This window comes from Dendronalium phyllosphericum CENA369, assembly GCF_016056275.1.
Lineage (GTDB): Bacteria > Cyanobacteriota > Cyanobacteriia > Cyanobacteriales > Nostocaceae > Dendronalium > Dendronalium phyllosphericum.
In genome coordinates, this window is record NZ_JAECZA010000080.1 from 115,344 (window position 1) to 173,014 (window position 57,671).

Consider the following 57,671-nt stretch of genomic DNA (forward strand, 5'->3'; position numbering starts at 1 on the left):
TGATAATGAAAAAACTACATTACTAATAAACATTAATAATGTTAATGTTGATGATGTTAAACTATTTTTATCGGCTGTGACTATGAATTTATTGATGCAAGAGAATTTAGATGTGACCGAAAAATTAGAAATTTCTCTCCTAGAAAATATGACTGATATTCAGTGGAAGGCTTTACTTCCTCATATTTATGCCAGAATTATTTTGGAACATGAAGCTAAAGAAGCTTCAATACAAATACTAGTAAATAAGTTACTATCTTACCAAATTGATAGCTTAAATAAGCAACTACATATTATATCAACACAAGAAAAATACATTAACGAGGAATTATTTAGAAATCTTGTTACATATAATATTAAACAAATACCAATAAGTCTTCCTTGCGATCATGCTTTGCCACAGTATCAAAATAGGTTTAGACTTTATGATAAGTTCATTGGTGTTGTAGCTAAATATTTACCAAATAGTCAAGATTTTATAATTGATATTGGAGCAAATGTTGGCGATACAACTGCTCTGCTACTACAATATTGCTTAAATCCTATTCTATGTATAGAAGCAGATAAAGAATTTTTTGATATTATGGAGTATAATCTTTCAAAATATAAGCAGAGAACTATTTTGTTAAATTCTTTTATATCAGGAAATGATTATGAAAATATAGAATTAGTAAAGAGTAAAGGCACAGTGAGAGCAGTAGTAAATGAGAATAAAGTTGTAAAATCAGATTCTTTAAAAATTATTATTAATAATATTAATTTAGGCAAATGTATTCTTTTTAAAACTGACACTGATGGGTTTGATTATGAGATTTTATTATCTTCTATAGATATTATAGAAGAACATCGCCCTATATTATATTGGGAAAATGAAATTTCATCTCTAAAAGATATAGAAAGTGCAAAAAAATTGCTTAATAAATTATCAAAAATAAATTATGAAAAATATATTATTATGGATAATTTTGGAAACCCTTTATTTTATGGATGTTCATCATTATTTGTAGAACAGATTAATGAGTATTTATTAAATAATGTACATACAGAAAATAATACTTTTTACTATACGGATATAATTGCTTTTCCTGATAAATATAGTTATCTTATTTCACCAATTATATCTGAGTATAACCATTTCATTAAAAGTTCAGAGGTATATCCGTAATTGCTGTTTTTCGTTTTTAAGTATAATTCTCATACACTAAGCACTAGCTAATTGCTATAAAATAATCCAAGCTAAAAACTGATTTCGGTAGGTTGCTTTGAGTAACGAAACACAACATTATGTGACTTTATTAGGTTTCGATATCACTCTACCCAATCTACAATTATCCTTAATTGAACCGTCTTGGAATATTGAAGACGATGTTACTAAACGAAAAATTTGGTATTCTTGAAACGATTAAGCTATTCATTATGAATAATATTACCTGGATTTCTCATTGCAATTCTCGTAGAGATTGAGATGACTTATAGTGTTTGTAATAAGCACTTCAGTACCTAATAGAAAATTATTTTGATGGCTTCAGCCCTCACTACTAACCTGTAGCTTCGTCGAACTGAGATTACCCGAATTTTTAAGCAGGGGAGTGTTAAACTCATAGGTTATGTTGCCATGACCGCGATTACCATTAACTTTAACAATATCGTCAGACTTAGCAACGACCAATTTTATCAGCTATGTAGGGATAATCCTGATATCAAATTTGGGCGCAACGCCAACGGAGAGTTGATAGTAATGCCACCTACAGGGGGAGAAACTGGAAAACGTAACGCTAAAATCACAGCAAAATTTGTTAAAATTTGTTGTGTGGAACGAACAAACACAACTTGGTGAAGTCTTCGATTCCTCCACTTGTTTTAAACTTTCCAATGGTTCAAATCGCTCTCCAGATGTATCTTGGATAGAAGATAGTAGATGGAACGCTCTTTCAGTATAACAAAGGGAAAAATTTCCTCCCATCGCTCCCGATTTTGTTTTAGAGCTAATGTCTTCATCTGATAGCTTGAGTGAAACACAAGCCAAAATGCAAGAATATATGAACGCGAGAGTAAAGCTAGGTTGGCTTATTGACAGAAAAGCACGTCGAGTTGAAATTTATCGCTTAGGACAACCAAAAGACGTATTGGAGTCTCCTATATGTCTATCTGGAGAGGATATATTAGTTGGTTTTAGTTTAAACTTACAAAGTGTCTGGAATTAACTCATTACATGCTCTATCAATTTATTCATAGAAAGAGACTGGAAATCTAGCACAACATCTTTTTTTGAAATTTGTAGTAAGGACTTTAGCCCTCAGCAATGGCTGATTTTGAGGGCTAAAGTCCTCACTACGAACTATCCTTCAATATACCTTTGCCACATTTGCTCGTAGGCTGTCTCCATTTCACGGGTAAATTGCTTACCATTCCATAGAGGTGATGTTTTTCTTGATTGTTTCAATTTCCAAGCAATTTGCTGTCTTAAAGCTTCATCCTTACCTAAGCGAATACCCCATTCTACATATTCTTCATCAGTCCAAGCAATGCCTTCTGTGATACCTGCATTCATCATCATGGTATAGCTATTACGTGCAGCAAATTGATCCCCTACTCGTGTCACCATAGGAATGCACATCCATAGGGTTTCTAGGGTTGTTGTAGCTCCATTGTAGGGATAAGTATCTAACACTACATCGGCAATGCCTAAATTAGCTCGGTGAACTGATTCAGAATACACAATTGGGAGAAATCGCAGTTTTGAAGAATCTATGCCTTCTTTTTCTGCTAATTCTTCAAAAAAGTTTTTAATAGATTCTTCGTCAGATATTCCTTTAATCAAGAAATAACTATTAGGAACTTCTTTAAGAATCTTTAATTGGAGTCTTGTGATATCTGGGTGGCGCTTAAAGCCTCTTTGTCCACAGAGATAGATTACTGCATCGTCAGGAATTTCTAATTGATCGCGACGGACTGTAGGTACACTCACCTCAAAACCATCTACCGCAACATAGGTTTGAGGCAAACGCCAAATTCTTTCACTATAGTGTTCTTGGGCTGATTCTGGTAAAACGTAGGGGTCGGCAATAAAATAATCTACTGCTGGAATTCCTGAAGCATCCCAACCTAACCAAGTAACTTGAACAGGTGCAGGTTTAAGGGATATAACGTCACAAGTAGTATCTAAGGTAATACTATCTAAGTCAATTAAAATATCTATCTCATCCTGATAAATTTGTTCTGCAAGTTGCAAAGACTTATTTGATTTATAACTTTTATCAACTTTTGTGAGATACCATTCATGTAATGGATCGTATAGGGGATTAGTATTAATAAAATAACCATTGACTTGAAACTTATCTCGGTCATGATGCTGAAATAACCATCGTGCTAACCAACCCACAGAATGACTTCTTAGGCAATGTGATAGATATCCTATATTTATTTTCTTGATAGGTTTATTTTGCTTTTTTCTTTCTAAATTGCCCTGAAAATATTGATTTACTTGTTCTCTAGCATAGTTGACTATGTTTGCTTGACAAATCTGCATTAACTGGTTTTGAATGCTGCGATTCTTTATGGGATTATCTTCAATATATGGAGTAGAAAAATTAGCATTATATAATCTAGCTACTCTAGCAGAATCAAGTTGCGTAGGGTTTTCTTCTATGAGCATTTTAACTAATAATTCTTGCCTATTATGCATAAGACAAGATTCTTCCCAATACCCACCTGCTGTCATTAATCCCCGTAGTATCTGACGATTTGCAAAAACTTTATCGGCTAATTCTTCCACTAAGAAAAAAAATAACTTAGCAGTTTCTATGCCCTTTTCATATTGAGCCGCATTTTGATAAAGGCTAGCTAAATGACCTATAACTTCTGCATTATTAGGGCTGATCTGTAAATAAAGTTCACATAACTGCACTGCTATTTCATATTGTTTTTGAGAATAACCAATGTCTAAGGCGGCTGGGAGCAAAGTAATTAGTAAAGTTTGGGTGTTGTCTTTGCAATATGGTAAACAAGCTTCGACAAACTCTAGGGTTGAAGGATGAGCAGGTGCATGATCTAAAACGCTTTCTAGGGCTTCCATCAAAAGTTCTAAGTTGACTTCCACCCTTGGCTCAGATTGGAGAATTTTAATTATCCCCAGTTCATGTAAATCTTGATCTGTATAATTTTCTAGCTTGATAAATAACTGTAGTAAATTTAATAAATTGTGAATGTCTTGAGGATAAATTTCTTTAATAGTTTGGCGAATTTTCTCAGCAATTGCATATTCTTCCAGAATTTCTCGCCTTTGAACTTCTGTTTGCAAGATTTTGACTAATTCACTATTCCAAGCTTCAACTTGTTCTGGCTCTCCTTCCATTAGCGCCATTAACCAAGTTGTTTGTGCTTCTACATCTTGCCCCTGCAACAATAAGATTAATCCCAGATACCAATAGTAGGATTTAAAATCAGGTTCTATAGTAATGGCTTCTTCATATATACTAGCAGCCTGGTTATAATTTCCTGCTAGGAAATATTTCTCCGCACGCTGATGCCACTGAGTTGGGGAAGTTAAAGAGAGCATAGTTAAATTTCAAATATTAGAGGTATAGAAAAATTCATGAGAAAAGCAATTTCAGAATGAACAAATTGCAAAAATTGGGTAGTGTTTTACACATTACCCAATTAAACAAAACTTTGGTATTAAACTGCTCATATTTCTGAGCAGTAAAACCCTTGTATTTCTTTTATCTAGACAAAGAGACGTAATTTGTCGAGTCGCATAATGTAGAAAATGTAGTGATGGCAGTTACTGACTGAGAAGGAGCTTTGGATTCACATGCTATTGCTACTGTTAGAGCCTCAGAGGTAGCACTACTTCCCAAAATCGTACCTACTAAACCGTAGTAAGATTTAAGTGCAGATTTATTAGCTACTCCTCTAAATTGGGCAACACTAGCAACAGTACCACCACCACCAGTTTGGATATCATAGCTGTAATTATCAGATGGTGTTCTAATACCTACTTGCAATTCAGATAGGTCAGTGGCAAACCTTTGATATTCCAAGAAGAAGGCTTGTTGAGAACGGTTAGCTGTACCTGTGTAGTTTCTAGCTTCTGATTGCTTGGCTTTGTTAACTTGACCTAGTAGCGAAGGCAACGCGATCGCAGCTAATACACCGATAATAATTACTACTACTAGCAATTCAATTAAGGTAAAACCTTCTTCTTCTTTATTCTTGCGGTTGTTGAGGTGTTGGATAAATTTTGCTTGTAATTCTGGCTTGAGCATGGGGTTTCTCCTGAAGTTTGGGGGTAGAAGGCGATCGCTGTTCTCTACAAAGAACTTACCCACTGACTATTGCCGATCTATCACCTCTGGTAAAAAACTTTTCCCCTAAAATTCAATCTCCGTAATTTCCACAACAAAAAAAGATTGCACAATCCAGAGTGCAAATATAACTAAGCCCTCGATATTAACCAAGGGCTAAATTCTTAATTTCATTGTCGAGTAACTTATTCAAATTCAGGTGGCCACAGTTCTGATACTGTTAATTCCCAACCTGGAAGCAAGTCGGGTAGTGTCAGGTTGTCCCCATTCTCCAACACTACTGGAATTTGGTTAAGTCGGTAAACTGTTACTGTTAATTTGTCAGGGTCAATCAAAATACCAACTGTAGATCCAAACTGCAAAAATGACTGAATTTTCTCTTCAAGTGGCTTAATTCTGTCTGTTTTTGACTTCACCTCAACCATCAAGTCTGGAACCAACTCCACAAAGTCACGCTTGGTCTTTTTCAATCGGTCAGCCCGAACAAAAGAAACATCTGGCGCACGTAGGTTTCTTTTTTCAGAATCGTCTCCTTCTAAGGTAGGTATGATAAAGCCTGCACTAGAACCGGTTACTCTCCCCAACTTTCGCGACATTACCCAATTGTTTAAAAACGTAATTAAACGACCGCCAATTTCCTCTGACTCATAATCTGATGGCCCCATAACTATAATTTTTCCATCTACTAACTCCATCTGCCATTCAGGATGCTCGGTTTGTAATTGCTCTAAGTCTGTAATGGTGAAGGACATAACACTGCTAATTTGTAATGACGCTCGAAGACTTGCGATGCGCTAATGTAATTCGTAATTAAGACACAGTTGAAAACGCCTGATATTGCCAGTTTAAAGCATTTGACTTTAGTTGTTTGTTTTGTATTCCCGATTTTGCCAATTGGCGATCGCACTTCCATTATGTTATATTAAGCGTAGTCGTTATGAGTTCATTTATAGCTGTTATGACTAACCCGACTGTAGAAAACTTAGCGATCATTGGTTCTGGGCCAGCAGGATATACAGCCGCTATTTATGCAGGACGAGCGAACCTGAAACCCGTTGTCTTTGAAGGTTTCCAAGCTGGGGGGTTGCCTGGTGGACAATTAATGACAACGACGGAAGTAGAAAACTTTCCTGGGTTTCCCCAAGGCATAACTGGCCCCGAACTGATGGATCGAATGAAAGCACAAGCAGAGCGCTGGGGGGCGGAATTATATACTGAGGATGTCATTTCAGTTGATTTGAGTCAACGTCCTTTTACTGTGCGATCGCAAGAAAGGGAAGTTAAAGCCAACAGCATTATTATTGCCACTGGTGCAACGGCAAAGCGTCTGGGTTTGCCTAACGAACATGAGTTTTGGAGTCGAGGTATCTCGGCTTGTGCGATTTGCGATGGTGCAACACCAATTTTCCACGGTGCAGAACTGGCTGTGATTGGCGCTGGCGACTCAGCGGCGGAAGAGTCAATTTACCTTACCAAGTATGGTTCTAAGGTAAATATGTTAGTACGCTCTGATAAGATGCGGGCTTCTAAAGCTATGCAAGACCGAGTTTTGAATAACCCGAAAATCCAAGTGCATTGGAACACAGAAGCCGTGGATATTTTCGGTGACGGTCATATGCAAGGGGTGAAAGTCCGCAATACCAAAACTGGTGAAGAAAGCCAACTAGACGCTAAAGGATTATTCTACGCTGTTGGTCACACTCCTAACACCTCTTTATTTAAGGGGCAACTAGAATTGGATGAAGTGGGTTACGTTGTCACTAAGCCCGGTTCTGTGGAAACGAGTGTTGAAGGCGTTTATGCTGCTGGCGACGTGCAAGACCATGAATTTCGTCAAGCAATTACGGCTGCGGGTACTGGCTGTATGGCGGCGATGTTGGCAGAACGCTGGTTGTCTTCCACTGGTTTGATTCAAGAATTCCATCAAAAACCAGAAACAGCAGATAATGAATTAGAGCATCAGCCAGCTGCAAGGAAAACTGAAGCTGAGGAAGAAGCCGGATTTAATTTGCAGGCGACACGCCATGAAGGGGGTTATGCTTTACGGAAATTATTCCACGAAAGCGATCGCCCACTTCTTGTTAAGTATGTATCTCCTGGTTGCGGCCCTTGCCATACCTTAAAGCCAATCTTAAATAAAGTAGTCGATGAATTTGACGGCAAAATTCACTTTGTAGAAATTGACATCGACAGAGACCGCGATATTGCCGAAAATGCTAATGTGACAGGAACGCCAACAGTTCAATTGTTTAAAAATAAGGAACTGTTGAAGGAAGTCAAAGGCGTTAAGCAAAAGAGCGAGTACCGCCAGTTAATTGAAAGCAATCTTTAGGGATTGGGAAGAAATTTGCACCTACCCTGAGAACTTAATACCAATTCTCCAAAAGAAGGCAACAGATAATGACGCGGGGACACGGAGACGGAGAGACGCGGAGATTTATGTGTAGCCAGATTTTAGAGAAAGGGTATAACCCCTTTACCCCCATTCTCTCATAGGGAATGGGGGTTTCCAAGCATCTAATATAGCTGTAGTCACACCCTTTAGGACTGTGTTGATAACTCAAAGCCTTGAAGTAACCGGTTTTCTACTCAGCACTTAGCACTTTGCTATACCACTTGCACTCAACGCCGCGGCACTTCCTACCCTACCCTGCGGAAACCCTCTTCTCCTACGGAGACGTTAACGCGAACGAGGGAACGAGAACGCTAAGAACAAGTCGGCCGCCCAAGGAGTGCCTTGGAAACCCACACAACGCAATTGAAGTAATATCGAAATCTCTATTTAAATCTGCGGCAGTAGTTTGAAATTAAATTCTTTCTCAAGCTGATTATCATCTCATACACGGTCATTCTTGAGAAGAACAGTAATGATATACATTGATAATTTCTATGGTAAATCGAGTGTAATCAAGCATAAAACTTACTGATGATTAGCTTTAGAAATTGGCATTTTACCAAATCAGAATTTTAAGTAAATATAAAGAGAAGAACATTCACTCCAGACAATAAATTTTGGAGAAGACCAATGGTTGCACTCATAGAAAATAATCAAAGTATTTCTAATTCTGGACTGTTAACAATTCAAACAGTTGAAATTGCCGACAAAACAACTGCTATTCGATGTCTCGATTGGGATAGAGACCGCTTTGATATAGAGTTTGGTTTACGCAATGGGACAACCTATAATTCTTTCTTGATTCAAGCAGAAAAAATAGCCTTAGTTGACACTTCTCATCGGAAGTTTGAGCAGTTATATCTAGAAATACTTTTAGGATTAATCGATCCAGCTAAAATAGACTATTTAATTATTAGTCATACAGAGCCAGATCACAGTGGTTTGGTCAAGGATATCTTACAATTAGCTCCTGCTATTACCGTTGTTGGCGCAAAAATAGCTATTCAATTTTTAGAAAATATGGTTCACCAGCCATTTAAAACATTGGTGGTAAAAAGTGGAGAGCGCTTAGATTTGGGCGACGGACACGAATTAGAATTTATCTCTGCACCAAACTTACACTGGCCTGACACAATATTGACTTACGACCATAAAACTGGCATTCTTTACACCTGTGATGTGTTTGGAATGCATTACTGTGATGACCACACTTTTGATGAAAATTTATCTTCAATAGAAGAAGATTTTAAATATTACTATGATTGTCTGATGTCTCCCAATGCGCGTTCTGTATTGGCAGCTTTAAAGCGAATCGAAAAATTAAATATAAGAACAGTTGCCACAGGACACGGGCCTTTACTACAGCACTATATTTCCGAATGGCTTGGACTGTATCAAAATTGGAGTTTGGAACAAGCTAAAACAGAGACATTAGTAGCACTATTTTACCATGAAGATTATGGTTACAGCGAGCAATTAGTACGTGCTGTGGCACATGGATGTGCGAAAACAGATGTGGGGGTAGAATTAGTACTACTCAATAGTGCCGAACCTCAAGAAATTAGCGAATTAGTCGCGCAAGCTTCTGGTTTAGTTATTGGAATGCCACCTCAATCTTCGGTAAATGCTCATGCTGCTTTGAGTACTATTTTAGCAGCGGCTCATAATAAGCAAACCATTGGTTTATTAGAATCGGGAGGGGGAGAAGATGAACCTGTTTACCCCTTACGCAATAAATTTCAAGAACTAGGGTTAACTGAAGCGTTTCCTCCAATTTTAGTTAAGGAAATTCCGACTCAAGCAACAGAACAACTTTGTGATGAAGCCGGAACAGATATAGGGCAATTGTTAACCCGCGATCGCACAATTAAACAAATCAAATCTATCAATACCGAGCTAGAAAAAGCTTTAGGGCGGATTAGCACAGGGCTATATATTATTACTGCCAAAAAAGGAGAGATTCAAAGTGCAATGTTCGCTTCTTGGGTTCTCCAAGCAAGTTTAAATCCTCTAGGAGTAGCGATCGCTGTATCTAAAGAACGAGCAATTGAATCTTTTATGCAAGTAGGCGATCGCTTTGTTTTAAATGTTTTAGAAGAAGGAAAATATCAAGGATTAATGAAACATTTTCTCAAGCGCTTTGCTCCTGGTGCAGATCGCTTTGTGGGAGTGAAGACATATCCTGCTACTAATGGATCTCCCATTCTTGCAGAAGCCTTAGCTTACATGGAATGTGAAATTACTAGCCGCATGGACTGTGGAGATCATTGGGTTATATATAGCACCGTTCAAACTGGACGAGTTGCTAACGTCCACGCGCTTACTGCGGCCCATCACCGCAAAATTGGCAATCATTACTAAGACGCGATTAATCCAAGTCTTTCCAAGAGTCAGTAGGTAGTAGGTAGGAGTAGCTATTATTTCTTCCTTGTCCCCCTGCTCCCCATGCTCCCCTTGCTTCCCCTGCTCCCTCATCCCCCTTATCTCCCTATGTTAAAGCCTGCTGAAAATACCGCTAATTCCCTGTATGAAATCAATAGAGGACGCATTGTGCGAACCTTGGAATTGATTCAAGATGTGATTGTAATTTCCCTGTGCATGGGTTTATTTAGCTTCATGGTGCTGCAAGTGAGAGATATGTTTCTCTCTCTATTACCTCCATTAGATTTTCATGCTGTTACCGCAGATATTCTCTTTTTACTCATCTTAGTTGAGTTGTTTCGACTACTGATTATTTATCTCCAAGAACAACGAATATCTATTGGAGTAGCTGTTGAAGTTGCCATTGTTTCTGTTTTGCGAGAAGTCATCGTTAAAGGTGTTCTTGAAACTAATTGGAGTCAAGTTTTAGCAACTTGTGCCTTCTTATTAGTTTTGGGAGTACTACTAGTTGTCCGAGTTTGGTTACCCCCTACCTTTGATGGCATCGACCCGGAACAAGAAATCTCTAAACGCTACAAAAATCGCACCAAACCAGAATTAACACAAACTAACGGTCATTATTAAGCAAAAGACGCGATTAATCGCGTCTGTACAAGAGTCAGGGGTCAGTTGTTATTCTTTTTGCCTCCCCAGTTCTCTTATCCCCAATCCCAAGAGTGAGGTTACTATGTCTGCTGCTACTTTAACGCCCAGTCGCAAGAAAGATGTGCAGGTTGCTGAAATTGGTAAGAATACCCTGATATTGCGATCGCGGACTTGGGAAAGACTCAAATTTGAGGTTGAGTATTCCCGTCAACAGGGAACTACAGCAAATTCTTATTTAATCCAAGCCGATAAAAAGGTCTTAATTGACCCTCCTGGTGAATCTTTTACCGAAATTTACCTTCAGCAACTAACACAACATCTAGACATAAATACTTTAGATTACATCGTTCTCGGTCATGTTAATCCCAACCGCACAGCAACGTTAAAAGTATTACTGGCTCAAGCCCCTCAAGTGAAGTTGGTATGTTCTCGTCCTGCTGCTAATGCTCTCAAAACTGTTTTTCCAGAATGGGAATCGCGCATTCAATCTGTACGTTCAGAAAATACTCTGGACTTAGGACAAGGACATTATCTTTCTTTTATTACCGTACCGACTCCTCGCTGGGCAGATGGACTTTGTACTTACGACCCTGCTACCAAAATTCTCTACACAGACAAATTTTTTGGCGCTCATATTTGCGAAGATACTTTATTTGATGAAGACTGGAAGCGATTAGGCGTAGAACGTCGCTACTATTTTGATTGTCTCCACGCACCCCAAGCCAAACAAGTTGAAGTTGCTTTAGATAAATTGACAGTTTTAGGAGCAAAATCTTATGCTCCGGCTCACGGCCCGGTTGTTCGTTACAGCCTGAGTCGTTTTACTTATGATTACCGTCAATGGTGTCAAGCACAAAAATCTCAAGAGTTAAGCGTGGCTTTACTCTATGCCTCAGCTTATGGAAACACGGCAATTTTAGCAAATGCGATCGCCCAAGGCTTGATTCAAAATGCAGTCAACGTAGAGTTAATTAACTGCGAACTAGTAGACCCCGCAGAAATTACTCGCATTATAGAAGCTTGTGATGGCTTTATTATTGGCTCACCAACTTTAGGCGGTCACGCACCAACTCAAATTCAAACTGCTTTAGGTATAGTCCTCTCAACAGCAGCTAAAACCAAGTTAGCAGGGGTATTTGGTTCTTACGGTTGGAGTGGAGAGGCAATTGATTTACTAGAAAGCAAACTTCGAGATGCTAATTATCGTTTAGGGTTTGAAACAATTCGGGTGCGCTTTAGTCCTACTCCTGAGACTATAAAGCAGTGCGAACTCTCAGGTACTGCCTTTGCCCAAACTCTAAAGAAAAGCAAGAAATTGCGGACTCCCCGTCAAGCTGTGACAGAAACTCACGTAGACCGTACCGAACAAGCAGTAGGGCGCATTATTGGTTCTTTGTGTGTTGTCACAACTCGCGATCGAGAAACTCACAAAGGGATTTTAACTTCTTGGGTGTCTCAAGCAACTTTTAACCCACCAGGAATTGTAATTGCTATTACTAAAGAGCAAAATGCTGATTTAATGCGTCATCCCGGCGATAAATTTGTGTTGAATATCCTCAAAGAAGGCAGAAATGTACGACGATATTTCTCTCGTCAGAGCGTTTTAGACGATAATCCTTTTGCTAATCTTTCCACACAAACTGCTAGCAATGGTTGTTTAATTGTGAATGAGGCATTAGCTTATTTGGAATGTACGGTACAAAACCAGCTCGAATGTGGTGACGGATATTTGCTTTATGCCGTAGTAGATACAGGAGAAGTATTGGAAAATCATGGTGTGACTGCTCTGGAACATCGAAAATCGGGCAGCCATTATTAAAGTTATTAATTCAACAACCTGCAAAACCCATTCGCCAATCCCCAATCCCGTATGTACAATGGTCAGCGTATCTTGCTTGATGCAGGCGATCGCTCATGACCATTACCAAACGTCAGCTGCCGACATTTTTACAACTTCCCAAAAATTCCAACCTTTCTCAGAAATTAATGCTGGTTGGGTTGGCAATTACTCTGTTTTTCATCTTCCTAGTTTTCTTTGCTCCTGTATTTCAGGCTTGGGGATGGCTGCAAAACCCAAAAGAATTTCTCTCTAACCCAATTCAAAACCCGCCATCTGCCCAACACTGGTTCGGTACAAGTCGTTTGGGACATGATGTTTTTTCCCGCACGATATTCGGCGCTCAAGCTGCGCTGCAAGTGGTAATCTTAGCCACAGCGCTGAGTATGATTATCGGTGTGCCCTTGGGTATGGTAAGTGGCTATCTCGGCGGGAGATTAGATAAGGTGTTGCTATTTTTGATGGATAGCATTTACACCCTACCGGGATTACTGCTATCGGTGACACTAGCATTTGTAGTGGGGCGGGGAATCTTGAATGCTGCGATCGCCATTAGCATTGCTTACATTCCCCAATATTATCGCGTTGTCCGCAACCACACCGTCAGCGTGAAAACAGAAGTTTTCATCGAAGCAGCTCAAGCAATGGGCGCTTCCACTTGGATTGTGCTTTCTCGGTATTTATTTTTCAACGTCATTCAAAGCGTACCAGTACTATTCACCCTTAACGCCGCCGATGCGATTTTAGTATTGGGCGGCTTGGGTTTTTTGGGGCTAGGGCTTCCCGAAGAAGTGCCAGAATGGGGACACGACCTCAAACAAGCTCTAGAAGCACTACCCACAGGCATTTGGTGGACTACACTTTTCCCTGGTTTAGCAATGACATGCATGGTGGTAGGGTTATCACTACTTGGTGAGGGGCTAAATGAGTTTGTCAATCCCCGATTACGGCGAGAAAATGGAATCCGGAAATAGTCAGTTGTCAGTGGTCAGTTGTCAGTTGTCAGTGGTTAGTTGTTTCTTTTCTACCGACAACTCACAATTAACAACTGACAAGGGACACTAAAAAACTGTTTCATCGTCTAAATATTTTTTGTATTTGTTACTGAGAGATTTGTGTGAAAGATAACCTTTCTTTAATTGCTGCTGCTGCTGGCGGTTTCATGCTTTCGGTTGCCCTTTCTGGTATCTTACGAGGTACGCCGGTGACAATTTGGCCGGGTCAGGTGGATGTCACTTCCTACCGAGTAACTAATTCGCTACTGGCATCCGTGCGTTCGGATGAATCAGAAAGTTATTTTGAGGAAAAACAGAAGTAAATAGGGCTGATTATCCATAAATAGCACTTTTGCAACTTTAGCGATCGCCCTCAACAGCACCAAGGTGGTCGCCTAACTCAAGTAGCTAAAGAGCTACAAATTCTGGTAACTTGTACTAATTCGCAATTGAAGATGAGTCTGTAGTCAGTAGTAAAGAGTGCTGAGGAGCCACTGCGTTGGGCGGCTTTGCTGACTTGTAGACGCTTCTGCGGTGAGGGGGTCGCAGTCTTGGCGGTTCCCGTCGATTGCGAACCCCCGAACCCGAAGGGCTTCCCGCAGGGTAGCAAGTGGCGTTGCTGAGTGCTGAGTTAGGAATTAGGAAGTTAGTTGTCAGTAGTAATTGGGGATTGGTCAGTGGTTAGTGTTATTCTCCCCTGCCCCCCTGCTGCCCTGCCTCCCCTCTCAGCCATAGTCTAAATACTTGAAGATTTCGGATGTGCAATTGTGGTTCAAGCTGAAGTAATTGGCATTGATTTGGGAGGAACAGCGATTAAGCTGGGGCGATTCAACCAAAATGGCACTTGCCTGCAATGTCTGACTGTCGCAACTCCCCAACCTGCAACACCAGAAGCAGTTTTAGCTGTCATGGTAGATGCGATCGCTCAAGTTGACCCAGATAATCGAGCTATTGCTATTGCTGTTGGGACTCCTGGCCCTGCGGATGCCACAGGACGCATCGCTAAAATTGCGATTAACTTGCCTGGATGGCATGATGTCCCTTTAGCAGACTGGTTAGAAGCCAAAACTGACAAACCTACTGTTCTTGCTAACGACGCTAACTGTGCGGGTCTGGGAGAAGCTTGGTTGGGAGCGGGTCGCCGCTTTCAAAATTTTATTTTGCTGACTTTGGGCACTGGGGTTGGTGGTGCGATTATTTTGAATGGCAAACTATTTACAGGATGTCAAGGAGCTGCTGGAGAATTAGGTTTAATTTCTTTCAACCCTCACGGGCCAATATGTAATAGCGGCAATCAAGGCTCTTTGGAACAGTATGCCTCGGTTATTGCAATTCGTCGCCGCACGGGGAAGGAACCAGCCCAATTAGGCGCTCTTGCTCAAGCCGGAGATATTAATGCTTTGACTTTTTGGCAAGAATATGGTAAAGATTTAGGTATTGGTTTGACTAGTTTGATTTACGTCCTGACACCAGAAGCGATCGTGCTTGGTGGCGGTGTCAGTGCTAGTTTTGAATTTTTCTTCCCAGCGGTGAAGGCAGAAATTGAGAAGCGAGTTATGCCTACATCTCGTCTGGGTTTACAAATTTTACCAGCTGAATTGGGCAACTCGGCGGGAATCGTGGGTGCAGCGAAATTGGCATGGCAACAGCATTTAGGATTCTAAATTATGGTTCAAATAATTCCAGCCAGAGACATCAGTCTTTATGAATTAGAAGAAAAATTTGGTTTGCAACTAGCTACAGATACCAACTTCTTCACAGAATGGACAGAGAATTTACCAATTTTGACTGACATTGAAAAGCAAGCTGTTGAGCGAGTCAAAAGCAACTATTTAAACTTGAATAAGCGCCGTCTGATGTCAGAAGAAGCGGTAAAGATGGTGGTGCTGTCTCCTCTACTCGATTTAGCTGGTTTTTATCAAGCTCCTTGGGAAATTGAAACTGAGGCTTCCGTCGAAATTTTTGCTGAAGACGAGGGCTTTATTGTTAAAGGAAATATTGATGTCTTAGTTATCCAAAAACGCTTTTGGGTGCTAGTTATCGAATCTAAAAGCAGTAAATTTGATGTAATGTCAGCTTTACCCCAAGCACTTGCTTATATGCTTAATAATCCAAATCCTGCAAAACCTATGTTTGGTTTACTCATCAATGGTAGGGAGTTTGTATTTATCAAATTAATTCAACAAGAACAACCGAGCTATAATCAATCTTATGCACTCTCAATCGAACGCGATCCAGAATTACAACAAGTTCTTAGTATATTGAAGCGGTTGAAAAATTTAATCAATTAAACCTGCTTTTACAAATTCTAAATTTGACATTCTCAAGACAAAGAATATCCCGTTGCTTTTTGAACGAATTTTAAAACTTTTTCATAAGAATCTGGATTATTTACAGGGTTGATGATGATGGGGATAGTACCATCAGGCAACCAAAAAGTTATTCTGCCATTAGATTCCTGACAAAAGGAACTGATGCAGGTGAGGTTAATTAGATATTCATTTCTTTCATAAATAATTTTTACCCAATGAGCATTTTCTATTTCTAAGCCAGTAACGCGTTCTAAATAATTCAGAATTTTTTGATAGTCGTCTAAGTTATTTTGTGGGTTAATCACAATCGGAATTGCGCTATCGGGCAACCAAAAAGTAACCCTGCCATTCTGTTCGTAACAAAAAGCATTAACACTATCGAAATTTACTACATATTCTTTCCTCTCGTAAAGGATTTTCACCCAGTACGCCACAACATCTCCTTCCGAAGTTTATGAAAGATAGTCACCCTGTATGCCGAAATTTGCTCAAGTTCTAAGTTAATGTTGCTGTGCGTCTATTCAAAAATCAAAAAATTGATTTTGAATTTTAAATTTATCGAGATACCTCCATAGGTGTTTGTAATCCAGCCATTGGATGAGTACGAGCGATCGCAGCTTGCACAAACCCTTTAAATAAAGGATGGGGGTTATTTGGACGCGATTTAAACTCTGGATGAAATTGGCAAGAGATAAAAAAGGGATGTTGGGGAAATTCCACAATTTCCACTAAGCGTCCGTCGGGGGAAGTGCCACTAATGAGATAACCAGAATCTAACAACAGTTGGCGGTAATTATTATTGAACTCGTACCGATGACGATGCCGTTCTTTAACTACTTCTTGTTGATACAGCTTGAAAGCTAGACTGTTAGGAAGAATCTGACAATCATACACTCCCAGGCGCATTGTGCCGCCTAAATCGACTACATCTTGCTGTTCTGGCAACAAGTTAATTACAGGATAGTTGGTGTTGGGATCGAATTCAGCACTATTAGCACCTGTTAATTCCTCTACATTCCTAGCCCATTCAATCACGGAACATTGCATTCCCAAGCATAAACCTAAGAAAGGAATTTGGCGATCGCGGGCATATTTAATTGCGGCAATTTTACCGTCTACTCCTCGAAGTCCGAAACCTCCCGGTACAAGCACGCCATCTACACCTGTAAGAAAGTTTTCGGGTGGTTCAGTCTCCAAATCTTCTGAGTTCACCCAACGCAAGCGCAAATCGCCATTAGTCGCAGTGGCAGCATGACGTAGTGCTTCGACTACAGAAAGATAAGCATCGCTTAAGCTGACATACTTACCGACAATGGCAATTTCCACGCTGTACTTGGGACTGTACAATCGTTCCACCATAGTTTGCCACTGCACTAGATTTGGTTGGCGCTGTTCCATGTGCAACAACTCTAGTGCTTGCTGTGCTAGTCCTTGGCGTTCAAGAATCAGCGGTACTTCATAAATACTGCTAGCATCTTGGCATGTAATTACACATGCTTCCGGAACATCGCAAAATTCTGACAATTTGCGTTTTAACCCCACAGGTATGGGGCGATCGCACCGACAAACTAAAATATCCGGTTGGATACCAATGGATCTCAGCTCTTTTACCGAATGCTGGGTTGGCTTAGTTTTCATCTCCCCAGCCGAGGCAATCCACGGTAGCAAGGTAACATGCATATACAGCACGTTTTGCCGTCCCACTTCCTTCCGCAATTGCCGGATAGCTTCCAAAAACGGCAGCGATTCAATATCTCCCACCGTACCACCTATTTCTGTAATCACTACAGATGGGTTGGTATCTTTGGCAACTGATAAAATTCGCTCTTTAATTTCATTGGTGATGTGGGGAATCACCTGCACCGTACCGCCATTATAATCACCGCGACGCTCTCTAGTGATTACAGCTTGGTAAATCGAGCCAGTGGTAACGCTGTTCAGCCGTGACATGGAAGTATCGGTAAAGCGTTCGTAATGCCCCAAGTCCAAATCTGTCTCAGCGCCATCTTCGGTAACAAACACCTCTCCATGCTGAAAAGGACTCATTGTACCCGGATCGACGTTAATATAAGGGTCGAGTTTGAGAATCGACACCGAATAATTCCGCGATTTGAGTAAACGTCCCAGGCTTGCTGCTACAATGCCCTTGCCTATACTGGAAACTACACCTCCAGTTACAAAGATAAACTTAGTCATAGTAGTTTGAATTTTTAGCAACTTCTCAAAATCCATGGTCTGAAGTGTGAAGCTTGAAGTCTCAAGTTATGAATTCTGAAGTATAAAATTTTATCCTTCAAAATTCATCCTTTACCTTCATCCTTATCTTGGTCATTGTGCCACAGTCGTTGTGGTAAATCTTCTGTGATTTTGTCGTGAAAAAACTTCTAGGATTTGTAGTATTAAGTTGTCTTGTCACCTCCTCTGTTGCATTGGCAGAGTCATCTCTTGTAGTTGTTTTTCCCCAGACAAACTACCAAACGAGTGCACAAAGAATCTTTTTTCTAGGCACAGCACCAATAGATGGTCAGGTTCTGATCAATGGTAAGCCAATTACCCGCAGTCAGGCCGGGCATTTTTCCCCAAGTTTCCCTTTGCAGTTGGGAGAGAATCTCTTTACTGTACGTCACCAAAATCAAGAAGTTCAGATTAAGGTGATTAGGCTTTCTACTCAGCCGGAGTTACCACAGGGGTTAGCCTTTGCTAAAGGTTCTCTCACACCAGCAGCTGACATTGCCAGACTTCCTGGAGAACTAATTTGTTTTAGCGCGATCGCACCCCCCAAAGCCAGTGTGTCTGTTAACCTGGCTAATCAAGTTGTTGCCCTTTCGCCCCAGCCGCAGCAGGCGCAATTACCAGATAATTTGGCAGCCCTCACGGGACGAAATCAGCCTACTGCCCAGTCTCTTGCTGGAAAGTATGAGGGTTGCACAACAGTGCAACCGCCAAGTTCCCAACTCTACGGTAACAACATCAACTCTGGTACTGTTGTCCCAAATTCAACTCAAGCAGTAGATTTGGGAACGCCTCAGTTTCAACTGACGCTGAATGGCAAGACGATAACTCAACCAGGGACTGGCAAAATTCAAATCCTCTCGGCCGCACAGTTGCCAGTTGCTGAGGTGACAGTAGACTCAGGTGTTGCTCGCACTGGCCCTAGTACCGATTATTCTCGACTTACCCCACTACCTCAAGGAACAAGAGCAGCAGTTACAGGTAGGGAAGGTGAATGGTTACGCCTAGACTATGGAGCTTGGATTAATAGTAAGGAGACTCGCATCTTACCAGGTGCAGTTGTGCCACGCACAACTATTCGCAGTGTCGGATACCGTCAACTATCCAAAGCGACAGAGATAGTTTTCCCACTAGAGATTCCTGTACCTGTGAGCGTGCAGCAAGGCGAGCGTAATATTACTCTCACACTTTACAACACCACTGCCCAAACAGACATTATTCGTCTGGATGATGACCCGCTAATTTCTCGTCTAGACTGGCAGCAAGTAGCTCCCGGACAAGTCCAATACACTTTTAACCTCAAAAAAGCTCAACAGTGGGGATACAAGCTGAGATACGACGGTACAACCCTGGTTTTGGCTTTGCGTCATCCGCCAGCAATTGAACGAAAAAGACCAAAGCCGTTATCTGGTATCAAAATTGTACTAGATCCAGGTCATGGCGGTAAAGAATCTGGTGCTTCGGGGCCGACTGGGTATTTAGAAAAAGATGTCAACTTGACAGTATCAAAGTTGTTACGGGACGAGTTGGTGCAGCGAGGGGCAACGGTGGTGATGACTAGAGACACTGACAAGGAGCTTTCTCTGCCAGAACGTCAAGCAATTATTTCTCAAGAAGAACCAGCGATCGCTATTTCCATTCATCACAACTCTTTACCTGATGATGGCGATGCGGAAAAAACCAAGGGATTTGCAGCTTTTTGGTATCATCCTCAAGCCCACAGTTTAGCAATGTTTTTGCATAACTATATTGTGAAAAAGCTAGGCAGACCTGATTATGGTGTGCTGTGGGATAACTTGGCACTGACACGTCCGACGGCTGCGCCATCAGTGCTGCTGGAATTGGGTTTTATGAGCAACCCCAACGAATTTGAGCAGGTGATGAACCCAGCAGAACAAAAAAAGATGGCAAAAGCTTTAGCCCAAGGAATTACTGAGTGGTTTAGCAGTGTACGTTAGCATTTAACTACATTAGGATTCGGTAGGCGTATGACAAAGCTCAACAGTTCTAGCAATCCAGCGTCGCCCAGACCTAGGCAACAATGGAGCTTGAAGTCGAAAGCAACTGTTTGGGCGATCGCTCTAACTATGCTGCCAGTGTTGATAGTTGGTATAGCTAATTATCTTGGCACTCAGTCTGTAATCCAGCAGATTGCCCAAGCAAAACCAGATGCCACAGAAATTGAATTGGCGCTCAACAAATATCGCTCATCTCTATTGCTGAACGCTGGAATAATGGCTGTTGTAGCCGGAGCGATCGCCGCTTTTACGGCCAATCGTACCACTCGTCGAGTTATTTGGGCTGCGAAGAAATCTAATGCTTTAATTAATCGCCTGCGGCTAGAGGAAGTCAGGACTCAGCTTCGCGTTTCTGGTCAAGATGAACTAGTCGCTTTAGAGACAAATATTAACTTACTACAACAACAGTTGCCAGAGTTGCTCTGGAAACAAGAAGTTGAAGCTGGGCAATCGCAAATATTAATTAATATTACTCGTCGCATTCGCCAAGCACTATCTGAAGAAGACGTTCTCAGAACAACTGTGGAAGAAGTGCGTGAAGCTTTGAAGCTAGACCGCGTGGCAATCTTTTGCATTGATGCCAATGGCAGTGGAACGTTTATAGAAGAAGCAGTAGCACCTGGTTTGCCCAGAGTATTATGGTCAACTGTCAGCGATCCCTGTTTTGAGGGCGAGTATGTCGAACTGTATCGTCAAGGACGCGTCCGAGCGATCGATGATATCTATCAAGCCAATCTCAAAGATTGTCACATCGGATTATTAGAGCGATTTGCCGTTAAAGCCAATTTAATTGCGCCAATTATTAAAGATAACCAGCTATTTAGTTTACTGATTGGGCATCAGTGTACCGCACCCCGTGTTTGGCAACAGTCTGAAATTGATTTATTCGCGGAAATTGCCACGCAAGTAGGATTTGCCTTAGAACATGCCCAGCTTGTAGAACAGATAGACACCAGAGCCGACCAAGCCCAAGCGATCGTAGATATTACTCGTTCAATTCGCCGATCGCTCAACGAAGAAGATGTCCTCAAAACCACTGTCACGGAAATTCGCAAAGCGATCGCCACAGACAGAGTCATGGTTTATGGTTTTGATAGTAATTGGTATGGCACTGCGATCGCTGAGGCAGTACTTCCAGGCTTTCCCAAAGCATTACGAGCTAATATCAAAGACCCCTGTTTTGCCGAGGGCTATGTCGAACAATATCAAGCCGGAAGAGTGCAAGCTACCAACAACATTTATGAAGCGGGATTGAGTAGTTGTCACATTGGGCAATTGGAAAGTTTTGCCGTGAAGGCGAATCTGATAGCACCGATTCTCAAAGACGATCGCTTATTTGGCTTGCTAATTGCCCATCAATGTGATGCACCAAGAGAATGGCAGCAGTTTGAAATTGATTTATTTACTCAATTAGCCATACAAGTGGGATTTGCTCTCGACCATGCGAGACTGCTCCAGCACATTGATGCTGAAAGGACGCGAACTCAATTACTTGTAGACATTACCCGAAAAATTCGCCGATCGCTCAACGAAGAAGATGTCCTGCAAACCACCGTCACGGAAATTCGTAAAGCGATCGCCACAGATAGAGTCATGGTTTATGGTTTTGATAGCGATTGGTATGGCACTGCGATCGCTGAGTCAGTACTTCCAGGCTTTCCCAAAGCGTTACGAGCTAATATCAAAGACCCTTGTTTTGCTGAGGGCTATGTCGAACAATATCAAGCCGGACGAGTGCAAGCTACCAACAACATTTATGAAGCGGGATTAAGTGCTTGTCACATTGGGCAATTGGAACCTTTTGCCGTGAAGGCGAATCTGGTAGCACCGATTCTCAAAGACGACCGTTTGTTTGGCTTGCTGATTGCTCATCAGTGTACTGCACCAAGAGAGTGGCAGCAGTTTGAAATTGATTTGTTTGCTCAGTTAGCCATGCAAGTGGGATTTGCTCTCGACCATGCTAGGCTTTTAAACCAAATGGAGCAGGCATATGATTCTGTAGAATTAGCCTTAACTGAGCAGCATCAACAAAAACACGCTCTCCAAGGTCAAATATCAGAACTTATGCAAGCTAGCGAAACTGTTTTGCAAAATCTCTATTCAAAGGCACTTACGCAGATAGAGTCTGTGACATCTATTCACAATCAAATTAAGACATTAGCTAATTCAGCTCAAGAAATGCTTTTGTCTGTCCAAGAAGCTGAACGCCAAAAGCAGTGGCTCAACCAAACAGTACAAGATGGGCAGGAGGGCATAAATCAGATTTTTGCAAGTGTTTCTGCAATCCAAATCACCGTCACGGAAGCTGCTGTTAGTGCTAGACGCTTAGACCAGCCTTCGCAAAAGCTTTCGCAACGACTGAGCCAACTAAATCAAGTTGTGTCAAACATCAAGTTTCACGTCATGAAGCTTGCTTTGGCAGCCAGTCGTAATGGCGAGGCAGGTCGAGACTTGGCTGCGATCGCCGATGGAATTCTGTCGCTGGTACAGCAACTAGAAACGCATATTGCAGAAATTCCTTCCTTAGTTGCAGATGTTGACACAGCAAATAATCAGGTGGTGGCGTTAGTAGAAGCTGGCAAGGAAGAGGCGATCGCTCTTACTCAAGGACTAGAAGCAACTCAGCTAAAACTCAATCAAATTAATGCCATTAGTTCCGAGGTGAATGCAATGGTTGAAGAATTGACCCAAGCAACTGTAAATCAAGTGGAAACTTCCACAGCTGTCAATCAAGCTATTTTAGAAATTACGAATATCGCTAATCAAACATCAGAATATGCCGTGTCATTAGCTCAATCTTTAGCTAAATTGACAGCAACGGTACAAGAAGGTGGAGTGACAGGAGAGTTAAAGAAAAATCCCCAATCCGAGCGTAATGGCAATTTTAAGTAGGTGGACATAATTAAATGTAAAATGCCAACGGATGAAACGCTTTCATAAACTGGCATTTACCTCCTGCCTTCTGCCCTCTGCCTCCTGCCTTCTACTTAATTAGTCAAAAAGCTACCCACTCAACTCCAGTTTGACACCAGAAGTTAGTAGGATAGAGACTCTAGCATCAATTTATAATTTCCTATGTCTGCTACTTCTCTTATTTCTTCGGTTGATTCCAGAACATCAGAAATCATTCCTCCTTTATTAGGTGCTTCAGTTGCCGAGTTAAGCGCTTGGGTACAGCAGCAAGGACAACCCGCTTATCGAGGCAAGCAACTGCATGAGTGGATTTATCAAAAGGGAGTGCGATCGCTTGGTGATATCTCTGTCTTCCCGAAACAATGGCGTGCAGAACTGGCAGAAATCCCCATTGGACGTTCAACTATTCACCACCGCGCCGTTGCACCCGATGGCACAATCAAGTACCTGCTGCAACTGAAAGACGGTCAAATTATTGAAACTGTTGGCATTCCCACAGATAAGCGCTTAACAGTATGTGTCTCTACTCAAGTGGGTTGCCCGATGGCGTGCGATTTCTGCGCTACTGGCAAAGGCGGCTATCAGCGCAACCTCGCGAGATATGAAATTGTCGATCAGGTGTTAACTGTACAACAAGATTTTCAGCAAAGAGTTAGCCATGTGGTATTCATGGGTATGGGCGAACCATTGTTGAATACTGAAAATGTCCTTGCAGCCCTGAAATCCCTAAATCAAGATGTCGGTATTGGCCAGCGATCGCTAACTGTTTCGACAGTGGGTATTCGCGATCGCATCCGTCAGTTAGCCCAACATCATTTGCAAATCACTCTTGCCGTTAGTCTCCACGCACCCAACCAAGCACTAAGGGAACAACTAATACCGAGTGCCCGCCCTTATCCTTTAGAAGATTTGCTGGCTGAATGTCGGGAATACGTAGAAATAACTGGGCGGCGTGTATCTTTTGAATATGTTCTCTTGGCTGGAGTGAATGATTTGCCAGAACATGCATTGGAGTTGGCAAAATGTCTGCGAGGATTCCAAAGTCATGTGAATTTGATTCCTTATAACCCCATTGCCGAAGTTGACTACAAACGCCCCAACCGCGATCGCATTCAAGCTTTTGTTAACATCCTCAAGCAACAACAAATAGCTGTTAGCGTGCGCTACTCCCGTGGCTTAGAAGCTGACGCTGCTTGCGGACAACTGAGAATAAATAAAAATTAAACATGTAAAATTAAAAATTAAAGTTCACAACCTTCAATTTTTAATTTTATCTTTTTGCCAAAATACCTGGGGCATAAGCCTCAATCACTTTACCTGTGCGAGTGCAACTAATCATCAAGTAGTCGCAGGCAGGGCATTGTGTCCGAGTTATTTGACTTTCAGAAATATAATGACGTTCTCCCACACTGCCACAGTTTGGGCAGTGAATTTTTTGTATTGTATGCATTGTTTTACCCCTGGTTGTAATTATTTTGTCTGAAAAAAACCGCGAACCAAGCTAGCTAATATTTTTGGTTTGACCCAAGTTAACAAACAGCCAATGTAATAGCTGATTATTTTAAAAAAGATTTTATCTTTGAAAAAGTATTGCTATTCTTAGCTTATTGTCCTCAAATACAGGTATTTTTTTCATCCCACTTTAGATACATAAATTAATTTATCTGACGGCATACGACTTAGAGATTCGGCGATCCCTATGACTAATGCCTTGAGAAAGCCTAATTTATAGTCATCTTAGACAAGCACAAAAAAAGCTGTTCTTGTATTCAAAAATTAAAATATAGAAAATACTGTATATTTAGTTACAAAATATTACTCTTAAGATTTAGTTCATATTTGCTGTCAATATTTATGAGGGCTTCTAGCCCTTCCAGTGCAGGCTTTGCGCCCAGACTACAATAAAATCGCACCAAATTAGCTATGTCGCGCTAGTAGGGTGTGTTATCGCGTAGCGTAAGGCCGTAACGCACCCTTCCAGATTTTCGCTGCTTTAGGACGTTTCGTACATAACGCACCGTACCAAATTTTCTAAATCTATAAATGTTGTATAGTCCCCAGACTCTTTAAAATTTCCTTATCTAATTCTTGAACCTCACCTTCAACGGTATTTTGAAAAAGTACCGTAAATGCTCCAGCACCTAATCTATCTTGGGGAAAAATCCGATAGCAAGGCATAGTAGTTAAGTGCGATTGATATTCTTGTAGAAGACTAATTTGTATGGCTTGAAATTGGGGAAAACGTGACAAAAACCATTCACATACTTGCTCGTTTTCTTCAGGTGAATAAGTACAAGTCATATATGCTAGATAACCTTGGGGAGCAACTAATTGAGCGGAGTTGGCAATAATTCTTTTTTGTCTGTTTGCACTTTTATTAATAGCAGTTGGATGAAAACATCCAGGTGCTTTTTCCCCTTTAGCTAATAAAGATTGACCCGTACAGGGAGCATCTACGATAACTAGATTACTAGATAAAGGAATATTTTTGGCAAAAATACTAGAATCTCTATTAACTACAATACAAGAATTAATCTGACAACGTTTGAGATTAGAAATTAACATTCCCAAACGTTTGCCGATCGCCTCATTACTAATGAGTAGATCGGGTTGCAAGGCTTGATAAGCAAAGACGCTCTTGCCTCCAGGAGAAGCACACATATCAAAAACTAAATGTATCGGCCCAGGAATCGCTAACAAAGTAGTAGCCGCAAATACAGAAGAAAAATCTAAACAATAAAAATATCCTTGGTTATGTAGGGGATGTTGTCCCGGTTTTTCTCCTAAGTATAAACGGTCTACAAACTGCGGTTGCCAAATTGTTGGTGTTTCCACTGCAAAAGGTAAGTTATCTGGCCTTTGTTGACACCAGAGAATGCAAGGTTGAAAAGGCTGGGGATGAATTAACGCTTCGATAAATTTTTCTTGTTTATCTGGGTTTTCAAACAAACGCCGCGAGAGTTTAACGAGTAAATTTGAGGGCTTTTCCATTAGTAAAACTGTTACAGAAGAACAATGCTATCCAGTGATTTGGCTGCATACTGAAAACATCATGACCGCCATTCCGATGGGGAATCAATCTTCTCTGCTGTACTTTCCATATGTCGTGAAAAATTAGCACTACCCCACTGCACTGGAGATGTTCATGGTGTTAGAGAATTTTCAGCGGAGATTACGCCAAGAATCACAACTATGGCGCGATGAAGGAATAATTAGTGCTTCGCAATACGAACAAATAGCAAACCGCTATCAATTTAAAAACATCGAAGCTGCTGCACGCGATCGCTCTAAAATGATTGCGATCGCTATCGGCAGTATCCTTTTATGTTTGGGCGTAATTACCTTCATAATTGCCAACTGGCAGATATGGGCGCGAGAAGTCAAATTCATTCTGATGATGAGTTTGTTTTTCTCGACTAATATCATTGGTTTCTACACGTGGAAATCTGCTGTCGAAGGCAAGAAACCACAACGCAGCAAGCGACTACTAGGAGAGTTCTTGCTAGTTTTAAGCGCTTTTATTTTAGGCGCAAACATCGCACTGATGGCAGAAATTTTCAATATCAACGGTTCGGCTACCGAACTGTTTCTGGCTTGGGGGTTTGGTGTTTTGGTCATGGCCTACAGTCTGTCCTTAAATTCCTTGGGAATTATGGCCATTATCCTAATACAAATAGGCTATTGGGTGGGACAAGGAGACTTGTCATATAGCAACTATACAAATGACTGGTCTTGGGTACGCCTAGTCTTAAAACACATGCCTCTACTGTCATGGTTGCTGTTTGTCCCTCTAGCTTACCTTTGTCGTTCGCGTTGGATTTTTTGTTTAGCAGCCTTCGCCTTTGCGAGTTCCTTAATATCTAACCTCGACCCCTTACCACTTCTAAATCTTTCTGATGTGGCTCCTTGGGTGGCATCTTTCGCTTTTGCACTGCCACCTGCATTATTCTGGAGCTATGACGACCTGCTATTTCCGACAATCAATTACAGGCTATTTCAACCTCTAGGGCGCGATTTAGCATTAGTGGCTTTTGGGCTTGTTTTTTACGTTCTATCTTTCCGTTGGCAATGGCAAGCTCAATCTTACACTTCTTCTTACCCTCTGACGAATAACACCAACTTATTCATGTCTCTTCCCATCATTGATTTGGGAATTCTCAGCGGTTTAGCAGTCTTGCAATGGTTGTTTCTGATGCGTCACAGAAGTAACCCCCCTCGTCGGGAAGTAATTTTTACTACCGCTCTCATTACTACCTTTATTGCCTTCATTGCCATAGTACCTTTTTGGCATCAAGCCATTAGTCGCATCGGTGACTTAGGCAGTTTTATCTTCAATGTACTTTTGGCAATCTTGTCTTGGGGGTTGATTCAAGAAGGATTGAAGTTAAGCGATAGACGCGCCTTTTGGGGCGGTATGCTATTGTTAACGCTGCAAATTATTAGTCGGATGCTAGAGTACGACACTGACCTACTTTTCAAATCTTTGGTTTTTGTGATGTGTGGTTCTGTATTAATTAGTGTGGGACTCTGGTTTGAACGTCGGCTAACTACTGCAACTAAGAAGTAAAGTTTCAGAGATATAGGAGTGTAGGTGAGAGGAAGGGGTATAAAAGGTATGGCGGTTGCGTTCCGCGTATCTTGAGATTCTTATCTCCTTACATCCTCCAAGGGTGAAATCTTTTTGCGTAAGTCCTGTTTTAGCTTCCTTAACACCCTTTTTTTAGGACTACGCTGATGAAAAGTGAATCTTCGGAATCGAGTAAGAAAAGCGAATCTTCGGAATCGAGTAAAAATAAATCATTGTCTCCCGAAGCAGAATTTTCTAAGAAGCTGACTTTTCGGGATTACTTAATTGCCAGCGAACAAAAAGCTAACGAACCTTTACCTTTTTGGCGGCTATTGCTTCCTTTACTAATTCAAACAGGAATAATTCTGGCAGTTCCCACCCAGGCAATGTATACAAACCTTACAGGTAAAGAGGTGATTTTGCAAACAGTGCCTGTAAACTCGAATAATGTCTTGCAAGGGTACTCCCTCAACCTCGACTACAACATATCCCGTGTTTCAACTTTAAGAAGACTTCCTGGCTGGGAAGATGTACTCAGGAGAAATCGGGGGAGTAACGGACAATTACTTTCAGGGACTAACTTGTACGTAATTTTACAGGAGCAACAATCTTTTAGTGGTGGCGTTCCTAGGGCTTGGCGACCTGTACGCGTGAGTAGCAATCTTCCTACGTACCTACCATCCGAGCGAGTCGCCTTAAGAGGTGTTTATCAAGATGGTTTTATCAACTACGGCGTGGAAACATACAATATCCCAGACGAACAGCGATCGCAGCTCAATAGCGATATTGCTCGTACTGTTCGCCAAACCAGAAATGGACAGCTACGACCGATAGTAGTAAAAGTCAGAGTAGACCCACAGGGTAATGCTGTACCAGTTAGTCTGTGGGTACGCGATCGCAATTATCGTTTTTAGGACTCGGTCAACTCAATATTAGTGGTTGAGGGCAGATAAGGGATGAGGAGCAGGCTAAGATAAAACTAATAACTCCTGCCTTCTTCCACTAATCTTCATGACGTGCGTTCCATGCTACACCAAAAGCCGCCCCTGCCCCTGCTACTAATCCAATACTCATTCCTTCTATAGTTTTTTGAATGGGGTCTTGAGTTAGGCAATCATTAGTAACGTTACTAGCGCGTAAGCAAAGATTACTCTGTGCCCAAGAAGAAGTACCTCCTAGAATTACACCAGCTACACTACAGGAAACAACAAGTAACAGAAGGCGTTTTGTTTTTCTATCCATAGATGGATGCGTCAGAGATTCTAAAGTGTAATCAATCTTCAACTACTTTACACATCCTTGCTGTTTCTGTCAGCTGGTTTAACAGAAAATAAAGAATAATTAGTGTGTAATATTGTGTCCGCCTAATCGCTTATGATTACAATCTCTCCTTTGTCCCCGCGTCCCCGCGTCCCCGTGTCTTTGCGTCAGTCTAAACAATAAGTCTTTAACCGGACATGATATAAGTCCTATCCCAATGCCCATTGCAACTACTCAATCTTCAAGTTAAAAGGTAAACGAGCGTACACTCCTTGAGGATCGTTCATATTTTGCAGAATCTCAACTTCTTGTTGGAGTTTTTGGAACTCAGTGGTCAGGGGATTGGATGATTTGATTTGCGCTTTTTCAATTCCTAAAGCTGTACGTGTCTCTTCAACTGTCCGGCCAAACAAGCGTTCTTCAAAGCTGCTTTGTTTGGGATACTCCTGCAATTGCCAATCTTTGTCCAGATTGGCTTGCTTGGCAGCATATTCAATGGCAGCATTGAGACCGCCGATTTCATCTACCAAACCAATTTGTTTGGCAGCTTCACCAGACCAAACTCTTCCTTGGGCAATTTCTGCGACTTTTTGCCCTGGTAATTTTCGTCCTTGAGAAACTTTGTTGAGGAATAGATTGTAAATTCGGTTAACACTGCGTTGGTAAATTGCTAACTCTTGGGGCGATTTGGGTCGAGCAACTGTTTGAGTATCAGCATAACGAGCGGTTTTGACTGAATCCCAAGTGATGCCATTATTATTGGCTAGTTTTTGCCCATTAAATAGCACTCCAAATACACCAATGGAACCTGTGATTGTATTGGGTTCGGCGAAAATCCGGTTGGAGTCGCTAGCAATCCAGTAACCACCAGAAGCAGCGACATCACCCATCGAGACGATAACAGGTTTCGCCTCACGAGTTAATCGTACTTCTCGTTGCATGACTTCAGCTGCTGTAGCACTGCCACCAGGACTGTTAATCCGCAGGACGATCGCTTTTACATCTTTATCTTGTCGCAGTCTGTTGAAAATTTTTGCAAAGCGATCGCCTCCTACTTGTCCGTCTTCACCTTTTCCATCGACAATTTCGCCCTCAGCGTATACCACAGCAATTTTATTTTTCGAGTTGCGTTCTACACTCAGTGAATTGTTAGGAACTTTGGCGTATTCTTCTAAATCAATTTGTCGGAATGTTTTATCGTCTTTATCGCTACCTGTTAATTCTTTCAGTTCGCCAATCACTTGGTCTGCGTAAGCCACTCGGTCAACCAAGCCGCTAGACTTAGCTGCTGTCGCTTCTAGTATTGCCTGATTATCTGCGATCGCTTGTAACTTTTGGGGATTAATTTTCCGGCTTGCGCCTACTGTAGTCCGCCACTCTCCCCAGACATCATCTAATAATTTCTGCGTTTGTTCGCGGTTTTCTGGACTCAGTTTGGTCAGGATATACGGTTCGACTGCGCCTTTAAATTTCCCCACCCGCACGACTTGAACGCCAATGCCGTATTTCTGCAATGCCCCTGCCAAGAACATTGGTTGGCTACTTAAACCGTTAATTTCCATTAAACCCAAGGGATTAAGCACGATGGTATCTGCCACCGAACTCAAGTAATATTCGCGTTTACCCCAATCCATACCATAGGCGACAACCTTCTTACCAGCAGCACGGCACTCTTCTAAGGCTTTGCGAATTTCCTTGAGGGAGGCAAAACCTAGACCGCTAGCTGCACTTGTCCGAGTTCCATCCAAGTAGATACCGACAATTCGTTTATCGCGCCGCACCTTTTCTAAAGTATCAAGGACGCTGCGGAGTGTCATCCTCTCTTGTTCTACGCCTGATAGTGTTTGTTGAAACGCTTCGCTAGAACTAGGTTCTCTATCAGTGATATTCATCGACAAGTCAAAAACCACCACTGACTTATCTTTGACTACCGGGCCAGTATCTTTGGAGGTAGCAACAGCAAATAACAGAAATAATAGTCCTGTAGTACCGATACCGCAGAAAATAAACAGTCCTAGTAAGCTGCCTAATACGCTGGCAAAAGTTTGTTTAATAAAATTATTCATTAGTCAGTAGTCAGTAGTCAGTGGTCAGTAGTAGAGACGCGATTAATCGCGTCTGTAGTTAGTAGTAGAGACGCGATTAATCGCGTTTGTACAGTAGTTAGTGGTCAGTAGAAGAACAGCTAACAACTGACAATTAACAAATTACTACTTACTTATTCTATGCGCTGTAAACTTCCAGAATGTTTTAACTGCTGCAAGGTGGCATTGCCAGTGCAAAATAACACTGTAGTGATTTCGGCAATTAATACTTCAGCTAAATCGGAGAGTGCTGCTTCTGATACTACCGCCGCTTGTAAGAAAGGCATTGCTAATCCAGCTATATCTGCGCCTAAGGCGATCGCTTTAGCTACATCTAGTCCCTGACGCAATCCGCCTGAGGCAATTAAGGGTATATTAGGAGCGATCGCGCGAATACTGGTGATGCACTCTGCTGTTGGCAAACCCCAATCAGCAAAAGTATTTCCTAACCGCTGCTGCAAGGTGTTTTCCGCTCGTTCGCCTTCTACCTTCGCCCAAGAAGTACCACCTGCCCCAGCTACATCAATCGCTGTCACTCCAGCAGCTAGTAATTTCTCTGCCATCGGCGCTGAAATTCCATTGCCTACTTCCTTAGCAATCACAGGTACTGGCAATTTAAAGCATAATTTATTAATTTTGTCAAGTAAACCTTTAAAATTAGTATCACCTCTAGGTTGAATAAACTCTTGTAAAGGATTGATATGCAAAATTAAAGCATCAGCTTCTACCATATCGATAATTTGCAGACATTCATCTAAGCCATATTTATAGTTGAGTTGCACGGCTCCGACATTGGCAAACAATAGAACATCAGGAGCATATTTGCGGATAGCAAAGGTATTAGCCACCTGGGGTTTTTCCACCGCCACTCGCTGCGAACCGACACCCATAGCAATTTTATAGTGTTGTGCGACTTCTGCTAGACGCTGGTTTATTGTTCCTGCTTGTTCTGTTCCTCCAGTCATGGAAGAAATGAGTAAAGGCGCACCTAGGTGTTTGCCTAAAAAAGTTGTGCTGATATCGATGTCGTTACGGTCTAGTTCCGGTAAGCAACAATGAGTGAAGCGATAGCGTTCGAGTCCGTTGGTAGTTTGGTGGAACTGCACATCTTCTTCTAAACAAATACGGATGTGATCCGCTTTGCGTGACTGGGTTTGTGCTGAGTTAGTGGCAGGGGCGTTCACTGGTGGATATAAATTAAAGTATTAGCAATCCCCATTGTTACAGTTTCAAGCAGTTTGTGGTGTCAAGAGTTGAGATATAAAATTACTTCTTGTCAGTAATCCATATACTGGGTACACTTCATGTAAAACCCTTACCTTATTGAGCTTTGTAATAAATTTGAGTTTAGTGTTTACAAAATCCTAAATGCAAATTGTTATACTAATTCACCAAAATCTTGATACACATGCAAGAACCTGTAGGGGCGAACGGCCGTTCGCCCTTACATCCCTATTTGCATTATTTATAAAGTGAAATCGTATTAGCAGCAATTATCGCAATGTCCGCAACGCCAGTTAGCTGCTTCTTTGTCAAACCCAAAGGCGTTTAATAAAAACTGCCAGCGACACTGTTTGGTAGTCAAATATTGATGCATTTGTTTGCCAGCTTGTAATTGCGTTGTCGGCTGATTTTTCGTCTTTTGCTCGATACTGTAATGAAAAGGGTCAAGCCAGTTTAACTGACCGCTGCTGTGGAGTAAGGCTAGTGCTGTAGCACCATCAGGAAATTGTCGCGTTACAGCATTAACTTCTCCCTGTTTCGGCAGTTTTTTGATGAGTTGCTGTGCTGTTTGCTGTTGCGATCGCATTTTTTCTTCAAAAAACTGTTGTCTTTGCTTATCTTCTGGGTCTAACCAGCCTGTAGGTTCGCTCACCAACGTTAATGCTTCTGCTGGTTTTCCATCTCTGCCAGCGCGACCGATTTCTTGCACGTATTCAGACAGCAGATGTGGTGCGTGAAAGTGAATAATCCACCTGACATTGCTTTTGTTTATACCCATACCAAAGGCGCAGGTACAAACCACAAAGGGTATTTTGTCACTTAACCAACTTGCTTCCACTGCACGGCGTTCTGCTGCACCCAATCCTGCATGATAACTAGCTGTGGCATAACCCATCTCTGCTAACCATGCAGCTAAATTCTCACTATCTCTCCTGGTACGAACGTAAATTAATCCAGCTTGTTGCGGTCGATTTTGAATAAATTTGAGTAATTGTTGTTTTCTACCCCTTGGTGTCCAAGCTATGCGGATACTGGGATGTAAATTAGGACGATAGGGATTGAGACGAAAAATTTCTGGTTGCTGTAACTGTAAAACTGTTTTAATAGTAGTTTGGGCTAAAGGGTCAGCTGTAGCAGTGAAAGCAGCTAAACTTATTTTTGTTCCTGATGGTTTTGATTTTAGTAATGCTGGTCTGACTGCTCCTAATCTGCGATAAGCTGGTCGAAATGTTTCTCCCCACTGCACCAAACAATGAGCTTCATCCAAAATCAAAGCGTTAATTTGCAATTTTGGCTGAGACAATCTTTCCCAGACGGGCGCACTCAGTAGAGTTTCCGGCGATAAGTACAACAATCTTAGCTGTTGGCGTTCTAAAGCTTGCAGCGTTGCCCGACGTTGGGATGATGGCAATTCACTATGTAAAAGGGCAGCTTTTTGGTGATGCTGGAGTAGTTCCTGTACTTGGTTTTCCATTAACGCCACCAAGGGCGAAACTACCAAAGTTAATCCTGTTTGTAGCAATGCCGGAAGTTGAAAACAAATTGATTTTCCCCCACCTGTCGGCATCAGAATCAATGCATCTTTTTGCGCTAACAAGCAACTGATAATTTCTCCCTGTGGCGGACGGAAGTCTTCATAACGCCAGATTTTTTGGAAGGTAGCGCGGACTTCGTTCCAAGATGTTGTGATTTGATGATTCATAAATATTAGTAGATGCGCGTAATTTTGAATATACGCGCATCTACCAACTTACTGGTTCAGTAATAATGTCAGTTGTCAGTTGTCAGTGGTCAGTGGTCAGTGGTCAGTTGTCAGGATTTTTATCTCCCCTGCTCCCCTGCTCCCCTGCTCCCCTGCTCCTCTGCTCCTCTGCTCTCTTATTCCCTACTTACACTTTCTTTGCGATCGCTTCTGGTTGCTGTTGTTTGTTTTGCAGATATGCATATAATCTATTCAGCGCATTGATATATGCTTGCGCGGATGCAACTATGATGTCTGTGTTCGCGGCATGACCTGCAAATACTCTAGATTCGTACCGCAAACGAATAGTTACTTCCCCAATCGCATCAATCCCTGCGGTTACTGACTGCACGGAAAACTCAATCAACTGATTTGGTACGTTTACCACCCGATTGATTGCTTTGTAAACAGCGTCTACTGGCCCAGTCCCAATAGCTGCGTCAGTTAATTCTTCACCTTCTGGAGTGCGGAGAGTGACTGTAGCTGTAGGTTTGGCGTTGCTACCACAGGAAACTTGCACTAACTCTACGCGGAATAAATCGGGTGCTTGTTGGATTTCATCATTAACAATTGCTTCCAAGTCCCAATCGGAAATTTCTTTCTTTTTATCAGCTACTTCTTTAAACTTAACAAATGCTTTGTTTAATTCCGTTTCTGATAGTTCAAAGCCCAATTCTTTCAAGCGGGTACGAAAAGCATTTCTGCCAGAATGTTTGCCCAAAACTATTTGATTGTCTGTTAAGCCAATCAATTGGGCATCCATAATTTCATAAGTGAGTTTGTTTTTCAGCACGCCATCTTGGTGAATACCAGACTCGTGAGCAAAGGCGTTTGCCCCCACTATCGCTTTATTTGGTTGCACTAACATGCCTGTCAAATTAGAAACTAAACGCGAGGTTTTATAAATTTGACGAGTGTCGATATTTGTGAGTGCTTGTTCGGAATCTGTTGGTCTTCCTAAGAAAGGATTAAAATATTGTCGCCGGACGTGCAAAGCCATTACTAATTCTTCTAAGGCTGCATTTCCTGCTCGTTCGCCAATGCCGTTGATGGTACATTCTAATTGCCGCGCGCCATTTTTTACAGCTTCCAAGAAGTTGGCAACTGCTAAACCTAAATCGTTATGTCCGTGAACGGAAATAATTGCTCGGTCGATGTTGGGAACATTATCTTTAATGCCCTTAATTATTGCTCCAAATTCGCTGGGTGTAGTATAGCCTACAGTATCAGGAATATTAACGGTTGTTGCCCCGGCTGCGATCGCTCGCTCTAACACTTGATACACAAATTCTGGATCGGAACGTCCCGCATCTTCGGGCGAAAATTCCACATCATCTGTGAAACTTTTAGCATAAGCTACCATTTCTTCAGCGATCGCCAATACTTCTGATTTTGTTTTTTTGAGTTTGTATTTTAGGTGAATATCAGAAGTAGCAATAAATGTATGAATTCTGCCACGAGCTGCTGCTTTGATCGCGGTTGCTGCTGTTTTTATATCGTCATGCCTAGCTCTAGCTAAACTACAAATTACCGGCCCTTCTTCTGTCCCGACAATTTCCGCTATCTTACTAACTGCCTCAAAATCTCCCGGACTAGCAAAGGCAAAACCTGCTTCAATTACATCTACACCCAAGCGTGCTAGTTGTTTGGCGATCGCTAGCTTTTCGTCTATATTCAGTGTTGCTCCCGGACATTGCTCTCCATCTCGGAGTGTAGTATCAAAAATGATGATTCTTTCTGGTTTATTAGTCATTTTGGTTTGTTGTTTAGTTTTATTTTTTTGCTTAAAATTTTTAAACCTGAGATTTTTTTCTTAACTCTTAATTTTTGTAAATAATTGCTAAGGTAATTATCCTTCCACTTTTTCTATTCGGTCTCTAATATCGTTCAAATCTATATATCTATCCGTAGCATTACGCAATTCTCTGGCTATCATCCCTTCTGTAGATACTACAGTTATATGTGTATTTTTTGAGCGTAAAAGTTCGATTGCTCTTTCAAAATCTCCATCACCGCTAAATAAAACTACTCTATCGTATTGGTCTACAGTATTAAACATATCTACAACAATTTCAATATCTAAATTAGCTTTTTGCGAATACCGACCGGATGAATCATCATAATATTCTTTAAGAACTTTCGTTCGGACTGTATATCCCAGACTGATGAGTGCATCTCTAAAACCTCGTTGATCTTGTTGGTCTTTTAAGCCTGTGTACCAAAAAGCATTAATTAAAGTAGTTTCGGATTGTTCGTGTTTGAAATATTCTAAAACTCTTCGGGGATCGAAAAACCAGCCATTTTTTTGTTGAGCATAGAACATATTGTTTCCGTCTACAAAAATAGACAGACGATTCATAGGGGAACCCATAGAAAAATACACCTAATAATAGAATAATAATTTAGATTGAACAATAGATTATAGCAACTCTCAAATGATAAATTTGCTAATATCTCTAGACTAGCTTTTCATGTATAGCTTTTATCTTACCTCTTCAAAGCAGAAAATTTGCTGAAACATAGGACTTAAGCTGTTGGGCGTTGCACCTTTTCACTCCCAACACTATAAGAGACACCCCTCGATCAAAATCTACCAATAAAATTGACTGAACAACAGCATTGCCAGCTATATAACTGTCAAGTTTACTCCTAAAGAGGTAAGGGATAGGTCTTGAGGTAGGATATAAATTGATGCTCATCTAGAAGTTTTGCAGTCAATAAGTCAATAAAAGGATTAGCTTAATGGAAAAAGCCAGTTTTGTACAATAGGCACGTATTACCTGAAAAACTCATCAGAGATTAAAATCAGAGGCGTACCCGGACACTGGAGTAGAGTAGAATCTTGTCGCAACTCAATGCAGAGTCGGAAAATTTTCGACTCAGGTCTTGTGGAACAATCACTGCTTGAATCTCATTAGTAGAATAATTTAGGCAGTCGCTAGGTTGAGAGTTACCGAAGTTTGTCTTGAGGTAAACTTGTCTTGCAACTTATCGCTGTATTGAGGTTTGTTAACCCAAGTTTGGTAATTAATAAAGGATACATTACAAAAGTATAAGATTCTCATTTAAGTCTAATTTCAAGATGGTTGTAGTAAAAAGATACCTGAATAAATAAATAAAGTTGTACGTAAACCAACTATTAACACGATATGGCAGAAGAACCTACATCTACCTTAACTAAAAAACATATCTCTGCTGCCAAGATAGCGTCAAATAAGCCAACCAAAGTAACTTTGACAGCATCAGCGCGCCAGTCCCAACTCATGGTTGGCTTAGGTCATCTGCTTGCTAGTGTCTCAGTTATAAGTGCAGCACTGCTGAGTGCTTCCGGTTTGAGCAAAGTGCAATTGATAGAAAATCAAGCACTTTCCACATTTTTTCAACTGCGCGGCTCGATTGTACCTCCACAAGATATCGTGATTTTAGCAATCGACGATCAGTCAATATCAGTTCCCGAACAGTACTATAAAACAGATCCGAAACAGTACGCCTACCTAGAAACACTGAAATCATTTCCCTTCAAACGCGCTGCATACGCCCAGGTGACAGAAAAGTTGATTAAGGCTGGTGTCCGCTCAATTGCCTTAGATATAGTTTTTGATACACCAAGTAGTTACGGTATTGATGACGATCGCCAACTGCAAGCAGCATTGCAACAATACGGCAGCAAAGTTACTTTAGCAGCGCTCTACGAAAATTTTGAGACGCATCAAGGAACATTCATCCAACTGAGTCCGCCTCAGGAAATGTTTCGTGCAGGGTCAGTTTCGGTTGGATCGGTTAACTTCCCTCTAGAGGGAGATGGTAAAATTCATCGATTGGCTAGCGAGTTTTCTAAATTAGTAGCTGAAGACAATTCCCTAGCAGTGAAAATGCCTTCATTTGATGAAGCAGTGCTATTGGCAGCACAAGTCAATTATCCCAGACCTAAAGGCGATCGCATTAATTTTTGGGGGTCGGCAGGAACATTTGAGACAATTCCCTTCTGGTACGTACTCGACGCAGAAAACTGGAACACTTATTTGCAGCAGGGAAAGGTTTTTAAAGACAAGATAGTATTGATTGGCTCAACAGACAAGTTAAACAACGATTATCATCCGGTTGCTGCTGGTAGTAGTTTAGAGCGGATGTCAGGAGTAGAAATTCATGCCAATGCGATCGCAACTTTAATGGAAAATAAAGCGATCGCTCAAGCAATTAATAGCATACCTCTGCGGAGTTTGTTTGTGCTGGTGTTGGTTGGTAGTACAGCATTCATCATGACTAGAACCAAACCAGGTATTAATCGATTTGCTGCTAGCCTTATGCTCGCTGGTATCTGGGGTGGAATTAGCTATGCAAGCTTTGTATATGCACAGTTAATTTTCCCTACTGCCATCCCAATGATAGCCATGACTTTTTGCGGACTGTCTTACCTGGGAACAGAAGTAGCCAAAGAAAAAATCAGAATCCGGCAAATAGTCAATATATTTCAGAAATATAAAACTTCTCCTGTTGTCCAAGAAATTATCAGCCAACAAGTTGACCTCCAAGACTTACTCAAGCAGCGGGATTTAGTTTTAGCAGGCAAAATACTCGCCGGACGCTACAAAATTATCAAAGTTCTCGGTGCGGGTGGATTTAGCGAAACCTACATAGCCGAAGATACCCACCGTCCTGGAAACCCGCGATGTGTTGTCAAGCAGCTAAAACCACCCAACACCAAATCGCAGGCGTTAGAACTAGCTAGACGTTTATTTAACTCAGAAGCGCAAATATTAGAAAAATTGGGAACGCATTCTCAAATTCCTCAACTTCTAGCTTATTTTGAACAAGATGAAGAATTTTATTTAGTCCAAGAGTATATAGTCGGTCATCCTCTCAGTCAGGAAATACCATCTGGCAAACCGATAATGGAAACCGAAGTTATCGCAATTATGAGAGATTTATTGCAAACATTAATATTTGTCCATGAAAACGGCGTGATTCACCGGGATATAAAACCGACTAATGTCATTCGGCGACATTCAGACTGCAAACTTGTATTAATTGACTTTGGCGCTGTCAAAGAAGTCTCGACACCACAGCTGGAAAATTCCGAACAAACACCCTTCACCATTGGCATTGGCACTAAAGGTTATGCATCAAGCGAACAATGTTTTGGACGACCGCAATATAACAGTGACATCTATGCAGTAGGCATGATTGGAATTAAAGCCTTAACAGGTATTGCACCTCATGAAATGGATAGAGATATTTATGGAGAGGTGAAATGGACTGACAAGGCTGTGGTGAGTCACTCCTTAGCTAAGATTCTCTCTTTGATGGTGCTGGATAATTGCAAACAGCGATATCAATCAGCATCAGAAGTTTTAGCAGACATTGACGAGTTAATATCTCAAAACAGTCTTTCAACTACTTCTTACACAACAAAGCCTGAAAATCTTGCTTCTACTGAGCAAAGTCAGTTGTTAAAACTGGGGGAACCCTCCGTTTGCGTAGCATCAACCATAGGAGAAGTTCAACCCCAAGAAAATCAACACAATTCGCCTGGGGTGGGAGAGTGTTCTTCCCTTGCAACCTTGGCGACTCAGCACTCTTTTCCAGAAAACTCAGACACTCCTACCCAATCTTGGACAGAAGCATCTTCACAAACAACAGCCTTAAATGATTCGTGAATAGACCTATGAGCAAAAGTTCTTTTTGCACTCTTGTGGTCAAAGGTATGCATCTTTATTGGTTAAAGGGAAAATAACAAACCTTTCCCCCTTTCCCGCGCCTAATTTAATCCAATGAGAGGAACTCTTCTGCTATGGTGGGATGAATGCCGATTGTTTCATCCAGCTTTTGCTTAGTGATGCCCTGGCGAATTGCCACCCCAAGACTTTGAATGATATCAGCTGCGTGTTCTCCCACCATATGAGCGCCCACAACTTGTTGAGAATCGTTATTTACTACTAATTTGATTGTGGCTTGCTCGTTATCTTCCGTTAGCTGATACAACAGCGGTCGGAAATGGTGGCAATAGGATTTCACCGATTCACCAAATTTTTCTCGCGCCTTAGCCTCGGTCATGCCGACACCAGCGGCTTCTGGACGGGAAAAAACAGCAGAAGGGATGTAATCGTATTCTATTTGTTGCGGCTTGTTGCCAAAAACTCTATGGGCAAAGGCAATACCTTCTGCTTTCGCCACTGGAGTTAATTGCACCCGGTTGATGCAGTCACCCACAGCAAAAATGTTTTCTTGAGTGGTGCGATTGTATGCATCCACCGCGATCGCACCTTGTTTGTCAAGTTCAACTTTAGCCTTTTCCAAACCGAGATTTTTGGTATTGGGAGTATAACCTGTGGCAATCAGGATAGTGTCTGTGGCGATGGTTTCTTGAAATTCACCAGTAGTAGTCAAGAGTAACCCATCGTCACTAAGTGTAATTTCTCGAACTGTGCTGTTGGTGAAAAACCGAATTCCCCGTTTGCTCAAACCTTGTTGCACGCCAGAGCGGATATCATCATCAAACCCTGATAAAATCATTGCATCTTTTTCGATCGCTGTTACCTCGCATCCAAAAGCGTGCATGACGCTAGAAAATTCTGTGCCAATATAGCCACCGCCAATAATTACTAAACGTTTCGGCAGATAGGGTAAGTGGAACATCTCGCGGGATGTGATGGCATATTCTATACCTGGAATTTTGGGCTTGGCAGGAAGGCATCCCACCGCAATTAAAATTTTGTCTGCTGTCACTTTGCGCCCATTCACATCTAAAGTATGGGCATCGACAAAAATGGCACGTTCTCGAATTAATTCAACTCCCGCTGTCTGCAACTGCTGATAATAAGAGTGGTTAATGTGTTCGAGATGCTGATGTACTGACTTCATAAATAGTGTCCAGTCAAAGTACCGTTGACACTCACTCCACCCGTAATAGTGCGCCATTTGATTGTCTTTGGCAAAGTCACCAGCGTAGACAATCAGTTTTTTGGGAATGCAACCACGATTTACACAAGTACCACCGATGTTTTCTTGCTCGGCGACAGCAACGCGGACACCGTAGCTAGCTGCTCCCTTAGCTGCTGCCAATCCTCCAGGACCAGCACCAATGACAAACAGGTCGTAATCAAATGCCATAAAAATCTGTTCCTTTTTAACTGTTTGGAAAGCAGAGCTATTTCATTCCTTATAGTTATTCTGTCAATATTTCAGCTACTGTCTTTGGGTGGACAAAAATTATTCAAACCCTCAGATACGTAGCAGATTGCTACTTGACTAGAAATTAGATACTAAAGAAACAGCGATGCCTGCGGGGAACGCGATTATTTAAGTTACATCATGACAGCGGAACATTTACCAATGCTGCGGCTTCGCGCCCCTCTTGGCTTTGAATACTACTATAATTACCAATTAGGGTAAATTTAGTAAAAATTGCATTTCCTCTGCATCCTGTGTCATTCCCAGATGCTTAAAACTATCCATAGCCTTAGTCGCCAATTTGTGAGCTTCTTGTGTACTTCCCCATTTTTTCTCCCAGCGGGCAAGAGAGCGTTGATAGCGGGCTAAACGCCGCCTGTTTTTACTTCTTTGAGCTACAGTTAAGCCTTTAATTAATAGCTGTTGAGCGCGATCGCGATCGCTTTGCTCGATGGCAATATCAGCCAACCAATTTTGAGCGGAATTGATTACTCGATGCCAATGAATTTTTTCAGCACTTTGCATCACTTCTTGAAAAAGTTTTTTGGCTTCATAATAATTACCTTCTCGATACAAGATGACCGCCCGATGATAAAGAACGGGAATATAATGACGGATGTGCTTTTGCTCTTCTAGATTAGCGTCAATTACCAAGCTCTGTTCGATATCGAGCCATTTACGCGCATCTGGATAATTTTTCTGTCTGATTCGCAGTCTAGCGATATTTTCGGCTAAGTCAGCCTGCACGCATAAGTCTAAATCAGCACAGTCGCGTAGTACCCATGCCCGTCGCAACATTTCGTCTGCTTGTTTGAGGCTTTGGTCGGAACATTCCCGAATCAGCAGCCAAGTTTTGCGGATGATAATTTTTACTAAAGATGACCATTCACCACGTCTTTCTGATTGTTCTACGAGCCATTGCAACCAATCTGAGCGATCGTCCCAATAGGCGTAAAGATTGGCATAGTGGTTCAACAGTAGCCATAAATCCCTGACTTGGGTGTAGCGATCTTGGTCTTTACACCAATAAAGGACTGCCCGCAGGTTTCCTTCCTCTTGTTCTATCTTGTTGTAATGTATCCACTTTTCCCAATCTTCTCCGGCATAACTGCGGGCAAAATCTAAATACCATTTCACCCAGCGCCGCCGCGCTTCTCTCTCAAAATCTGGGTAGGCTGCTAATTCAGCTAAGGCATACTCACGAGTTAGAGAAAGCATCTCATAGCGCTTAGTCTCCGAGTTGAGGTTTACCAAAGAAAGTTGCTGCAAACGTGCCAAGCCACTATTTACAGAATCAGGAGAGGCTGTCAGTCCAGCAACCTCAGCCACAGCGGCGAGTATAGGAGAGTCAGGAAAAATCGCTAGTGACATGAGTAATAGATGAGGTGGCTGTCCTTTAATACCTTGCACGGTTTTCTCAAAGCAAAAACTAGCTACATCACCTGTAGCTGAGGCTAATTGCTCTAACACCGAGTTCAAAGAGTAGCCACTGGATACTTGACCGAGGGCGTAAACAATTGCTAGGGGAATTCCACCAGTGCGATGGTATAGTAGCTTAGATTCTTCATCGTCGATCGCTATACATTTTTCTCCTGCTTGTTGCTGAATTAACTGCAAACCATCTTCCAAGGGCAAATTTTGCAGACTGATTGGCAGAAGGGCGATCCGTTCGCGGGTAGTAATGACTACTTTGACGCAAATGGGCAGATTGTAGAGGAATTCAATTACTTGATTTCTATCTTCTATTGTCTCCATATTGTCAACAATCATCAGCGATCGCTGTCTTGATAAAATTTGACGCACGCGTTCAAATTGGTCATTGGGAGGAGATTGAATAATAGTGGAGTCACCCAAAGCATTAGCAATTTCTCGAAATATCTCGCGGAGGTTACGCTGTCCCTGCTGTCGTTGCAAAATTCCATCGGGAACGAGTTCCTGTTGTTTAGCAGAAGTGAAAATAATCGCATCAAATCTCGGTGCAACACCTTGGTTTTCGCTACTAGATTTTAAGCATAGGTAAGCAGCTGCTAATACTAGCGCCGTTTTGCCAACACCACCAATGCCATGCACCGTAATCATATGAGCGCCATGTTCTGGTGAAAGGCGTTCCAGCAGCGTCTTCATATCTGCCTCGCGACCAATAAATTCGGTGTAAGTCGGTGCTGGCAGATTGTGGGGGATACTACGGTTATAAGTAGAAGATGCAGCAATACCTCTGCGATACCCATGTTTCTCTAAAATGTAGACCAGGTTGCTGGCCTTAACTCTTTTATCCGCCTCTCCCGTCAAAGTTTCAATATCTCGGTAGATATAGCTCAATCCCGTTCTGACAGAAGCATTATCCTTGTGCAGTTCCTTACTTATTTGCTTCAAGCTATGACCACACAGCAACCCAATTAACAAGTCTTTTTTAGTATTTTGCCTGTATCGCTGTTGAGTTCTAGCCTCCAAGTCAGTCAGTAGACGGTCTATCTCCCAGTCTTTTAAAACTTTTCGATACCAAGTTTTGGACAAATTCCCACTCTCTGACTGACCTGACATAAATATCACCTATTAGTCCGTCATAAATTTTGTATTAGCAGTATTTTAATGGACAAAATTTACACAATATCGTACGGCAACATTTTCACTAACAAAAATTACACAAAAAACTAACATTTTTTTAACATCGCAATGGTTTGTTAGTAGTTATTTCGGTAGTTTAAGTTCTAACTGCTTGATTCTCGGTAGCAAACGTGGTGTTGCGATCGTGTTCATCACGCCCTACAAAAAATCTTGCCAGACTATTCTTTTCAGACTTTATTATCAGGAGAACCGAATGAATAGAGCAACTAGATCCTTAATTTTTTCACTTGGGCTAAAACAACCGCAGGCTTATTTCCCAGACGAAAAACAAGTTTGTTTGTTTAATAAACGTCCCATACTATACCGAGGCTTTACGCCAAAGTCAGTACAGGAATCAATCAATGAACTACAAGAGCGCTTGTATGCTAAAGGTTTTTTGGAGAATATCAGTGGCAAATTTGATTTTGAAACAGAAGAAGCAGTCAAAGAATTCCAGAAACTAAATAATCTTCGGGTGGATGGAATAGTTGGGCCGTTGAGTTGGGCTTGCCTTTTCTACCCAAAAATTTCCCGCGTTCGTGGAATAACACCTCCAGAGTTACAGGATGCAGTTAAGGAGCTACAAACTATTTTGTACGAAGAAGGATTTTTTAAAAAAGAACCTGATGGATATTTTGATAGGGAGACTGAAAGAGGTGTTAAACGCTTTCAAAGAGTATATGGACTCAAAGATGATGGTTTAGTTGGGGCTGCAACTTGGGCGGTACTGTTGGGAATGCGGCAAAAAATAGACAAAAGTTTTCCCCAGTTGGTTTATTTTGTATCACCTCAATTTTTATTCTTTTGGGAGCAATTATTAATGATTTCTTGCATCCTACTGGGTATTTATCATAGCCCGATACCGAGCCCTGCTCCTCATTTGAATATAGCCCTAGCAACTGCCTATGCACTCACTTGTATAGTGCCGTTTCTGTTAGAATGTCTACCACTGAAGCATTCGAGCAAGACAAGCTTGCCGCTGTTTAAATATGCTCCCTATGTTTTAACTGGTATCTTTTGGAAACCAATTATCAATTACATGGGAACATTATTTAATAATAGTTAAATGATGAGCGATCGCTGTGCTGTTTTGTGTAGTTCAGAGTTTATCACCCTGTAGCATTAATGTTACAAATACAAAGCCTGCAACAGAGAGCAGGCTTTATATTTTTATTACCAAGCTGAAGAGTGTGCGATCGCACTTCGATGCTACAACTTTAACCTTATCCTCCAATTGGTACTGGGTTCAGACTGTAAACTCGCCATTTATTTTTTCGCATATGTAAAAAAACTAAAATTGAGGAACGCCAGAGGAAAGGTTTACTTCTGATTTTGTATAACTCTTGGCGCGAAATACCGAAGTGATGCTCTAGCTGATCCGTTGACCATTCATAGCTTTCAACGACTGTAAAAGCTGGCTGCCAACCATGCAAAGTTTTTTTAAGCAACTCAAGTTGAATCGCTTCTTGTTGTAAGTTATTGTGACGCATATCAAAATTATTCTTGAACCTATCGGTTTACTTGCTATTCACTAGTTTTATTTGTCTTCTAAAATTTGAATAGTTGTAGTTGTGCAACTAGTTGAACGTACAACCGTTGAACAAGGTTGAAAAAAAAGGTTTATCCGCAGTGGCAAAACGACCTAAAAAGAATAAAGAAGCTGGAGAGGAGTTTAAGAAATTACTCAGAGAAAAGAGGGTTACTCAATACAAGCTAGAGCAATTGACTGGTCTGGATAAAAGCGTCATTAGCAAGATAGCAACTGGACAGACTGCTAACCCTACACCGACAACACTGGTAAAAATCGCGGATGCATTAGGGGTTGAACTAGGTCAACTAACAAGAATATTTGAGCAATCAAATGTAAAATCTCAAGATTCAGCTACACATCCACAACCTCAAAAGTCAGAGTCTGAAGTGCTAACATCCATTAATTCTGATTTTGTAGGACGTGAGGAAGATATTGCACACCTCAATAATCTAGTTGATGAAGGTGCAAAAGTTATCTTAATTCAAGCAGAGGGCGGTATAGGTAAAACCACCTTGGCTAGAAAATGGTTTGAAATTCAAGGTTTAGAGTATCTTGAACTGCGGGTTGGAACCACACCCCAAAACCTAAATTCAATAGAAGATTGGGTAAGACTCAAACTAAGAGACTACTTTCAAGAAAATCCAGAACAAAATTTTATGACTATGCTGGAGCAATTTAAAAGCAAGCTTCAGAATCGAAAAATTGGTCTATTAATTGATAATCTAGAATCTGCTTTGATAAATGGAGAATTCATTGCACCATATAATTATCTAGAATTATTGACTTTATTAGCAGATAATGGTGTACGATCAGTCACTCTCATTACAAGCCGTGAGCCAATTTATGAACATATATTGAAGCGGTTTCAAAATTTTAAAACTTATGTAATGAAAGGTTTGAAGCAAGAAGCATGGCAACAGTATTTTGAAATACACAAAATTAATATAGATAATGATGCTCTTAGTAACATGCATCTAGCTTATGGAGGTAATGCTGAAGTAATGTATATTCTTAGTGGTGATATTTTAACAACATCAAAAGGAAGTTTAAAAGATTATTGGCAAAAAAATTATGATGATTTGTTAAAAGAACCTACTTTAAAAAATCTTGTTAAACGACAGTTTGATAAACTCCAACAAAATAATCCACAAGCCTATAATCTTTTATGTAGGTTAGGATGTTACCGTTACCAATATGTTCCTGTAATACCTGAAACAGGAATTTATTACTTGCTTTGGGATGAGCAAAATGAGCGAAATAAACCTCGTATTATCATAGCTTTACGAGATAGAACTTTAGTGAAGTTTAGTACAGAAGGATACTATTTATATGAAGTTATTCGTCAAGAAGCGATAGAAAGACTTGAACTAACAGATGATTTTAAAAAGTCTCATGCTGAAGCTGGAATATTTTTATCTACATTAATATCTAATCACTCACAAGCAATTATTCCAAAAATTACTTATGCACAAAACATCAATGATAACCAAGAACAAATGTATCTAAATATAGAAAATGCAGAGCAATCAGCAAAACAGGAACTGACTAAACACGAAACATTGGCTTTAGAAGTTATTTATCATGCTATGGAATTTTATGATGCGGGTTGTTTTGAGGAATTAAGACAAGAACCAAAGGTCTTAAATAATCCTTTTTTTCAAGCCATCACAAATATGATTTATGAATATGTTGATTCATATAATATTTTAGCTATTGCACTTTATAAATTTGCATTAAGCACACAAATATTAGGAATACTTGATCAGAGAGAAGGAAAACTGATAGAAAGTAGTAAGGAATTTGAATATTGTCAAAAAAGTTGGAAAGTTAGCCAATCTTTTTTTCAAACAGCTTTACTAATTACAGAGAGGGTAAAAGAAGATAAATTAATGAATAACGTACTTTGCTCTTTAGCTGATTGTCTTTATTATAGGGGAATAAGTTTACATCAATTAGGTATATTTTTACATCGAATGGTAAAATATAATGAAAGTACAAAAGCTTTTAATGAAAGCAAACTAACCTTGGAAAAAGCACTACAAATATTTACTCGACTGTCATTGTATCAACAAATTGAGGAAGTGAAAAAAGCAATTCATAGTTTAGAAATAAGTCAACAATCTTGCAACACATCAACGGTATAATTTTTGACTTAATTAACAGAGTAATAATTGGGAAGTATTAAAGATGCGATCGCATTATTTCCCAAAGTCTATATCTAGCCTGCGAAGGCAGGCTTAGTTTGTGTAGCCGCGAATTCCATTCGCTTGGCAATCTATAAAACAAAGGCGGGTGCGGGAATTGAACCCGCTAATCCCCAAAATGGTGGAGATATAACCGATAACCCTAAATTCTTCGTCCCCGAAAGGCAAGTTTTGAATCAGGATAACCCGCCATGAAAAAGGATAAAAGAAGTTACCTTTTATCCTTTGTGATTCAGCCGTTCTTACAACTCACCTGTAGCTAGCATCTGGATGATGCGAGGTGTTCCCGGATCGAACCCTGCTAAATCCCAAGACAATGGATCTTCAGGATCTACTAAGGTAATGCGGTAAGGTGTCAAGGTGACATATACCGCCTTGGCTTCAGGATTGACCTTTTTGCGATACTCTTTCAGCGCTTGACTGGGATGCTGATAACCAGCCCAGCTTTCTGAGTCAGTCCAGAAACAGACTACATCTGCCTTGAACTTATTCTTAATCATCCACTCGTAAGCTACAGAGGCATCAGTTCCGCCGAAGTTTTGGTTGCTAGCTTTGCGAACCGCAGAACTAAAACTATCTTTAGCAGTGATGCCTAATTCCCGAAATTCGGTAGCAAAGCCGCGAATCATATAGTTTTTCTCTGCTTTTGCTGTCACCAATGCCATTGTGGTGGCAATTTCACAGCAACTCAGTCCCATGTCTGCAACCAAACTACCCATAGAACCGGAAACGTCTACGGCGTGCATGAACACTTTGCCAGTGGGTTGGACAACATCAAAAGACAGTTCAACGGCTTTTTCTAGGATGTCCACAATGCGAGGAACTGGTTTCCAAGTCTTCTGGCTGCGTCCTAATCTTCCTCCAGATTCATAAGTTTTGAGTGCTTTCAAAACATCAATCGGATGGATGCGACCTTTACGCAGATGTTCCTTGTTGTTGAGAACTGCTTCCACACGCGACAAATTGTCACTTTCATCAGCTCGCAACACATCCAGTTCAGTTAGCGAACCTAGGTTACGCAGCATTGCACCTATTGGCATTTCAGCAAATAGCAATTGCCAAGCTTGCTTATCCATCTTGCCCACAGGTGCAGCCATTTCGTGAGTTAAGCGTCCTTGCAAAATAGCTTCATGAGTAGAGCGCGGATTTCGCTTCAGCCACTCGTACCACCAAATCTGCGCCAAAGCTTCTGAGGGGATTTCTGCTGGCAAGTCTTCCCAGCCTCTGACAACCCACTCATATAGTTGACGGTGATTTTCTGTAGGCGGTTTAACGTGAAACAACCGCAATGCATCTCGATGAGAGAAGCCTTGACGCTGTTGATATTTCAATAGCTGATAAGCCAAGCCTTTGACATCTTCTCGTGATAGCCAAGTTTTACCAGCTTCGCGTACGATTTTGCCAAATCCTCGCAAAGACTTGGTGTAATTCAGCCATTCGTAGAAGTGGCTACCAGTGCGGACAACTTGAGGGAAGATTTCACCAAAAGCTTGCTTTGCTTGCGGTGCTTCACCCATAGATAGCAGCACCAAAGCCAGGATAGGCGCACTGTTATTGATGGCGCGTCCGTCGCTAGCATAGAGAATTTCTTCCGCAACACGGCTGGGATTTTCAGCAACAGCTTGTTTGACAACTGCCACAAAATCTTCTGTTAATTCTTGCTTGCCAGCATAGTAAGTGCTTTTTGCTGTACCAACTAATAGACAACGGCGCAGCATCTTCCAAATACCAGCATCGAACATCCAACCACCGGAACGTCCCTGAATCATCTCTGCTTCTCGTCCGGGAATAGGTTGTGATTGTGGTGTAGTTGTCTTCTTTCTAGTGAAGAAATTGTAATTCATCGCTTCATCTCCCAGCCCTTGCGGGCAAAAATGAAAGGTGGCAGGGCAGGACTCGAACCTGCGACATCCCGCTTGGAAGGCGATAACCCTAATTCGTCGGCCTTTTCAGGCAAGGGATGAACAAGGATGTTTTAGGCGCTCTACCTCTGAGCTACCTGCCACATGAAATCAAAAATTCAAAATTAAAAATGCAAAATTTACTCTGGTGGAACAGGAATTGAACCTGCAACCCATGAATTAGCGATAACCCTCGATTCGTCGGCCTTTGCAGGCAAGGTTGTGAATTAAGGACTATGGGTAATTAAACCCGTTCATTGCTCTACCAAATTGAGCTACCCACCAGATGAAATTCAAAATTAGGTTTTGGGTGGCGGAGCAGGATTTGAACCTGCGACCTCTCGAACCCAAATCGATAACCCTCAATTCTTCGGCCTTTGCAGGCAAGGGGCGAACAAGGATGTTAGCGCTCTACCACTGAGCTACCCGCCACATGAAAATTAAAAATGCAAAATTAAAAATTTAAACTCCAGCACTCATAACTCAGCACTGAATTGGGTGTAGCGGAGCAGGATTTTCACTTACACGTCCAGAATGGGATCGAGGATGTTTAAGTTGTAATCGATAACCCTCGATATGTCGGCCCTTGTAGGCAAGGTGGGCGCTCTGTTACTTGAGTTATCCGCTACTGATGAAGCTAACTCCTTTGGGAATATCAACTTGTATTATCTAATGTAGTATATGTATTATTAGATGTCAAGGGTTGCTAAATTAATTTTCAGAATTTCGTTCAGTTAAGAATAGTTGCATCCCACGTGAAAACAGCTATATGTGTAATGATTTGTCGTAAATTCAGGCATTTGGATTGTAAATAACAGATTTTTTCTAGTTTTGCCCCGATCTAAATTATTCATGGTGACTTCAGTTTTTAGACAAAACACTTTTGCCTATATTTTCCGATCTAATAGCTAGTTGGAGTTTCTGAAACCATATATATCCAGACTAGGTTTGAGTTTTGCCGGACAATTTGCCGTAACTTTGCCAAACGATACAAAAAAGTGACCCGATTTTTGCCAAGATAGTATATCATTTGCAAAAATTCACTTGGCAAGAATCGGCATGAGTGAAAAATTACTAGAAGGCGACGGGAAGGCTTTTCTCGTTCTACTTTTGCCAATCTCGTTTTTGATTATTTTTCTGGTTGCTACCTGGAGATTTTTGTTAGCACTGATTGTGTTAGGCATTGGTTTCCAAATTTGGCAGCAATATCAATGGCAACAGTGGAGTCAGCGAGTTAACCCAGTTTTCCATCGGTTAATTCGGGAAAACCAGGGCAAAATTACGCCAATAGACTTGGCACTTAGGGGCAATTTTTCTGGATCGGCAGCAAAACGCTACTTAGATAGCAAAGCGGCTGAATTCGGTGCAAGTTTCATCAATTCTGAAGAAGGGGGTGAAGTCTACTACTTTATAACTGCTAGTATTTTGGGCAACATACTAGACAGTAGCGAGCCTGTTAAAGAACTTCCCGCTCAACCAGTTACCAAAACTGCGCGTTCGCTTTTAGCACCACCGCCACCACAGCCACTGGAAGAAGAACCAGAAGCGGAATTACCACCGCCAACAGTTCATACGGAAGTCAAACAAAATCTGGCAAAACAGTTAGTTTTTGGCTCCCTTATCCAATCGGAATTAGCTAAACGGCTGAATGTTTATTCCAGCACAGTATATAAACGGCGAAACGATCCCGAATTTCCTGAATGGACTCGCAGCCGCGATCCAGATGGTATTGCTTGGACTTTTTCGGAAACAACTAAGGAGTTTTTCCCACTAGAAGAAGGCTAAACAATTAAAAATTAAAAGTTAAAATTTTTAATTTTTAATTCCTATGCCTACAGCTTCAGTGATGGAGTTTAATCCATTCTGTTCTAACTTGGAAAGTAAACCAGCAAGAATTCGACGGACTACCATCGGGCCTTGATAAATCCAGCCTGTATAAATCTGAAGCAAGCTAGCACCAGCAGTAATTTTTTCCCAAGCGTCTGCGGGAGAAAAAATACCGCCAACTCCGATAATTGGGATTTGTCCTTGGGTTTGCTGCCAAATAAAACTAATTACCTCAGTAGAACGATCGCGTAATGGTGCGCCGCTAATTCCGCCGGCTTCTTCTTGAGGTGATTTCCCTGTTTGCTCAATTACCTGAGTTTTTAATCCATCGCGGCTAATGGTGGTGTTAGTGGCGATAATTCCCGCTAGTTGGTAGGTTTTAGCTAAAGCAATAATGTCGGCGATCGCTTCCCATTCCAAGTCAGGTGCTATCTTGACAAAAATCGGCTTTTGAATATTATTCTCTTGTTGTAATAAATCTAAAATGGCACTGAGCATGGAAGCATCTTGAAGCGATCGCAATCCTGGAGTATTGGGGGAAGAGACATTGACTACAAAATAGTCCCCCAACTCCTTGAGTAAGCGAAAACTATTAAGGTAATCTGCTGCTGCTGCTTCTAAGGGTGTAATTTTAGATTTACCCAAATTGATACCTATGGGTATCGATTGGGGTAACTCTTGTTTCTCTTTTACCAATCTTGTTGCCATCGCTACTGCACCGCTATTGTTAAAACCCATCCGGTTGAGTGCAGCTTTATCTAAAGGTAAGCGAAACAACCGAGGACGAGGATTTCCAGGTTGTGCCACAAACGTCACAGTACCCAATTCCGCGAAGCCAAAACCAAGACTCGACCAAATACCAGCAGCAACTCCATCCTTATCAAAGCCTGCTGCCAAGCCTACAGGGTTGGGAAAGTGCAAACCAAACAAAGTTTGTTCTAGACGCGGATCGTACAAACATAAAGACTGCTTGAGGCTGCGGTTTATCCAGCTAGCAGGAGGGTGATTACTAGTTTGCGATAGCCAGTTTAAGCTACGAATCGTCTGCTGATGTAACCACTCTGGATCTGCTTTTACCAGATTGAACAAAAGCGGACGCATAGCGACTTGATAAATATCCATTGACAAATGTTTAGTTGTTAGTTATCAGTTGTCAGTTGTCAGTTGTCAGTTGCTACTGACCATTGACAACTGACCACTGACATTTTTCACGATTACTGTGACAGCTTATTATTTAGGATGCTTTTCTGGGCATCTTATATATTACAAGTTACGTAAATCAATAATCAGATGGGGCAGCCACAAAAAACCATAGCCGCCGAACAGCAAATCCATGCCTTGGGACAAGTCCTGCAAAGTCTCAGGGAAGAAGATGATGTTGAAGTTCTGATTAAAACTACTATTTCTTATGTTCAACAGCAGTTTGACTACAATCTAATTTGGATTGCGCTTTATGATCGCCTCAAACACACATTATTCGGTAAAGGAGGCATCATCCCGGATCGTGACACTCGCTTTTTATACAAACGGTTTGTCCTCAATTCTGGCGATTTGTTAGAGCAAGTAGTAATTGAACAGCGTCCATTAGGTTTAGCCGATTTGCAAACCGAAGCACGTGCAGCAGAATGGCTAGAAGTTGGCAAAAAATTTAATATTCGGGGAACAGTGCTTTTGCCAATTCGCTATAAAGACCGCTGTTTAGGCGTGCTATTACTGGGTTCGGAACGCTGGGGTTACTTACTACCTGGGGAAGCCAAAGCACGTTTGATGATGGTTTTGGGCGAACTGGGGGCAGTGCTTTATCAACATGAGATGGATTTGCAGCAAAAGCAAACCAAACGCCCTGACGAGCCTTTATTACAGTTATTAGAAAATTTACGCACCTTAAATAATTTAGATCAAAGGCTAAAAACAGTTGTAGAGACGACACATCAATTTGTCTCCCCCAACCGAACAAATATTTACTGGTTTGAGCGGCAAGGGCGCTACTTTTGGTGTCGGATGAGCAATCAACTGGCGAACATGAGTCGTAACTCTAACAATCAGCAACCAGCAGCCGGCATCACCGTACAGGAATTGAGCGAATTTTATTATGCTTTAGCAGTCAATCAAATTGTCTGGATTGGTGATGCACGTAGTTCCTTAAAAAGCCATTTTACAGGCAAGTTATTGCAAAGGTTGCAGGTGCGATCGCTGTTGGCAGCTCCGATTATTTGGCAAAACGATCTATTAGGTTTTCTCGCGGTAGAAGGCTATGAACCTCGAATCTGGACGGAAGCTGATAAAAATTTTGTTCAAGGTGCTGCGGGGTTAATCTCTTTGGTTGCTCCCACTGACAGCATGGAAAGCACTATCAAACAAATTCAAGATGATAGTTATCTAACTAGCCAAATTGTCCAAGCTATTTATAGTAACCAAGACCTTCACGAAGCTTTACACAGTTGTGCTACGAAAGTTTTGGCTCGATTGGCAGCCACCCGCTTTTTACTATTACAGTACAATCCGGAGCAGAATCACTATCAAATTATTTACCAAAGCCAACCTCATAATCGCCGACCTTTGATATATGCCTTCGATACCCTTAAAGACATGGACGGGCAAATATTGAAGTCTGCAAAAACTGCGGTGGAGGTAGAGAACTTAAACGAAGATTTGCGGTTTTTAAACTGGCGGGCTTATTTGTTAGAAAATGGTGTGCGATCGCTGTTAATTTGCAACTGCGCTCAAGGTCATGCACCCGCAACACTTTTGCTCCTCGCTCACGAAAACTATCGCACTTGGACAACTCTAGAAAAAGAACTACTGTGGATTGTCAGTCAACAGATTGGGGCGATCGTTCGCCAATGGCAACTGCATACTGATAGCGAGCATCAGCAGAAAATTTTATTCAGTATCAAGCAATGTCTTTGCATCCTAGAACCACCCCAGAGCGAAAACACTGAGACTGAGGAAAAGACTCTAGAAAGCACAGTCTTGCAACAAATAGCATCTGTTCTCGGTTGTCCTTTGACGTTACTCCTATCCTGGACACCCGGACAAGCCAATGCAGAAATTTTACCTGGGGTAATTGCCGATCCTAAGTTTGGGGTAGTCACAAATACATCAATTTCCATTAAATCTGAGGCTTTAATTCAGTGGGCGCTTGGTCAGGAAGAATACTTGAGTGTGAACGTGGATGATTTACCTCCAGAAACAAGAAAATGGTTGAATGGTTCGGATATTGGTCAAATTTTAGTCATGGTTTTACGTACATCTGTTGAGTACGAACCCACAGGAGTAGTGTTGATGGCAGATTGTCGAGAACGTCGATGGTCGCAACAAAGCCTCAACGCTATAGAAACTCTAGTCGCTCAATTAGCTTGGTCGCGTCGTCAGCAACAAATTATCCAGCTTTTAGAGTCCTCAACCCAGGAGTTACAACAACTCAATTGGTATAAACACCGTCGCCTCCAAGAAATCCAGAGAACAACAACCCTACTGCTCAGTCAAATACAAGATTTAGGTATTCCTACTAATGACTTAACTCAGACACGCTACCAGTTACTACTCAGGCAATTAGATCATGCGACTGCCTCCATGACTGGATTGCTTAAACTTGAGCAATGGCATTTGCATATGAACTGGGAAACCATGCCTATAACTAGTTTTCTGAAGCGATCGCTCGAACGAGTGGAAACTTTATTCAAGCAACACAAACTCTGGGTAGGCGTGCATGGTTTAGGGCAATCAAGTGAGGAGTCAGATTCAGCCAACAATTCTTCATTTCTCAAAGGAATTCAAAGCTCAAGCTCATCTTCAATGGCGATCGCTGGCGATATAGTGAAATTTGAATTAATTCTTCATGAATTGTTAGTTGCAGCTTGTCACCGTTCTCAAAGCAGCGGCAGGATTGATATTTGGTGTCGTCGGTTAGATGAGCGATTGTTAGAACTGTCAATCACAGACAACGGCATCATTGAACCACAACTACTGACAGCCCTACATCAAAATACACCTAAAGATGTGCTTGCTCCCTCCCGCCTCAACCAGCCACCAGGTTTGCATCTGCTAATCTGCCAAAATCTCATGCGGCAATGGGGAGGAGAATTACATTTCTATCAGTTACCAGATAGTCGGGTAGTCAGTCGCTTGCTGTTGCCTTTAGCTGGTAACAATTCTTAGCATTATCCAAATGGTTAATTGACTTTTCACGGTATAGCTGGGGACTAGGGACTGGGGACTAGTGACTGGGTGAAAAGTCTTTTTGTGTCTAGGTTCTATCGTCTGTTGATGTCCTAACACTACTGGCGACCGCTATATGTGGAAAGGAGCGAGGGTGTGAAGTGTGGGGTGTGGGGTGTGCTTTCTTGTTTTCCCTACACCCTACCCCCTACACCCTACCCCCAGCCTTAACGAGGATTTGAGGACTTCCCGTGAAAAGTCAGAATGGTTAATTGCGATCGCTGCCAAACTGATAATCTTAAATCATGGTATTGAGCAGTCAAAATCATCTCAATTTCTTCTTTGATTACCTTGTAGCGAGTCTGCGTCTAGCCGTTCCCCTAGCATTTGCCGCTTTAGGTGGATTGTACTCAGAACGGTCAGGAGTGCTAAATATTGCTCTCGAAGGTATGTTGTTAACTGGTGCTTTTACGAGCGCTGCTGCGACATTTTTCACTGGAAATGTCTGGGTTGGTGTCCTCGCTGCTTTGATTGCTGGAGGATTGGTAGGTTTACTCCATGCTTTTTTGTGCGTGAGTTTGCGCGTAGACCAACTAGTATCCGGATTAGCAATTAATCTCGTAGTCGCTGGCTTGACATCATTTTTGGCGCGGCTAGTATTTAACGGTGGTAGTGCCCAGCGATTGCCAGGAATTGAGCCTACGATCGTTCCTGGTCTAGCTAATATTCCTTTAATTGGAGCATTGTTATTCCAGCAAGATATTCTTGTATATTTGCTTTTATTTGCGATCGCTTTAACTACATATATTTTGTTTTATACTAGCTTCGGTTTGACTTTGCGCGCTGTCGGGGAATATCCTCAAGCTGCGGTTACAGCTGGGATATCTGTGCAAACGGTGAGATACTTGGCTGTTGTGATGAGTGGCTGTCTTGCTAGTTTGGGTGGGGCTTATCTTACTTTAGTGGAAATCAAATTTTTTACAGAAGGGATGAGTGCTGGTAAAGGATTTATTGCGATCGCAGCATTAATTTTTGGCAGATGGCATCCTATAGGTAGTACTTTAGCTTGTTTGCTATTTGGTGCTACCGAAGCTTTGCAATTACGAATTCAAGCATTAGGTGCAAATATTCCCTATCAATTTCTTGTGATGCTACCATATGCGATCGCTATGTTGGCATTAATAGGATTAGCAGGAAAATCTACGCCTCCAAAAGCATTAGGTGTTCCTTATTTTCCTAAAAATAGCGAGTCTAACTAATTAAGATAACTTCAATAAATAAACACGACTTACGCAAAATTATGAAAAACGAACCGCAAAGGGCGCAAAGGACACGAAGTTATAAGAATTTCAGAGAGTTCTTGCGTAATACCAATTAAAAATGAAGCTGCATATAATGGGGAGAAGCAAACTTGGTAGGTTAACAAAACCATGAGCCGCCCATTTAAAATTGCGATCGCCGAGAGTGAAGAGGAACTGAAAAAACGCCTACAAACAGTGTCTTCAGGAAACCAGAAAGAAAAGTTACAGATGTTGTGGTGGCTCAAAAGTGGGCAAGTTAAGGAACAACTTGAAATAGGGCAACGTTTGGGTAGAGATACATCAACGGTGACAAGATGGTTGCAAAAGTATAGAGCCAATGGGCTGTCTGGCCTGCTAGAAATTAAGAAAGCACCCAAAGCAAACCGAAAAATTAACGATCAGGTCCTCGCTGCCCTCAAGCAAGAACTGGAAACAGAGAAAGGGTTTGGTAGTTACGGTGAAATAGTCGAGTGGTTGAAACGCCAACATGGGCTGGAGCTAGAGTATGGAACAGTCTATGGTTGGGTGCGATATCGATTGGGGGCGAAATTGAAAGTACCACGCCCTCAAAGCCAAAAACAGGATGAAGAGTTGATATCAGAATTTAAAAAAAACTCGGCATCATTCTACTAACATTGAAACAACTTTTAGCGCAAAACAAGTGTGTTCGCTACTTGTGTCAAGATGAAACAAGAGTGGGACTCAAAACTCTCACAGTAAAAGTAATTACCGCTTCAGGCGTTAAACCTACTGTTGAGGTGAAATGACCACGGGAAAACTTTTGGATTTATGGTGCCATTGAACCATTGACTGGAGACCACAACATTATGAGTACCCAAAACTGGATGGCGAGTGTTTTCAACAGTTTTTGGATTGGCTATCTGTGCAATTAGGTAGCGATTACGCTATTTTACCTCCCCTTCGGGGCGGGAGTGGGGAGTAGGGAGTAGGGAGTAGGGGAAGAAATTAGCCCCGAAAAAGGTTAAAGCCTCGCCCCTTGTGGCGCGAAAAATCCTTGTATTGCACAAGATAGGTTGAAACCCCGCCCCGAAGGGGGCGGC

Annotated in this window: 39 protein-coding genes, 3 tRNA genes and 2 pseudogenes (1 of these 44 only partly in view); 23 read left to right on the top strand and 21 right to left on the bottom strand. The window is 41.5% G+C overall.

The genetic code is table 11. The features are described from left to right. Both I8752_RS38410 and I8752_RS17005 read left to right on the top strand, forming a co-directional pair. Positions 1-1,165 (top strand): annotated as a pseudogene (locus I8752_RS38410) (FkbM family methyltransferase); its annotated part reaches 3,434 nt to the left of the window's first position; the annotation flags it as partial. Between the two features lie 450 nt (positions 1,166-1,615). Further along, positions 1,616-2,204: pseudogene (locus I8752_RS17005) on the top strand (Uma2 family endonuclease). A gap of 134 nt (positions 2,205-2,338) precedes the next feature. On the opposite strand, the gene I8752_RS17010 reads toward I8752_RS17005, so the two are convergent. The 3 genes from I8752_RS17010 to I8752_RS17020 form a co-directional block, all read right to left on the bottom strand. Beyond that, positions 2,339-4,558, bottom strand: a complete 2,220-nt coding sequence (locus I8752_RS17010; RefSeq protein ID WP_214433485.1) for an O-linked N-acetylglucosamine transferase, SPINDLY family protein — start codon at positions 4,556-4,558, stop codon at positions 2,339-2,341. 163 nt (positions 4,559-4,721) lie between these two features. Then, on the bottom strand, positions 4,722-5,267 hold the full coding sequence (locus tag I8752_RS17015) for a type IV pilin-like G/H family protein (RefSeq protein WP_214433486.1): 546 nt from the start codon (positions 5,265-5,267) through the stop codon (positions 4,722-4,724). A 224-nt stretch (positions 5,268-5,491) separates the two neighbouring features. Further along, positions 5,492-6,058, bottom strand: a complete 567-nt coding sequence (locus tag I8752_RS17020) for a Uma2 family endonuclease (RefSeq protein WP_214433487.1) — start codon at positions 6,056-6,058, stop codon at positions 5,492-5,494. Between the two features lie 206 nt (positions 6,059-6,264). Between I8752_RS17020 and trxB the strand changes: the two genes are divergently transcribed. The 8 genes from trxB (at position 6,265) to I8752_RS17060 (ending at position 15,851) form a co-directional block, all read left to right on the top strand. Beyond that, positions 6,265-7,638, top strand: coding sequence for a thioredoxin-disulfide reductase (gene trxB, locus I8752_RS17025; RefSeq protein WP_225895712.1), 1,374 nt, complete (start codon positions 6,265-6,267; stop codon positions 7,636-7,638). Between the two features lie 693 nt (positions 7,639-8,331). Further along, positions 8,332-10,062: a diflavin flavoprotein gene (locus tag I8752_RS17030; RefSeq protein WP_214433489.1), complete on the top strand. Its 1,731-nt coding sequence runs from the start codon at positions 8,332-8,334 to the stop codon at positions 10,060-10,062. Between the two features lie 129 nt (positions 10,063-10,191). Next, positions 10,192-10,707 (top strand): phosphate-starvation-inducible PsiE family protein, encoded by a 516-nt coding sequence (locus tag I8752_RS17035; protein ID WP_214433490.1) that lies wholly within the window; start codon positions 10,192-10,194, stop codon positions 10,705-10,707. A gap of 103 nt (positions 10,708-10,810) precedes the next feature. Then, positions 10,811-12,547 (top strand): diflavin flavoprotein, encoded by a 1,737-nt coding sequence (locus I8752_RS17040; protein ID WP_214433491.1) that lies wholly within the window; start codon positions 10,811-10,813, stop codon positions 12,545-12,547. 95 nt (positions 12,548-12,642) lie between these two features. Then, on the top strand, positions 12,643-13,539 hold the full coding sequence (locus tag I8752_RS17045; RefSeq protein WP_214433492.1) for an ABC transporter permease: 897 nt from the start codon (positions 12,643-12,645) through the stop codon (positions 13,537-13,539). Between the two features lie 143 nt (positions 13,540-13,682). After that, positions 13,683-13,883 (top strand): hypothetical protein, encoded by a 201-nt coding sequence (locus tag I8752_RS17050; protein WP_214433493.1) that lies wholly within the window; start codon positions 13,683-13,685, stop codon positions 13,881-13,883. 444 nt (positions 13,884-14,327) lie between these two features. Next, positions 14,328-15,224 carry an ROK family protein gene (locus I8752_RS17055; protein ID WP_214433494.1) on the top strand — a complete coding sequence of 299 codons (897 nt, stop codon included), beginning with the start codon at positions 14,328-14,330 and terminating at the stop codon, positions 15,222-15,224. Between the two features lie 3 nt (positions 15,225-15,227). Beyond that, positions 15,228-15,851: a type I restriction endonuclease gene (locus I8752_RS17060; protein ID WP_214433495.1), complete on the top strand. Its 624-nt coding sequence runs from the start codon at positions 15,228-15,230 to the stop codon at positions 15,849-15,851. 32 nt (positions 15,852-15,883) lie between these two features. On the opposite strand, the gene I8752_RS17065 is transcribed toward I8752_RS17060, so the two are convergent. Then, positions 15,884-16,306 (bottom strand): hypothetical protein, encoded by a 423-nt coding sequence (locus tag I8752_RS17065; RefSeq protein WP_214433496.1) that lies wholly within the window; start codon positions 16,304-16,306, stop codon positions 15,884-15,886. A 121-nt stretch (positions 16,307-16,427) separates the two neighbouring features. After that, entirely contained in the window at positions 16,428-18,068 is a 1,641-nt protein-coding gene (locus I8752_RS17070) for a CTP synthase (RefSeq protein WP_214433497.1), read from the bottom strand. Between the two features lie 176 nt (positions 18,069-18,244). On the opposite strand from I8752_RS17070, the gene I8752_RS17075 reads away from it, so the two are divergent. The 3 genes from I8752_RS17075 to rlmN all read left to right on the top strand — a co-directional run bounded on the left by I8752_RS17075 (position 18,245) and on the right by rlmN (position 24,259). Next, positions 18,245-20,062 (top strand): N-acetylmuramoyl-L-alanine amidase, encoded by a 1,818-nt coding sequence (locus I8752_RS17075; protein ID WP_214433498.1) that lies wholly within the window; start codon positions 18,245-18,247, stop codon positions 20,060-20,062. Between the two features lie 30 nt (positions 20,063-20,092). Further along, complete coding sequence (locus tag I8752_RS17080; protein WP_214433499.1) at positions 20,093-23,014, top strand: methyl-accepting chemotaxis protein; 2,922 nt, start codon at positions 20,093-20,095, stop codon at positions 23,012-23,014. Between the two features lie 183 nt (positions 23,015-23,197). Next, positions 23,198-24,259, top strand: a complete 1,062-nt coding sequence (rlmN, locus tag I8752_RS17085) for a 23S rRNA (adenine(2503)-C(2))-methyltransferase RlmN (protein WP_214433500.1) — start codon at positions 23,198-23,200, stop codon at positions 24,257-24,259. 46 nt (positions 24,260-24,305) lie between these two features. Here the strand turns inward: rlmN and I8752_RS17090 are convergent, their stop codons facing one another. Beyond that, positions 24,306-24,485: a replication restart DNA helicase PriA gene (locus I8752_RS17090; RefSeq protein WP_214433501.1), complete on the bottom strand. Its 180-nt coding sequence runs from the start codon at positions 24,483-24,485 to the stop codon at positions 24,306-24,308. Positions 24,486-25,072: 587 nt separating this feature from the next. Continuing rightward, a complete protein-coding gene (locus I8752_RS17095; RefSeq protein ID WP_214433502.1) occupies positions 25,073-26,026 on the bottom strand; it encodes an RsmB/NOP family class I SAM-dependent RNA methyltransferase in 954 nt (317 codons plus the stop codon). 154 nt (positions 26,027-26,180) lie between these two features. Between I8752_RS17095 and I8752_RS17100 the strand changes: the two genes are divergently transcribed. Together I8752_RS17100 and I8752_RS17105 are read left to right on the top strand one after the other, a co-directional pair. Next, complete coding sequence (locus I8752_RS17100; protein WP_214433503.1) at positions 26,181-27,602, top strand: DUF2157 domain-containing protein; 1,422 nt, start codon at positions 26,181-26,183, stop codon at positions 27,600-27,602. A 167-nt stretch (positions 27,603-27,769) separates the two neighbouring features. After that, complete coding sequence (locus I8752_RS17105) at positions 27,770-28,516, top strand: GDYXXLXY domain-containing protein (RefSeq protein WP_214433504.1); 747 nt, start codon at positions 27,770-27,772, stop codon at positions 28,514-28,516. Positions 28,517-28,604: 88 nt separating this feature from the next. Here the strand turns inward: I8752_RS17105 and I8752_RS17110 are convergent, their stop codons facing one another. The 6 genes from I8752_RS17110 to I8752_RS17135 form a co-directional block, all read right to left on the bottom strand. After that, positions 28,605-28,844 carry a hypothetical protein gene (locus tag I8752_RS17110; RefSeq protein WP_214433505.1) on the bottom strand — a complete coding sequence of 80 codons (240 nt, stop codon included), beginning with the start codon at positions 28,842-28,844 and terminating at the stop codon, positions 28,605-28,607. A gap of 248 nt (positions 28,845-29,092) precedes the next feature. Next, positions 29,093-30,928 carry a signal peptide peptidase SppA gene (gene sppA, locus I8752_RS17115; RefSeq protein WP_214433506.1) on the bottom strand — a complete coding sequence of 612 codons (1,836 nt, stop codon included), beginning with the start codon at positions 30,926-30,928 and terminating at the stop codon, positions 29,093-29,095. Positions 30,929-31,080: 152 nt separating this feature from the next. Further along, positions 31,081-32,130, bottom strand: coding sequence for a type 2 isopentenyl-diphosphate Delta-isomerase (gene fni, locus I8752_RS17120; protein ID WP_214433507.1), 1,050 nt, complete (start codon positions 32,128-32,130; stop codon positions 31,081-31,083). Positions 32,131-32,429: 299 nt separating this feature from the next. Further along, positions 32,430-33,872, bottom strand: coding sequence for a RecQ family ATP-dependent DNA helicase (locus tag I8752_RS17125; RefSeq protein ID WP_214433508.1), 1,443 nt, complete (start codon positions 33,870-33,872; stop codon positions 32,430-32,432). A 187-nt stretch (positions 33,873-34,059) separates the two neighbouring features. Then, on the bottom strand, positions 34,060-35,664 hold the full coding sequence (locus tag I8752_RS17130) for a 2-isopropylmalate synthase (protein ID WP_214433509.1): 1,605 nt from the start codon (positions 35,662-35,664) through the stop codon (positions 34,060-34,062). A gap of 96 nt (positions 35,665-35,760) precedes the next feature. Next, complete coding sequence (locus tag I8752_RS17135; protein ID WP_214433510.1) at positions 35,761-36,282, bottom strand: LabA-like NYN domain-containing protein; 522 nt, start codon at positions 36,280-36,282, stop codon at positions 35,761-35,763. Positions 36,283-37,060: 778 nt separating this feature from the next. Here I8752_RS17135 and I8752_RS17140 point away from each other — a divergent pair. Beyond that, positions 37,061-39,568 (top strand): CHASE2 domain-containing serine/threonine-protein kinase, encoded by a 2,508-nt coding sequence (locus I8752_RS17140; RefSeq protein WP_214433511.1) that lies wholly within the window; start codon positions 37,061-37,063, stop codon positions 39,566-39,568. A gap of 106 nt (positions 39,569-39,674) precedes the next feature. Here the strand turns inward: I8752_RS17140 and gorA are convergent, their stop codons facing one another. Both gorA and I8752_RS17150 read right to left on the bottom strand, forming a co-directional pair. After that, on the bottom strand, positions 39,675-41,021 hold the full coding sequence (gene gorA, locus I8752_RS17145; RefSeq protein WP_214433512.1) for a glutathione-disulfide reductase: 1,347 nt from the start codon (positions 41,019-41,021) through the stop codon (positions 39,675-39,677). Positions 41,022-41,294: 273 nt separating this feature from the next. Then, positions 41,295-43,622, bottom strand: a complete 2,328-nt coding sequence (locus I8752_RS17150; protein ID WP_214433513.1) for a tetratricopeptide repeat protein — start codon at positions 43,620-43,622, stop codon at positions 41,295-41,297. Between the two features lie 277 nt (positions 43,623-43,899). Here I8752_RS17150 and I8752_RS17155 point away from each other — a divergent pair, with 277 nt between their 5' ends. Further along, on the top strand, positions 43,900-44,751 hold the full coding sequence (locus tag I8752_RS17155; RefSeq protein WP_214433514.1) for a peptidoglycan-binding domain-containing protein: 852 nt from the start codon (positions 43,900-43,902) through the stop codon (positions 44,749-44,751). Between the two features lie 157 nt (positions 44,752-44,908). Here the strand turns inward: I8752_RS17155 and I8752_RS17160 are convergent, their stop codons facing one another. Next, positions 44,909-45,175, bottom strand: coding sequence for a hypothetical protein (locus tag I8752_RS17160; RefSeq protein WP_214433515.1), 267 nt, complete (start codon positions 45,173-45,175; stop codon positions 44,909-44,911). Between the two features lie 106 nt (positions 45,176-45,281). On the opposite strand from I8752_RS17160, the gene I8752_RS17165 reads away from it, so the two are divergent. Then, the gene (locus I8752_RS17165; RefSeq protein ID WP_214433516.1) at positions 45,282-47,360 is read left to right on the top strand and encodes a helix-turn-helix domain-containing protein; all 2,079 of its coding nucleotides are present in this window, start codon (positions 45,282-45,284) and stop codon (positions 47,358-47,360) included. A gap of 123 nt (positions 47,361-47,483) precedes the next feature. Further along, positions 47,484-47,615 carry a hypothetical protein gene (locus tag I8752_RS38065; protein ID WP_263985351.1) on the top strand — a complete coding sequence of 44 codons (132 nt, stop codon included), beginning with the start codon at positions 47,484-47,486 and terminating at the stop codon, positions 47,613-47,615. Between the two features lie 47 nt (positions 47,616-47,662). Here I8752_RS38065 and I8752_RS17170 read toward each other — a convergent pair whose 3' ends face one another. The 4 genes from I8752_RS17170 to I8752_RS17185 form a co-directional block, all read right to left on the bottom strand. Beyond that, positions 47,663-49,264 (bottom strand): TROVE domain-containing protein, encoded by a 1,602-nt coding sequence (locus I8752_RS17170; RefSeq protein ID WP_214433517.1) that lies wholly within the window; start codon positions 49,262-49,264, stop codon positions 47,663-47,665. 37 nt (positions 49,265-49,301) lie between these two features. Next, positions 49,302-49,425, bottom strand: a tRNA-OTHER gene (locus I8752_RS17175). A gap of 41 nt (positions 49,426-49,466) precedes the next feature. Then, positions 49,467-49,606 (bottom strand) — tRNA-OTHER (locus I8752_RS17180). A gap of 22 nt (positions 49,607-49,628) precedes the next feature. Then, positions 49,629-49,753: transfer RNA gene (locus tag I8752_RS17185), tRNA-OTHER, on the bottom strand. Between the two features lie 627 nt (positions 49,754-50,380). Between I8752_RS17185 and I8752_RS17190 the strand changes: the two genes are divergently transcribed. Next, a complete protein-coding gene (locus I8752_RS17190; protein ID WP_214433518.1) occupies positions 50,381-51,106 on the top strand; it encodes a hypothetical protein in 726 nt (241 codons plus the stop codon). Positions 51,107-51,133: 27 nt separating this feature from the next. Here I8752_RS17190 and I8752_RS17195 read toward each other — a convergent pair whose 3' ends face one another. After that, positions 51,134-52,270, bottom strand: a complete 1,137-nt coding sequence (locus tag I8752_RS17195) for a quinone-dependent dihydroorotate dehydrogenase (RefSeq protein ID WP_214433519.1) — start codon at positions 52,268-52,270, stop codon at positions 51,134-51,136. Positions 52,271-52,438: 168 nt separating this feature from the next. Between I8752_RS17195 and I8752_RS17200 the strand changes: the two genes are divergently transcribed. The 3 genes from I8752_RS17200 (at position 52,439) to I8752_RS17210 (ending at position 57,243) form a co-directional block, all read left to right on the top strand. After that, positions 52,439-55,309 carry a GAF domain-containing protein gene (locus tag I8752_RS17200; RefSeq protein WP_214433520.1) on the top strand — a complete coding sequence of 957 codons (2,871 nt, stop codon included), beginning with the start codon at positions 52,439-52,441 and terminating at the stop codon, positions 55,307-55,309. Positions 55,310-55,614: 305 nt separating this feature from the next. Then, positions 55,615-56,568: an ABC transporter permease gene (locus I8752_RS17205; RefSeq protein WP_214433521.1), complete on the top strand. Its 954-nt coding sequence runs from the start codon at positions 55,615-55,617 to the stop codon at positions 56,566-56,568. 171 nt (positions 56,569-56,739) lie between these two features. Continuing rightward, the gene (locus tag I8752_RS17210) at positions 56,740-57,243 is read left to right on the top strand and encodes a helix-turn-helix domain-containing protein (protein ID WP_214433522.1); all 504 of its coding nucleotides are present in this window, start codon (positions 56,740-56,742) and stop codon (positions 57,241-57,243) included. Positions 57,244-57,671: the final 428 nt, after the last annotated feature.

Excerpts from the sequence above, each read along its gene's own strand:
- I8752_RS17125 (WP_214433508.1), bottom strand. The coding sequence starts at position 33,872 with ATGAATCATCAAATCACAACATCTTGGAACGAAGTCCGCGCTACCTTC.
- sppA (WP_214433506.1), bottom strand. The coding sequence starts at position 30,928 with ATGAATAATTTTATTAAACAAACTTTTGCCAGCGTATTAGGCAGCTTA.
- I8752_RS17090 (WP_214433501.1), bottom strand. The coding sequence starts at position 24,485 with ATGCATACAATACAAAAAATTCACTGCCCAAACTGTGGCAGTGTGGGA.
- I8752_RS17110 (WP_214433505.1), bottom strand. The coding sequence starts at position 28,844 with ATGGATAGAAAAACAAAACGCCTTCTGTTACTTGTTGTTTCCTGTAGT.
- I8752_RS17130 (WP_214433509.1), bottom strand. The coding sequence starts at position 35,664 with ATGACTAATAAACCAGAAAGAATCATCATTTTTGATACTACACTCCGA.
- I8752_RS17105 (WP_214433504.1), top strand. The coding sequence starts at position 27,770 with ATGAAAAGTGAATCTTCGGAATCGAGTAAGAAAAGCGAATCTTCGGAA.
- I8752_RS17040 (WP_214433491.1), top strand. The coding sequence starts at position 10,811 with ATGTCTGCTGCTACTTTAACGCCCAGTCGCAAGAAAGATGTGCAGGTT.
- I8752_RS17030 (WP_214433489.1), top strand. The coding sequence starts at position 8,332 with ATGGTTGCACTCATAGAAAATAATCAAAGTATTTCTAATTCTGGACTG.
- I8752_RS17205 (WP_214433521.1), top strand. The coding sequence starts at position 55,615 with ATGGTATTGAGCAGTCAAAATCATCTCAATTTCTTCTTTGATTACCTT.
- I8752_RS17045 (WP_214433492.1), top strand. The coding sequence starts at position 12,643 with ATGACCATTACCAAACGTCAGCTGCCGACATTTTTACAACTTCCCAAA.
- I8752_RS17135 (WP_214433510.1), bottom strand. The coding sequence starts at position 36,282 with ATGGGTTCCCCTATGAATCGTCTGTCTATTTTTGTAGACGGAAACAAT.
- I8752_RS17155 (WP_214433514.1), top strand. The coding sequence starts at position 43,900 with ATGAATAGAGCAACTAGATCCTTAATTTTTTCACTTGGGCTAAAACAA.
- I8752_RS17080 (WP_214433499.1), top strand. The coding sequence starts at position 20,093 with ATGACAAAGCTCAACAGTTCTAGCAATCCAGCGTCGCCCAGACCTAGG.
- I8752_RS17060 (WP_214433495.1), top strand. The coding sequence starts at position 15,228 with ATGGTTCAAATAATTCCAGCCAGAGACATCAGTCTTTATGAATTAGAA.
- I8752_RS17070 (WP_214433497.1), bottom strand. The coding sequence starts at position 18,068 with ATGACTAAGTTTATCTTTGTAACTGGAGGTGTAGTTTCCAGTATAGGC.
- I8752_RS17035 (WP_214433490.1), top strand. The coding sequence starts at position 10,192 with ATGTTAAAGCCTGCTGAAAATACCGCTAATTCCCTGTATGAAATCAAT.
- I8752_RS17210 (WP_214433522.1), top strand. The coding sequence starts at position 56,740 with ATGAGCCGCCCATTTAAAATTGCGATCGCCGAGAGTGAAGAGGAACTG.
- I8752_RS17010 (WP_214433485.1), bottom strand. The coding sequence starts at position 4,558 with ATGCTCTCTTTAACTTCCCCAACTCAGTGGCATCAGCGTGCGGAGAAA.
- I8752_RS17170 (WP_214433517.1), bottom strand. The coding sequence starts at position 49,264 with ATGAATTACAATTTCTTCACTAGAAAGAAGACAACTACACCACAATCA.
- I8752_RS17160 (WP_214433515.1), bottom strand. The coding sequence starts at position 45,175 with ATGCGTCACAATAACTTACAACAAGAAGCGATTCAACTTGAGTTGCTT.
- I8752_RS17195 (WP_214433519.1), bottom strand. The coding sequence starts at position 52,270 with ATGGATATTTATCAAGTCGCTATGCGTCCGCTTTTGTTCAATCTGGTA.
- I8752_RS17190 (WP_214433518.1), top strand. The coding sequence starts at position 50,381 with ATGAGTGAAAAATTACTAGAAGGCGACGGGAAGGCTTTTCTCGTTCTA.
- I8752_RS17100 (WP_214433503.1), top strand. The coding sequence starts at position 26,181 with ATGGTGTTAGAGAATTTTCAGCGGAGATTACGCCAAGAATCACAACTA.
- gorA (WP_214433512.1), bottom strand. The coding sequence starts at position 41,021 with ATGGCATTTGATTACGACCTGTTTGTCATTGGTGCTGGTCCTGGAGGA.
- I8752_RS17015 (WP_214433486.1), bottom strand. The coding sequence starts at position 5,267 with ATGCTCAAGCCAGAATTACAAGCAAAATTTATCCAACACCTCAACAAC.
- I8752_RS17150 (WP_214433513.1), bottom strand. The coding sequence starts at position 43,622 with ATGTCAGGTCAGTCAGAGAGTGGGAATTTGTCCAAAACTTGGTATCGA.
- trxB (WP_225895712.1), top strand. The coding sequence starts at position 6,265 with ATGACTAACCCGACTGTAGAAAACTTAGCGATCATTGGTTCTGGGCCA.
- I8752_RS17095 (WP_214433502.1), bottom strand. The coding sequence starts at position 26,026 with ATGGAAAAGCCCTCAAATTTACTCGTTAAACTCTCGCGGCGTTTGTTT.
- I8752_RS17200 (WP_214433520.1), top strand. The coding sequence starts at position 52,439 with ATGGGGCAGCCACAAAAAACCATAGCCGCCGAACAGCAAATCCATGCC.
- rlmN (WP_214433500.1), top strand. The coding sequence starts at position 23,198 with ATGTCTGCTACTTCTCTTATTTCTTCGGTTGATTCCAGAACATCAGAA.
- I8752_RS17140 (WP_214433511.1), top strand. The coding sequence starts at position 37,061 with ATGGCAGAAGAACCTACATCTACCTTAACTAAAAAACATATCTCTGCT.
- I8752_RS17020 (WP_214433487.1), bottom strand. The coding sequence starts at position 6,058 with ATGTCCTTCACCATTACAGACTTAGAGCAATTACAAACCGAGCATCCT.